Origin of the sequence: Saccharibacillus sp. CPCC 101409, from assembly GCF_030518235.1 — a bacterium.
Classification (GTDB): Bacteria; Bacillota; Bacilli; order Paenibacillales; family Paenibacillaceae; genus Saccharibacillus.
The window spans coordinates 576715-634385 of the sequence record NZ_JAULSA010000001.1; the positions used below are offsets into that span (position 1 = coordinate 576715).

The 57671-nt window shown below is 58.3% G+C and carries 51 protein-coding genes and 6 tRNA genes (2 of these 57 only partly in view); 43 read left to right on the forward strand and 14 right to left on the reverse strand.

Translation table 11 applies throughout. From position 1 onward, the window contains the following. Positions 1–1214 carry the 3' portion of a Tex family protein gene (locus tag QWJ34_RS02410; protein WP_302725830.1) on the forward strand. 949 nt of this gene lie to the left of the window's left edge, so the window shows 1214 of its 2163 coding nt (coding positions 950–2163); the start codon falls outside the window, past its left edge; its stop codon occupies positions 1212–1214. A gap of 283 nt (positions 1215–1497) precedes the next feature. Here the strand turns inward: QWJ34_RS02410 and QWJ34_RS02415 are convergent, their stop codons facing one another. The 3 genes from QWJ34_RS02415 to QWJ34_RS02425 all read right to left on the reverse strand — a co-directional run bounded on the left by QWJ34_RS02415 (position 1498) and on the right by QWJ34_RS02425 (position 5661). Next, positions 1498–3567 carry a M56 family metallopeptidase gene (locus QWJ34_RS02415; RefSeq protein ID WP_302725450.1) on the reverse strand — a complete coding sequence of 690 codons (2070 nt, stop codon included), beginning with the start codon at positions 3565–3567 and terminating at the stop codon, positions 1498–1500. 10 nt (positions 3568–3577) lie between these two features. Beyond that, a complete protein-coding gene (locus QWJ34_RS02420; protein WP_302725451.1) occupies positions 3578–3937 on the reverse strand; it encodes a BlaI/MecI/CopY family transcriptional regulator in 360 nt (119 codons plus the stop codon). 236 nt (positions 3938–4173) lie between these two features. Next, positions 4174–5661 carry a serine hydrolase domain-containing protein gene (locus QWJ34_RS02425; RefSeq protein WP_302725452.1) on the reverse strand — a complete coding sequence of 496 codons (1488 nt, stop codon included), beginning with the start codon at positions 5659–5661 and terminating at the stop codon, positions 4174–4176. A 280-nt stretch (positions 5662–5941) separates the two neighbouring features. Here QWJ34_RS02425 and QWJ34_RS02430 point away from each other — a divergent pair, with 280 nt between their 5' ends. The 7 genes from QWJ34_RS02430 (at position 5942) to QWJ34_RS02460 (ending at position 7482) form a co-directional block, all read left to right on the forward strand. Continuing rightward, positions 5942–6418, forward strand: a complete 477-nt coding sequence (locus QWJ34_RS02430; protein ID WP_302725831.1) for a SprT family protein — start codon at positions 5942–5944, stop codon at positions 6416–6418. Positions 6419–6507: 89 nt separating this feature from the next. Further along, positions 6508–6750 (forward strand): hypothetical protein, encoded by a 243-nt coding sequence (locus QWJ34_RS02435; RefSeq protein ID WP_302725453.1) that lies wholly within the window; start codon positions 6508–6510, stop codon positions 6748–6750. 30 nt (positions 6751–6780) lie between these two features. Then, positions 6781–6856 (forward strand) — tRNA-Asn (locus QWJ34_RS02440). An 8-nt stretch (positions 6857–6864) separates the two neighbouring features. Further along, positions 6865–6956 (forward strand) — tRNA-Ser (locus tag QWJ34_RS02445). 223 nt (positions 6957–7179) lie between these two features. After that, positions 7180–7251: transfer RNA gene (locus QWJ34_RS02450), tRNA-Glu, on the forward strand. 5 nt (positions 7252–7256) lie between these two features. Then, a tRNA-Lys gene (locus QWJ34_RS02455) sits at positions 7257–7332 on the forward strand. Between the two features lie 67 nt (positions 7333–7399). Beyond that, positions 7400–7482 (forward strand) — tRNA-Leu (locus QWJ34_RS02460). A 21-nt stretch (positions 7483–7503) separates the two neighbouring features. Here the strand turns inward: QWJ34_RS02460 and QWJ34_RS02465 are convergent. Further along, positions 7504–7749 (reverse strand): hypothetical protein, encoded by a 246-nt coding sequence (locus tag QWJ34_RS02465; protein ID WP_302725454.1) that lies wholly within the window; start codon positions 7747–7749, stop codon positions 7504–7506. 6 nt (positions 7750–7755) lie between these two features. Further along, positions 7756–8016 carry a hypothetical protein gene (locus tag QWJ34_RS02470; RefSeq protein ID WP_483314231.1) on the reverse strand — a complete coding sequence of 87 codons (261 nt, stop codon included), beginning with the start codon at positions 8014–8016 and terminating at the stop codon, positions 7756–7758. A gap of 162 nt (positions 8017–8178) precedes the next feature. Here QWJ34_RS02470 and QWJ34_RS02475 point away from each other — a divergent pair, with 162 nt between their 5' ends. Continuing rightward, positions 8179–8604 carry a helix-turn-helix domain-containing protein gene (locus tag QWJ34_RS02475; RefSeq protein ID WP_368046217.1) on the forward strand — a complete coding sequence of 142 codons (426 nt, stop codon included), beginning with the start codon at positions 8179–8181 and terminating at the stop codon, positions 8602–8604. A 36-nt stretch (positions 8605–8640) separates the two neighbouring features. Here QWJ34_RS02475 and QWJ34_RS02480 read toward each other — a convergent pair whose 3' ends face one another. Next, a complete protein-coding gene (locus QWJ34_RS02480; RefSeq protein WP_302725456.1) occupies positions 8641–9291 on the reverse strand; it encodes an urease accessory protein UreF in 651 nt (216 codons plus the stop codon). Between the two features lie 281 nt (positions 9292–9572). Here QWJ34_RS02480 and QWJ34_RS02485 point away from each other — a divergent pair. Next, positions 9573–9655: transfer RNA gene (locus QWJ34_RS02485), tRNA-Leu, on the forward strand. A gap of 153 nt (positions 9656–9808) precedes the next feature. Here QWJ34_RS02485 and QWJ34_RS02490 read toward each other — a convergent pair. Beyond that, the gene (locus tag QWJ34_RS02490; RefSeq protein WP_302725457.1) at positions 9809–10291 is read right to left on the reverse strand and encodes a glutathione peroxidase; all 483 of its coding nucleotides are present in this window, start codon (positions 10289–10291) and stop codon (positions 9809–9811) included. A gap of 168 nt (positions 10292–10459) precedes the next feature. Between QWJ34_RS02490 and QWJ34_RS02495 the strand changes: the two genes are divergently transcribed. From QWJ34_RS02495 to QWJ34_RS02555, 13 genes are all read left to right on the forward strand, one after another. Then, a complete protein-coding gene (locus QWJ34_RS02495; RefSeq protein WP_302725458.1) occupies positions 10460–10882 on the forward strand; it encodes an organic hydroperoxide resistance protein in 423 nt (140 codons plus the stop codon). Positions 10883–11064: 182 nt separating this feature from the next. Beyond that, positions 11065–11337: a hypothetical protein gene (locus tag QWJ34_RS02500; RefSeq protein WP_302725459.1), complete on the forward strand. Its 273-nt coding sequence runs from the start codon at positions 11065–11067 to the stop codon at positions 11335–11337. Between the two features lie 206 nt (positions 11338–11543). Next, positions 11544–11996, forward strand: a complete 453-nt coding sequence (locus tag QWJ34_RS02505; protein WP_302725460.1) for a thiol-disulfide oxidoreductase DCC family protein — start codon at positions 11544–11546, stop codon at positions 11994–11996. Positions 11997–12174: 178 nt separating this feature from the next. Continuing rightward, the gene (locus QWJ34_RS02510; protein WP_302725461.1) at positions 12175–13299 is read left to right on the forward strand and encodes a nucleotide-binding protein; all 1125 of its coding nucleotides are present in this window, start codon (positions 12175–12177) and stop codon (positions 13297–13299) included. Continuing rightward, the gene (locus QWJ34_RS02515; protein WP_302725462.1) at positions 13296–14561 is read left to right on the forward strand and encodes a TadA family conjugal transfer-associated ATPase; all 1266 of its coding nucleotides are present in this window, start codon (positions 13296–13298) and stop codon (positions 14559–14561) included. Before QWJ34_RS02510 ends, QWJ34_RS02515 begins: the two co-directional genes overlap by 4 nt. Beyond that, the gene (locus tag QWJ34_RS02520; RefSeq protein WP_483314232.1) at positions 14554–15447 is read left to right on the forward strand and encodes a type II secretion system F family protein; all 894 of its coding nucleotides are present in this window, start codon (positions 14554–14556) and stop codon (positions 15445–15447) included. The genes QWJ34_RS02515 and QWJ34_RS02520 overlap by 8 nt, the downstream gene beginning before the upstream one ends. Positions 15448–15465: 18 nt before the next feature. Continuing rightward, positions 15466–16341 (forward strand): type II secretion system F family protein, encoded by an 876-nt coding sequence (locus tag QWJ34_RS02525; protein ID WP_302725464.1) that lies wholly within the window; start codon positions 15466–15468, stop codon positions 16339–16341. Between the two features lie 43 nt (positions 16342–16384). Next, complete coding sequence (locus QWJ34_RS02530; RefSeq protein WP_302725465.1) at positions 16385–16594, forward strand: Flp1 family type IVb pilin; 210 nt, start codon at positions 16385–16387, stop codon at positions 16592–16594. Between the two features lie 116 nt (positions 16595–16710). After that, entirely contained in the window at positions 16711–17340 is a 630-nt protein-coding gene (locus tag QWJ34_RS02535) for a pilus assembly protein (RefSeq protein ID WP_302725466.1), read from the forward strand. 251 nt (positions 17341–17591) lie between these two features. Then, positions 17592–19757 carry a hypothetical protein gene (locus tag QWJ34_RS02540; RefSeq protein WP_302725467.1) on the forward strand — a complete coding sequence of 722 codons (2166 nt, stop codon included), beginning with the start codon at positions 17592–17594 and terminating at the stop codon, positions 19755–19757. Positions 19758–19774: 17 nt separating this feature from the next. Beyond that, the gene (locus tag QWJ34_RS02545) at positions 19775–20737 is read left to right on the forward strand and encodes a TadE/TadG family type IV pilus assembly protein (protein ID WP_302725468.1); all 963 of its coding nucleotides are present in this window, start codon (positions 19775–19777) and stop codon (positions 20735–20737) included. Positions 20738–20772: 35 nt separating this feature from the next. After that, the gene (locus QWJ34_RS02550; RefSeq protein WP_302725469.1) at positions 20773–21291 is read left to right on the forward strand and encodes an A24 family peptidase; all 519 of its coding nucleotides are present in this window, start codon (positions 20773–20775) and stop codon (positions 21289–21291) included. Positions 21292–21345: 54 nt separating this feature from the next. Continuing rightward, positions 21346–23283 carry a DUF6382 and FHA domain-containing protein gene (locus QWJ34_RS02555; RefSeq protein ID WP_302725470.1) on the forward strand — a complete coding sequence of 646 codons (1938 nt, stop codon included), beginning with the start codon at positions 21346–21348 and terminating at the stop codon, positions 23281–23283. A 34-nt stretch (positions 23284–23317) separates the two neighbouring features. On the opposite strand, the gene QWJ34_RS02560 is transcribed toward QWJ34_RS02555, so the two are convergent. The 3 genes from QWJ34_RS02560 to QWJ34_RS02570 form a co-directional block, all read right to left on the reverse strand. Further along, positions 23318–23854 (reverse strand): GNAT family N-acetyltransferase, encoded by a 537-nt coding sequence (locus QWJ34_RS02560; RefSeq protein ID WP_302725471.1) that lies wholly within the window; start codon positions 23852–23854, stop codon positions 23318–23320. Between the two features lies 1 nt (position 23855). Continuing rightward, a complete protein-coding gene (locus QWJ34_RS02565; protein ID WP_302725472.1) occupies positions 23856–24011 on the reverse strand; it encodes a hypothetical protein in 156 nt (51 codons plus the stop codon). Positions 24012–24074: 63 nt separating this feature from the next. Beyond that, positions 24075–26402: a helix-turn-helix domain-containing protein gene (locus QWJ34_RS02570; RefSeq protein WP_302725833.1), complete on the reverse strand. Its 2328-nt coding sequence runs from the start codon at positions 26400–26402 to the stop codon at positions 24075–24077. A gap of 240 nt (positions 26403–26642) precedes the next feature. Between QWJ34_RS02570 and QWJ34_RS02575 the strand changes: the two genes are divergently transcribed. The 5 genes from QWJ34_RS02575 (at position 26643) to QWJ34_RS02595 (ending at position 32152) form a co-directional block, all read left to right on the forward strand. Then, positions 26643–27578 (forward strand): ABC transporter permease subunit, encoded by a 936-nt coding sequence (locus QWJ34_RS02575; RefSeq protein ID WP_368046218.1) that lies wholly within the window; start codon positions 26643–26645, stop codon positions 27576–27578. Between the two features lie 48 nt (positions 27579–27626). Next, the gene (locus tag QWJ34_RS02580) at positions 27627–28499 is read left to right on the forward strand and encodes a carbohydrate ABC transporter permease (RefSeq protein ID WP_302725473.1); all 873 of its coding nucleotides are present in this window, start codon (positions 27627–27629) and stop codon (positions 28497–28499) included. Positions 28500–28568: 69 nt separating this feature from the next. Beyond that, positions 28569–30107: an extracellular solute-binding protein gene (locus QWJ34_RS02585; protein WP_302725474.1), complete on the forward strand. Its 1539-nt coding sequence runs from the start codon at positions 28569–28571 to the stop codon at positions 30105–30107. A gap of 54 nt (positions 30108–30161) precedes the next feature. After that, complete coding sequence (locus tag QWJ34_RS02590) at positions 30162–31142, forward strand: DUF1861 family protein (RefSeq protein ID WP_302725475.1); 981 nt, start codon at positions 30162–30164, stop codon at positions 31140–31142. Then, on the forward strand, positions 31139–32152 hold the full coding sequence (locus tag QWJ34_RS02595) for a glycoside hydrolase family 130 protein (protein ID WP_302725476.1): 1014 nt from the start codon (positions 31139–31141) through the stop codon (positions 32150–32152). Before QWJ34_RS02590 ends, QWJ34_RS02595 begins: the two co-directional genes overlap by 4 nt. A gap of 78 nt (positions 32153–32230) precedes the next feature. On the opposite strand, the gene QWJ34_RS02600 is transcribed toward QWJ34_RS02595, so the two are convergent. From QWJ34_RS02600 to QWJ34_RS02610, 3 genes are all read right to left on the reverse strand, one after another. Then, a complete protein-coding gene (locus QWJ34_RS02600; protein ID WP_302725477.1) occupies positions 32231–32701 on the reverse strand; it encodes a type II toxin-antitoxin system VapC family toxin in 471 nt (156 codons plus the stop codon). Between the two features lie 2 nt (positions 32702–32703). Continuing rightward, positions 32704–33009 carry an AbrB/MazE/SpoVT family DNA-binding domain-containing protein gene (locus tag QWJ34_RS02605; RefSeq protein WP_302725478.1) on the reverse strand — a complete coding sequence of 102 codons (306 nt, stop codon included), beginning with the start codon at positions 33007–33009 and terminating at the stop codon, positions 32704–32706. Between the two features lie 144 nt (positions 33010–33153). Then, on the reverse strand, positions 33154–34053 hold the full coding sequence (locus QWJ34_RS02610) for a TIGR01777 family oxidoreductase (RefSeq protein ID WP_302725479.1): 900 nt from the start codon (positions 34051–34053) through the stop codon (positions 33154–33156). Between the two features lie 221 nt (positions 34054–34274). Here QWJ34_RS02610 and QWJ34_RS02615 point away from each other — a divergent pair, with 221 nt between their 5' ends. The 10 genes from QWJ34_RS02615 (at position 34275) to QWJ34_RS02660 (ending at position 49992) form a co-directional block, all read left to right on the forward strand. Beyond that, the gene (locus QWJ34_RS02615) at positions 34275–35402 is read left to right on the forward strand and encodes a deoxyribonuclease IV (RefSeq protein ID WP_302725481.1); all 1128 of its coding nucleotides are present in this window, start codon (positions 34275–34277) and stop codon (positions 35400–35402) included. A gap of 187 nt (positions 35403–35589) precedes the next feature. Beyond that, positions 35590–36489, forward strand: coding sequence for a formyltetrahydrofolate deformylase (purU, locus tag QWJ34_RS02620; RefSeq protein WP_302725483.1), 900 nt, complete (start codon positions 35590–35592; stop codon positions 36487–36489). 212 nt (positions 36490–36701) lie between these two features. Next, positions 36702–39116 (forward strand): DUF7408 domain-containing protein, encoded by a 2415-nt coding sequence (locus QWJ34_RS02625; protein ID WP_302725485.1) that lies wholly within the window; start codon positions 36702–36704, stop codon positions 39114–39116. After that, positions 39113–40042, forward strand: coding sequence for an ABC transporter ATP-binding protein (locus tag QWJ34_RS02630; protein WP_302725486.1), 930 nt, complete (start codon positions 39113–39115; stop codon positions 40040–40042). Before QWJ34_RS02625 ends, QWJ34_RS02630 begins: the two co-directional genes overlap by 4 nt. Then, the gene (locus QWJ34_RS02635; RefSeq protein ID WP_302725487.1) at positions 40039–41040 is read left to right on the forward strand and encodes an ABC transporter permease; all 1002 of its coding nucleotides are present in this window, start codon (positions 40039–40041) and stop codon (positions 41038–41040) included. Before QWJ34_RS02630 ends, QWJ34_RS02635 begins: the two co-directional genes overlap by 4 nt. A gap of 13 nt (positions 41041–41053) precedes the next feature. After that, the gene (locus tag QWJ34_RS02640; RefSeq protein ID WP_302725488.1) at positions 41054–42736 is read left to right on the forward strand and encodes a phage tail tape measure protein; all 1683 of its coding nucleotides are present in this window, start codon (positions 41054–41056) and stop codon (positions 42734–42736) included. Between the two features lie 24 nt (positions 42737–42760). Then, the gene (locus QWJ34_RS02645) at positions 42761–43750 is read left to right on the forward strand and encodes an AAA family ATPase (RefSeq protein WP_302725489.1); all 990 of its coding nucleotides are present in this window, start codon (positions 42761–42763) and stop codon (positions 43748–43750) included. After that, the gene (locus QWJ34_RS02650; RefSeq protein ID WP_302725490.1) at positions 43747–44649 is read left to right on the forward strand and encodes a DUF58 domain-containing protein; all 903 of its coding nucleotides are present in this window, start codon (positions 43747–43749) and stop codon (positions 44647–44649) included. The genes QWJ34_RS02645 and QWJ34_RS02650 overlap by 4 nt, the downstream gene beginning before the upstream one ends. A gap of 26 nt (positions 44650–44675) precedes the next feature. Continuing rightward, on the forward strand, positions 44676–46652 hold the full coding sequence (locus QWJ34_RS02655; RefSeq protein WP_302725491.1) for a vWA domain-containing protein: 1977 nt from the start codon (positions 44676–44678) through the stop codon (positions 46650–46652). Further along, positions 46636–49992: a VWA domain-containing protein gene (locus QWJ34_RS02660; protein WP_302725492.1), complete on the forward strand. Its 3357-nt coding sequence runs from the start codon at positions 46636–46638 to the stop codon at positions 49990–49992. The genes QWJ34_RS02655 and QWJ34_RS02660 overlap by 17 nt, the downstream gene beginning before the upstream one ends. Before the next feature lie 984 nt (positions 49993–50976). Here the strand turns inward: QWJ34_RS02660 and QWJ34_RS02665 are convergent. After that, positions 50977–51189, reverse strand: a complete 213-nt coding sequence (locus tag QWJ34_RS02665; RefSeq protein WP_302725493.1) for a hypothetical protein — start codon at positions 51187–51189, stop codon at positions 50977–50979. 354 nt (positions 51190–51543) lie between these two features. Here QWJ34_RS02665 and QWJ34_RS02670 point away from each other — a divergent pair, with 354 nt between their 5' ends. From QWJ34_RS02670 to QWJ34_RS02690, 5 genes are all read left to right on the forward strand, one after another. Next, positions 51544–52341, forward strand: coding sequence for an alpha/beta hydrolase (locus QWJ34_RS02670; RefSeq protein ID WP_302725494.1), 798 nt, complete (start codon positions 51544–51546; stop codon positions 52339–52341). 724 nt (positions 52342–53065) lie between these two features. Further along, positions 53066–54076: a LacI family DNA-binding transcriptional regulator gene (locus QWJ34_RS02675; protein WP_302725495.1), complete on the forward strand. Its 1011-nt coding sequence runs from the start codon at positions 53066–53068 to the stop codon at positions 54074–54076. A 210-nt stretch (positions 54077–54286) separates the two neighbouring features. Beyond that, on the forward strand, positions 54287–55246 hold the full coding sequence (locus QWJ34_RS02680) for an ABC transporter permease (protein WP_483314233.1): 960 nt from the start codon (positions 54287–54289) through the stop codon (positions 55244–55246). A 19-nt stretch (positions 55247–55265) separates the two neighbouring features. After that, the gene (locus QWJ34_RS02685; protein ID WP_302725496.1) at positions 55266–56174 is read left to right on the forward strand and encodes a carbohydrate ABC transporter permease; all 909 of its coding nucleotides are present in this window, start codon (positions 55266–55268) and stop codon (positions 56172–56174) included. A 71-nt stretch (positions 56175–56245) separates the two neighbouring features. After that, positions 56246–57671: the 5' portion of a type 2 periplasmic-binding domain-containing protein gene (locus QWJ34_RS02690; protein WP_302725498.1), read on the forward strand. The gene runs 185 nt beyond the window's last position; the window shows 1426 of its 1611 coding nt (coding positions 1–1426); its start codon is at positions 56246–56248; its stop codon lies beyond the right edge, outside the window.

Here is a 57671-nt window from a genome sequence, read left to right on the forward strand (position 1 = left end):
GCGGCAAACGAGTGCTCGGTGTCGACCCGGCGTTCCGGACCGGCTGCAAGCTGGCCGCGATCGACGAAACGGGCAAACTGCTCGAAGTCGCCGTGACTTATCCGACGCCTCCGCGCAGCCAGACCAGGGAAGCCGCGGAGAAATTCCGCGAGCTGGTCGAGAAATACGAACTGGAACTGATCGTAATCGGCAACGGTACCGCTTCGCGCGAAACGGAGCAGTTCGTCGCCGATTGGATCGGCGGTTACGAAGCGCGCGAGCTGGCGTACCTGATCGTCAACGAAGCCGGCGCCAGCGTATACTCGGCGTCCAAAGTCGCTCAGGACGAGTTCCCGGATATGGACGCCGCCGAGCGCAGCGCCGCTTCGATCGCCCGCCGGGTGCAGGACCCGCTGGCGGAACTGGTCAAGATCGATCCCAAAGCGATCGGGGTCGGCCAGTACCAGCACGACGTATCGCAGAAGCAGCTCGAAGCGCAGCTCAAAGCCGTCGTCGAATCGGCGGTCAACCATGTCGGCGTCGACGTGAATACGGCTTCGCCGTCGCTGCTGTCGTATGTGGCGGGCATCAACCAGACGACAGCTCGCAATATCGTCAAATACCGCGACGAGAACGGTTCGTTCGGCAGCCGCGCGGAGCTGAAGAAAGTGCCGCGTCTCGGCGCGAAAACGCTGGAGCAGTGCGCGGGCTTCCTGCGCATCGAAGGCGCCAATGCGCTTGACCGGACGCCGATCCACCCGGAATCGTACAAAGTCGTCGACCGGCTGCTGGCCGAACTGGGTCTGAAAGCAAGCGAGCTGGGTTCGGCGCGCATGACCGAAGTGCTGGAAGCGGCGGATGCGCAGGCATTGGCCGACAAGCTGGAAGTCGGGCTGCCGACGCTGCGCGATATTATCGAAAGCTTGCAGCGTCCGGGCCGCGATCCGCGCGAGGAGCTGCCGGCTCCGATCTTCCGCACGGACGTGCTCAAGATCGAGGATTTGACGCCGGGCATGGAGCTTCAAGGCACGGTGCGCAACGTAATCGACTTCGGCGCGTTTGTCGATATCGGTATCAAAAACGACGGCCTGGTGCATATTTCGCAGCTCAGCACCAAATTCGTCAAGCATCCGATGGACGTGGTGGCCGTCGGCGATACGGTGACGGTGTGGGTGCTGAATGTGGACCAGAAGAAGGGACGCGTCGGCCTCACGATGAGAGGCCCGGTTCAGTAGAAGAGGGACGACTTGAAGGGTCGTCGGGAAAGTCCTGTTCGCGGGAGAAGCGTAAGAGCTGCGGGAGAAATTCGTTCCGGTCGCGTGTTGAAATCGGGAAGAAGGATTAGATTTTAATGGAATCTTCCCGATTTCAAAGGCGATCACTATCGTTCCTTCACTGAATTTCTCCCTCCGCTTATTCGCTTCGCCTTGAAACTGACTTTCTCAACGCATTAAGCCGGCTCTCTTCGACAGAGCCGGCTTTTTTGGCGATGATAGATATTCGGGTTGGACTGCGGCGTTATTGTTGGGCGGCGATTTGGTTGGCGATATTCAATAAGTTTTCGATGTCGCTATCCCATGAAGCTACCAGTACAGAGTTGTGTCCTACGGGGAAATGAACAGCCTTTCTAAATTCTCCGTCCACATATACCGCCGGCTGACCGCCGATTACCGTATCGTGTACCGGTTCGCTGTAAGATTGTTTAAACTGCTGAATAATCGAAGGCACGTCCTCGTCTTGTTTGAGCTGATTTTGCATCACTACATATTCAATCTCGGTCGAGGAATAATAAATGCCGTGTATTACATTACCATTACCCCACATGTCGTCGGCATACAGATATCTTTGTTCCAAAGATGAATGGCGATTTTCGCTTTGCTGGGAACGAGAAGTTGAATCGGAAGGGACGGTTATCGTTGCCGGAAGCAGGATTTCTCCCGCTGGAATATCGGACATCTGGACACCGTATTGGGGAAGATCCGGATCGGGTTCGACGATATCTTCACCGTTAAGCGGTTCCGGGTATTTCAACATCTGCAATTCTTCCAGGGATTCGCAGCCGGTTATCACGACCTGTCCGTTTTCCGGTCCAAAGGTGAGTCGTTCTGTGCTGATATAGATTTTTTCGGCCGAGTCTTTGTAGATGTACTTGATTACGCGGTTCTGCCCGTCCGGAAGGATGGCGTAGTCGTCCACCCACGGACTGGACCAGCGGATCGCGGTGCTGTCGGCATCGCCGTTTTCTCTGAGCTGCGACGAGCGGAATTCTTGCAGCAGATCGCTGCTCATGATCGCGATGCGCAGCGAGCCGTCGCGCGTTTTCCAGCCTTCGGCCCACGTCCGGGCCAGCTCGTTTTTTTGCTCGGACGAAATGGAGAGAGCGGCGTCGGCCGGGATGTCCGCGCTGTTTGGAAGCTCGGCTGCGGCGTTGTTTGCAGGATCGGAAACGGAGCCGCCGGCTGCGGCGCGCTCGGCGTCGGCGTTGGTCGAAGTGGCGAATACGGCGGTAGTGCAGGCAACGAGCAGAAGCGCGCACAAAACGCCAAACGGGGAAGTCTTTTTCGTTTTCATGATGGCGGCGATCCTTTCTTCGATCGGATGGGTGCCGAAATGACTGGACGACAGGAACGGCTCGTTTCTTCGCTCTTCCAGGCCGATCAGGGTCATGGCGTATTCCGCGCGGCGCTCCGGGCCGAGCGGACGGATGGCCGATTCGTCGCAGGCGCACTCCAGATCGCGATTCGCCAGCCGGACCATCAGCCAGACGAACGGATTGAACCAGTGCAGGCAGGCGGCGGCGACCATCAGCGGCTTGAGCAGCGCGTCGAAACGGCGGATATGCGCCCATTCGTGCGCCAGCACATGGCGCAGCTGCGCTTCGTCCGTCCAGGCAATCGCGGAAGGCAGCAGGACGACCGGACGGAAAATGCCGTAGGTCAGCGGTCCGGCGATCCGGTCGCTGCGGCGGATTTGCACGCTGCGGCGCAGCGGATGCTCGCGCAGCCAGCGGGCCGCAAGCTTCGACGCTTCGCCTTCGAGCGGCAGGCGGTCCGCGAACTTGCGGCGCTGCCGGATATAGACGGCGGCGAAGTAAGCCGCCAATCCGATTGTGCCCGCCAGCCGGAGCGCGGGCAGATAAGCGGCGAATCCGGCGGCTTCGGCAAGCCGGGCCGCGATGGGAAGCCTCTGCGCCGCGTCGTTCGCCGAGGGTGCAAGAGGCGGCGCCGGCTCGGCATTGGGCGGAGCGTCAAACGGCGGTTTTGCGGCTGTCGAACCTTCGGCGGAGCCGGTTCTTCCGCCGCCCGCGGCTTGATCGGAGCCTGCGGCGTTATCCGGCGAAGCGTCGGCCGCAGCGGAACCGGAACGGTTTGCGGCCGATTCGGCAAGAGCGCTTTTGACAATATCCACCCCGGTATAGAAGCTGACCGGAGAAGGGATTTCGAACGGAACCAGCAGCCGCAGCAGGACGACGGCCCAGAGGAACAGGAACGTTTTTTTCGGAAGTCTGTGCAGGAGCGCAAAGCGCAGCAGCGCGATCAACGCGATCAGGACGGCGGCGGACAAGCTCATTTGCAGCAGCATATTCATCCGGCTGTCCTTACTTCAAGTCGTCGACAAGCTTTTTGAGCTTCTCGATGCTGCTGGGCGGAAGTTTGCGGCTGCCGAGCAGGGAAGCGAACAGATTGTCGGCCGAGCCTTCGAACATTTTGTCGATCAGCTCGTTCGTTTCTTTCTCCTGAACTTCTTCCTTGCCGATCAGGGCATGACAGACAAAGCGCGGCTCGCGCCGCTCGATCGCGCCTTTGCCGATGCAGCGCTTGATAAGCGTGTAGGTCGTATTGACGTTCCAGCCCACTTCCCGTTTGAGCCGCTCCGCGATTTCTTTGGCCGGCGTATCTCCTTGTTTCCAGAGTACGTCCATGACTTTCAATTCGGAATCGAACAGCTTGTTGTCCATAAGCGCTGCGGATTCTCCTTTCCTTACGACTGTGGTAGTATAACGAATTGAATTCATACTACTATGGTAGTTTAGAACTGTCAATACGTTTGGCGAAGAGAGCCGATGCCGGAATCGATAAAAAAAGCTCCGCCCGTTTGTTTAAACGGGCGGAGCTTTTTGGCAAACCCGGCGGACCGGTTTCAAAACCGCTGCGCTGCCCTGGCGGAACGCAAGTGCGGGCTTCGCCGCGGAAATTACGCTTCCTGCACTTCCGAACGGCCTTTGACGCGGGTTTCTTCCCGGCCCAGCTCGGGATTGGCGGAGTTGAAAGCGTCGACGCTGCCGCCGTCGAAGCGGAACGTTATCTTTCTTGCGACGGGCTCCTCCGCGGCCCGAATCTCAAGCGTCAGCGTGCCGGCTTCCGGCCGGGATACCGCGCCGTAGACCGGCCCGGCGTCGGGCGTCCGCCCGCTCGCTTCCTCGCGGACGGGAGCATCCGTCCGCAGCCACCGCCCCGCGCCGCAGCGCAGCGCGATCTCGGCTTCGCCCCGCGGCGCTTCGCCCGCGCCGCTCCAGAACTCCGCGAAGACGGAGCCGTCTTCGCCCGCGGTAAGGCGGACGGCGCGGATCGCAAGCTCGCCGTCCAGAACCTCGTCCAGCCGGTAAATCCGGCCGGACCAGTCTTCCCCGGCCGGCGCTTCGCCCGCCGGCTCCGGCTCATAGGCCAGCGCGCGCAGCCGCGCGGCCGCTTCTTTGCCGGCATCTCCGACCGGCAGCGGTTCACTGCGCATCGCCGGCAGCAGATGCGTCCAAACCGCGTTCAGCAGTTCCTGCGTCCGCGAGATCGCGGACGTAAACACGATCACCGCTTCCTGGTCGGGCAGGACCAGACAGAACTGGCCGAAAGCGCCGTCGGCACGATAAGCGTTGTGGCGGCATACCCAGAACTGATAGCCGTAGCCGCGGGTCCAATCGCTATCGTCGCCTTCGCCGTTCGCGATCTGCTTGCTCGTCGCCTGCTGAATCCAGTGCTCCGGAATCAGCCGCTCGCCGTTCCAGAGACCGCGCTGGAGATAAAGTTGGCCGAATTTGGCGAGGTCTTCGGTCGAAAGTTTCAGGCCCCAGCCGCCCGCGGTCACGTCCTGCGGGCTGGTCTGCCACGATTTGCGCTCGATGCCGAGCGGCGCAAACAAACGCGTCTCCAGATAGTCGGCGACTTTTTGTCCGGTCAGCGTTTGCAGGATAAACGACAGCATGTAGGTTGCGCCGCTGCTGTAAGAAAATGTGCTGCCGGGCTCGTTCTCCACGGGCGCGGACAGGAAAGTGCGCGCCCAATCGGAGCCGGCCGTCACCCGGGCTTTTTGGAGCGGATCTTCGCGCTGGCCCGTGCCCATCACCAGCAGGTCGCGCACCGTCATGCGCAGCAGCGAAGGGTGCGGATTGGCCGGCAGCAGATCTTTCGCATGATCCGCCACCCGGTCTTCGAGCGTCAGCAGTCCTTCTTCGATCGCCAGGCCGACCGCGGTCGAGGTGAAACTTTTGCTGACCGAATACATGGCGTGCAGGTCCTCCGGCGCGTGCGGCGCCCACCAGCCTTCGGCCGCCACTTCGCCCCGGCGCAGCAGCATAAAGCTGTGCAGTTCGAATTTCTCTTCGGCGACGGCGTCCAGAAAATCCAGGATGCCGCGGGGATCGATACCGGCTTCTTCCGGCCGGATTCTGTTCAGAACGGATGTGGACATAAAAATAAATCCCTCCAGGCGTAATCGAGCGGCGCAGGGCCGTTCGGATTTCTTTTTGCGTACAATTTGCTCCGACTTCTGATTCGAAACGTTTCGAAAGCTTCTGCTCCAGCTTCATTTCTCGTTTGGCCGCGGAGCCGCAACCTTTCCTTGACAGTGTAGCCCACCCTCAAGTTAAAATTCAATAGAAGAAACCGACAGGGAAGACGCATCTTCGCGTACCGACCTGTACAATCGAACCGACGGACGGAGGGAACGCGGCATGCATGCCGAACAAACGATGAGCGACGCCGAACTTCAGCTCTGGATCGAGAACGTTTCGCTGGAGTTTTTCGGCATTCCGTTTCGGCACAAAGCTTTTTTCAATACAAGGCTGCGCACGACGGGAGGACGCTACGCGCTGCGCACGCACCATATCGAGATCAATCCGCATCAGCTGGAGGCGCACGGGCGCGAAGAAGTGGAAGGGATTATCAAACATGAGCTGTGCCATTACCATCTGCATATCGCGGGCGGGGGCTACAAGCATCGGGACGGGGATTTCAAACGTCTGCTGGCCCGGGTCGGCGGAAGCCGGTACTGCCAGGCGCTGCCGGACAAGAACCGCCGCGTGCTGCCGTTCAAGTACAAGCTGACGTGCGCCGCGTGCGGCATGGAGTACAAGCGCAAACGCCGGATCGACGCTTCGCGCTACCGCTGCGGCCGCTGCGCCGGCAAGCTTCGCCTGGAAGAGCTGGCGGCCGGGAACGGGGATTGAAGCCGTATGCTATAATAAAAAGAACTTCGGCCTACCGGCCGAAGCGGAATTCCCGCCGAAGAGCGGGATATAGAGGAGGATCATCGATCATGGCCAAATCGGCGGCGCGCAAAGCGCGCGACAAACAGGTAAGGGAAGGCAGGCTGGACGCGGCGGTTTCGAGAAGCCCGTTCGCATTCGCGGACATGAGAACCCGCAAAACGAAGACACGGCAGGACAAATTGAATCGGATCAAACACAAGAACCCGAATCTCACTGGAGGTGATCAGGGTTCTTATTTATTTGTGAAAAGTTTGACCAAAAGGGTTGACGAAAAAGTCCTGGCATGCTAAATTATATCTTGTTGAAACATTCACCAATGTTCCCTGATAGCTCAGTTGGTAGAGCACTCGACTGTTAATCGAGTTGTCACAGGTTCGAGTCCTGTTCGGGGAGCCATTTTTTTTGGAGAGATACCCAAGTGGCTATAAGGGGACCCTCTGCTAAGGGGTTAGACTGCGTTAGCGGTGCGAGGGTTCGAATCCCTCTCTCTCCGCCATTTTTTAACTTTTGTTGCTTATATGGGACTACTATACTTGACCGGACGAAGAGAGCCTGAGAAGGCTCTCTTTTTTATATCGGCGGACTTTTTTCGAAAATCGGACGGAAAAATAAAAATAAAAAAACGAAAAAAAGTGCTTGCCAAACGTCTGAAGATTTTGCTATACTCTTACTTGTGCTCGATTGAGGCGTGAAAAATTCGAGACCGGATTTACGATTAAGGCCCGTTGGTCAAGGGGTTAAGACACCTCCCTTTCACGGAGGTAACAGGGGTTCGAATCCCCTACGGGTCATTTGAGAGCCATTAGCTCAGTTGGTAGAGCACCTGACTTTTAATCAGGGTGTCGAAGGTTCGAGTCCTTCATGGCTCACCATTTTATTGGTTTCCGACCGGAAGCCGAATAAAAGGAGCAAGTTCGCACAGCGAACGATTTTGATTATGCGGTAGTGGTGGAATGGCAGACACGCTATCTTGAGGGGGTAGTGGGTGTATACCCGTGGAGGTTCGAGTCCTCTCTACCGCATACGAACCAAGCGCAGACTCTTTACGGAGCCTGCGCTTTTTGCTGTAGTTCCGACGCTTCGGCGGACAGTTCCGCCTGCAGCCGATCGGCGATATGCGCGAACTGCGGATACAGACGGCGCATGCATTCGGGACAGATGTCGTGCGTCGAAACGGACAGCTCTTGCTTGCCGGCCGGAGCGCTCCAGCCGCCGCCTTTGACGCGGACCCGTCCGCAAACGGCGCAGCCGCACAGCGGGTTTGTTCGATCGGGGATCGGCTTGGACATCGGGATTCACCTCCTTGTTCCGGATATTTCGAGCGGCTTCTTTTCTTCGGCGGAGCCGGCGGCTTCGAATTCGGACAGGCCCAGCAGTTGGGAGACCTGTCTGCGGTGTTTGGACGCTTTGCGGGTTCCGTTAATCAGGTTGGACAGACGGGAAGGCGGAATATCGTAGAGCTCGCAAAATGTTTTCTGATCCATTTCAAGCTCGGCCAGGCGCCGTTTGATTTCCCACCCGAACGGGGTGATCGGTTTTTTTCTCTGCAACTTCATGCTCCTCCTGTTCATGCGCAAAAGGATGAATTATAATCGATTAGAGACGGACGAGGGATGATTTACCATAAAACCAATTATATACGTAAATACGTGGTTATTCAATGATTATTGCGTAATTACGTAATTTTTGAGCAGAAAGGTTTCGAGGAGGGTATCATTTTGCAGTCGACGATCTATGAACGGATTGAACAGCTGATTAAGCAAAGCGGCATGACGAAGAAAGCATTCGGCGAAAAATTGAACATCAGCGCCGGGAATCTGGGAGACTGGCGCAGAGGCAAGTCCACGCCCAGCACGCATAAGCTGATCGAAATCGCCGCTTTTTTCTCGGTGAGTCTGGATTGGCTGATGACGGGGAAAGAATGGAGACCCGAAGAAGTGAAAGAGGCGGAAAGCCGTTATTTTTTTGAAGCTGCGGGGCAATCCGATTGCCAGAAGCCGGAACTCAGCGAAAAAGAACAAACGTTTTTGCGCGAATATATGGAATTTATCGATTATCGGCGCAAACAGGACTCGGACCGCGGTCGTCGGGACCGGAGCGGCGGCGCGTCGAACGAATCCCGGAACGGGCGCGCGGATACATAAAACGGAACGAAAAAACGCTTTGAAGCCCCCGGGGTCTCAAAGCGTTTTTTGGATCGGCGAGTCGTAGGATTCGGAGACGAAATCGGCGGCAGCTTCGGCGGTGCGGGTGCGGGACCAGCGTTCGGACACATCGTCGATCATGCGCATCAGCAGCTTTTTTCGGCTTACGTCGTCCAGACCGAGCAGGTTCGCGGAATAATCGACGCAGACGGTCGTATGATGATACAGGAATGCCAGCGCCGCTTCGTCCCGATCGATCTCCAGATGGAAGTTGATCCAGGCGTAGCCCGAAGCGGGGCAAACAAAAGCCCGGTCGGTCTGGAGCGCCTGCGCAAGCGGGGAGAAATCAATCCACGGATACAGCGATTTCGACAGCTTCAGCAGTTTGCGGCCGGCCCGTCGAAGTTCCGTATCGATCTCGTTCGGGCAGGTTCGGGTGCGCAGACCGCGGTCGATGCGAAATACCGTTTCGTGATCGTTTCGCGCCAGGGCGGCATAGATGTCTTCGATCGCCCGTCCTTCGATATGCGCCAGCCTTGGGTGAACGTAGGCGCGCATCACTTCTTCGAAAGCTTCGCTGCAGTTCAGCCGGTTGCCGCGAAGATCTTCTTTGAGGCAGCCGACCGGCGACGGAGAAGACGGTTCAAGCAAAGTCATGTAGCTGAGAAGCTTGTGTCCGCTGTGCATGAACGGATTCCTCCTTTGATTTTTTGGCTATATGAATGTAGAGAAAAATTGTTTTCGATTTATTTATGTTGTTTATATTTACACCATTTATCGGCTCGGTCAAGCGAAAAGCGAAGAAATAAACGAAAATTTTTCTTTTGCGTTACTAAATATAACTCTATATGATAATTAAAATAACACAAAACTGCGATAAGACGGGTTTGAGTTTTCTTTTCGCAAAAAAAGATTGACTGCATGCTTCGGAAATGATATCTTATAGAAGTTGATTCATCCCTTGACATGCGGTAGTGGTGGAATGGCAGACACGCTATCTTGAGGGGGTAGTGGGTGTATACCCGTGGAGGTTCGAGTCCTCTCTACCGCATAATTCGAAAAGCCCAACGTTCCGGTTTCGGGATGTTGTGCTTTTTTTGTCGTGCGAGGAAGTTCGCGGCGGGCGGATAAAAAAAGATCCTTCGCAGCGGCGAAAGATCTCGTTTGAACCAAAACGCGGGCGGGACAAACCGTCGGCAATCTTTTACTCGCCGAGCAGTTTCTCGATATCTTTCTCCAGCTGATCCGGCGACGTTTGCGGAGCAAAGCGCTTGACCGGACGGCCTTCTTTGTCGATCAGGAACTTCGTGAAATTCCATTTGACCGATTTCGAGCCCATCAGGCCCGGCGCTTCTTCGCTCAGATAACGGAACAGGGGATGCGCTTTTTCGCCTTTGACATCGGTTTTCTCGAACATCGGGAAGTTGACGCCGTAATTCAGCTGGCAGAATTCCAGGATCTCGTCGTTGCTGCCCGGGTCCTGTTCGGCGAACTGGTTGCTCGGAAAGCCGAGAATCTCCAGGCCGCGGTCGTGATATTTGTCGTACAGCTTCTGCAAACCTTCGAACTGGGGCGTAAAACCGCATTTGCTGGCCGTGTTGACGATCAGCAGCGTTTTGCCTCGATAGGCCGACAGATCGATTTCTTCGCCTTTGGACGTGCGGGCCTGGTATTCGTAAACGGACATAAGAACTCCTCCTCGATGGGAAATAGTATACCTTCTTTTAGATTGTAAACAATTTAATTGAGTTTTGCAATTGTGTGTCGGCGTTTCATTGGGGGGCAATTGCTTTATAGATAAGAGGATATAAGGTTAAGCAGCAATTCCAATTTCGACAGAAGGAGTGACGGTAACATGGATGCTTTATATACGGCAAAAGCAACAGCGCGCAGAGGCGGAAGAAGCGGCGTAGTCGAGTCGGCGGACGGCGCCCTGAATCTGCAGCTGTCGGTGCCCAAAGAACTTGACGGCGACGGCGGCACGGGCACGAATCCGGAGGAACTGTTCGCGGCCGGCTACAGCGCCTGCTTCGAAAGCGCTCTGGCGAATATCGCCGGTAAAGAAGGTATCGACGTTCCCGACATCGAAGTGACCTGTCATATCAAGATCGGCAAAGATCCGGCGGACGGCGGTTTCCAACTGGCGGCCAAGCTGGAAGTGCGCATTCCCGGACTCGATCCCGAGAAAGCCAAAGAACTGGCGGAAAAAGCGCATGAATTCTGCCCGTATTCCAAAGCGACGCGCGGCAATATCGACGTCGAACTCAGCGTGATCTAAACCGAAAGCTTTTAAGCGGCCGGGCCTCTTTCTCTTTAAGGGAAAGGTGCCCGGCTTTTTTGCCCGGGCCGCGTCCCGCAAGCGGTTGACACGACCGTTCAAATTCATTAAGCTATATAAGCACGTGACCCGGGCGATACGTTTGTTCCGGGGCCAAACTAAGAATAACGGGTGATACTAATATGGCTTACAGACCGAACGTCGTGAAGGTAGACAAGGCCGGAAGCAACGACAAAGACGGACTTTACGAATTCGTCGTGCACCTCGAAGACGGCACGCAGTGCCGCGTTTTCTATAACCGGTATCCGGAGTGGAAACTGACCAACGTCAGCCGTCTGCTCAAGACGCCGTGCCCGATCTGCCGCAAAGACTATATCTGCAACTGCTTCGACAAGTTCAAAGGCGAGCTTAACGCTCAACTGCTGGACGGCAGAATCGAACCGCTTCTCGGCTGAGAACCGCTTTCGAATTTTGCGCGGCGTCCCATACGGTTTGGGAATAAGGAAGACGCCGGAGAACGGACGTACGGGAATATTCCCGTACGTCCTTTTTTTAGTATTTAAACGGTTCGGAGCCGCTGCGGAGGTTAAAGGTAGGATAACGCTTCCGCGCAAATTTCATGGCGTGAAGCCGGATTACACCGAAGCCGGGAGGAGATGCAATGAGTACGTCGGAATCGATTGTTCGAGCCGAAGATCGGCTGCGGGAACCGATTGTGCTGATCGACGGCGTTTGCCATTTCTGCCAGGGAGCCGTGCGCTTTATCGTAAAAAGGGACCCCAAAGGCGTGTTCCGGTTCGCTTCGCTCCAGTCGGAACCGGGAACGGAACTTGCGGGCGGAACAGGCTTCGAAGCGTCCGGCGAGCCCAATACGCTGGTGCTGATCGAGAACGGCCGCAAATACGTCCGTTCGACCGCCGCCCTGCGCATCGCGCGCAGACTGCGCTTCCCGTGGCCGCTGCTGTACGCGCTGATTCTGGTGCCCCGGCCGCTGCGCGACGCGGTGTATCGCTATATCGCGCGCAACCGCTACCGCTGGTTCGGCAAAGACGATACCTGCCCGATCCCGCCGCCCGGTGTACGGAAGCGGTTTTTGGACGCGGGGCGGGCTTGAAGAGAAAGCTTTTGACCGCGAGGGAAAAAATGGGTCTTGCCTGCTCGCCGTCTCTATGATATTGTGAGGATAAATTTAAGGAACACGGCGGAAGCACCGCTCGTGATTTGCCGAATACGGCAGGTCTGCGAGCGGTGCTTTTTTTGTGTTTTCGGCAGGCGGAAGGAGAACGAGAAGAATGCGAAACATGCAGTTGATCCTGGCGGTGGAGGACGAGCAGTATATCGAGCCTTTTCTGCTGTACGCGCGCACCGGGGAGTTTGCCAAACAGATCGGCGTACGCGCTTTTTCAAAAGTCGAGCCGTTTCTCGAAGCGATGCGGCGCGAACGGCCCGATTTCGTGCTGGGCGAGCCGGCTTTTCTGAAGCCGTGGCTGACGGAAGACGGTCGGCGGGGCGTGCCGTGGGCGGCGCTCGGCGGCGGGGAGGACAGCATCTCGCTCGGGGGTCCCGTGCTGCTGCCGTTTCAGCCGCTTAACCTGCTGCTGACGGCGGTGCTGGATCTGGCGGGCAGCTCCGCGCCGCAGACGGCGGGAGCGTCCGCGGGCGCGGAGGTCGTAGCGGTCTACTCGGCGGCGGGCGGAGCCGGCAAGACCACCGTCGCGCTGAATCTGGCCAAGCAGCTCGGCAGCCGCGGAGTCCGCGTATTTTATCTGAGCCTGGAAACGCTGGACAGCTCCGCTTCTTTTCGCGAAGGCAGCGGCGGGGCGGCTGCCGGCGAAAGCGGTCTGGCGGAACTGCTGTACGATCTGCGCGCGGCGCGCGAGAAAGGAGAACCCTGCCGGACTCCGTTTTCCCGCTGCGCGCCGTTCAAGGAAACGATTAAAGCTTCCGCTTTTCCGGCGCTGGAGAATCCCGACGAACTGCTGGAAATGAACGGGCAGGATACAAAGGAACTGATCGATCATATCGCGCGCAGCGGGATGTTCGATTCGGTGATTGTCGATACGGATACGCAGTGGCATGAACGCACCGAAACGCTGCTGGAGCGCGCGGATCGGGTGATCTGGCTGCTGGCCGACGATCTGCTGCATCTGAACAAAACGGCGGCCTGGATCGCCGACCGGCGGCGAAGGACGTCGGAACCGCTTTACGCGCTGCTTGCAAAAACGACGTTCGTCGTAAACCGCTACGGCGGCAGGTTGGAGAACGCGCTGCCCGGGTCGGAGCTGAAGCCCGCCGGCTTTCTGTCTTATATTCCGTCGTGGAAATACCTGTCGCGAGAAGATGTGCTGTTGGGCTCGCCGATCTTCCAGCGCGATATTCTGACACTCTGCGAACAGATGGAGCTGGGACGACGATGAGCATCGCGGAAGAAGAACTGTTCCAGGCGCTGAGAGCGGAAGTCCGCTCCGCGCTGGATGTCACGCAGACGCCGGAAGACGGCGAGCTGATGGCGCTGATCGAGCGCCGGGTGCTGGGCGATTCGCGCGTCGCGTCCGGAACGTCCGGCGAGAAGCGGAAGATGGTGCGCCGGGTCTACGATTCGTTCCGGGGACTGGATATTTTGCAGCCGCTGGTGGACGACAAAAGCGTGACCGAGATCATGATCAACGGTCATGAGGAAATTTTTATCGAACGAAACGGGGAAGTCAGCCGCCTTCCGCAGACATTCGAATCGCGCGAGAAGCTGGAAGATATCGTGCAGACGATCGTATCGGGCGTCAATCGGATCGTCAACGAGTCGTCGCCGATCGTCGACGCGAGGCTCAGGGACGGATCGCGGGTCAACGTGGTGCTGCCGCCGATCGCGCTCAAAGGCCCGACGATGACGATCCGGAAATTTCCCGAGAAACCGATGACCATGTCCGATCTGGTCGGACGGGGCGCGCTGGACGAAGAAGCCGCGGAATTTCTGAAAACGCTGGTGCGCTGCAAATACAATATTTTTATCAGCGGCGGAACCGGATCGGGCAAAACGACGTTCCTGAACGCCCTGTCGCAGTATATCCCGGACGACGAGCGGATCATCACGATCGAAGACTCGGCGGAATTGCAAATTACGACGGTGCCCAACCTGGTATCGCTGGAAACGCGCAACGCCAATATGGAAGGCAAAGGCGAGATTTCGATCCGCGACCTGATCCGCTCTTCGCTGCGGATGCGGCCCAACCGCATCGTGGTCGGCGAAGTGCGCGGCGCGGAAGCGCTCGATATGCTTCAGGCGATGAACACCGGACACGACGGATCGCTTTCGACCGGCCACGCCAACAGCGCGAAAGACATGCTCAGCCGCCTGGAAACGATGGTGCTGGGCGGAGCCGACCTGCCGGTCGAAGTGGTGCGGCAGCAGATCTCGTCGGCGATCGACCTGTTCGTGCATTTGTCCAGGCTGCGCGACCGTTCGCGCCGGGTGGTCGAGATCGGCGAAGTGGTCGGGATGAAGGAAGGAAGAGTCGAGCTGCGTCCTCTGTTCCGGTTTGAAGAAGAAGGCGAACAGGGCGGACGGATCGTCGGACGGCTGCGTCGTTCCGGCGAACCGATGGCGCATCCGGAAAAATTGAGGGAAGCGGGCGTGGAAGACTGGCGGCGCACTGCCGGTCTGGCCGCGAAAGGAGGTGAATAAATTGCTGCATCGTAGCGGAAGAGCCGTGTCCGCGGCGGGCAAAGGAAGCGGCGGCAAACGCGGGAACGCGGCAAAGCCGGGCGCGGCGGGACGCCGGTCCGAATCCGATGGATCGGCACGCACGGTTTCGGGCGGCGCCGGACTGCGCGACTATACGGCTTATACGCTGGGCGCGCGCGAACGACTGCTGAGTATCGCTTTATTCGCCGGGGTGCTGTTTGCGGTCGGGATGCTGTTTTACAAACTGTGGTTTCTGGCGCTGCTTCTTACGCTGCCCGCGCTTAAAGCGCCGGGGATCTGGCGCACCAACCGGATAAAGCGGCAGCGCACGCTGCTGAAGCTGCATTTCAAGCAGGCGCTGTACTCGCTGTCGTCATCGATGTCCGCTGGCCGTTCGGTGGAAAATGCGTTTCGCGAAGCGGCGAAAGACCTGGAACTGCTGTACCCCGGAGGGAATAGCGATATGATTCGCGAGCTGAACGTCATTTCGACCCGGCTGGAGTACGGCGAACCGATCGAGGCGGCGCTGCTGGACTTCGGCCGTCGCTCGCAGATCGACGATATCGACAACTTTATCGATGTGTTCGTCACCTGCAAACGGACCGGCGGCGATCTGATCGAAGTGGTGCGGCGGACCTCGACCGTGATCGGGGAGAAAATGGAGATCCAGCAGGATATTTCGGTCATGATCGCCCAGAAGAAGTTCGAATCGAATATTTTGCTGGGCACCCCGTTTATTTTCATTGTGTTTATCAACGCGTCCGCGCCGGAATTTATGGCTCCGCTGTACGGCAGTGCGGCGGGCATCGCTCTGGCGACGGTCGGCCTGGCGCTGATTTTCCTGAGTGCCTGGCTGATGAACCGCATTACCAATATCCAAATTTGACGAAAGGAGGCGAGGCTTATGACGGCGGCGGCCGCTTTGATTCTGCTGCTGGCACTGGCTGCTCTGCTGCTGTACGCATTAACGAAACGCACGAAGGAGCATCGTTACATAGCCGCGCTGCCGATGGAAGGCATTCGGATACGAGCGCTGCTTCCGCCTATGCTGGCGCTGGTGGAGAAACTGAAAGTCGCCGCGCGCTTTCCGATCTTTTTCCACAAGCTGCAATCTTCGGTTCAGCGGGGAGAAGGGCTGCGCGAGAGCGCGGAGCGCACGATGCTGTTTCTGGCGCAGATGCTGCTGTACGCGCTGCTGCTTGTCGCGTTCGGCTGCGTTATGGCGCTGCTGTCCGGCGGATCGGCGATGTGGCTGTTGATAGGAGCGGGACTTGGCGTTCTGCTGCCGGCCGCGCTGATTAAAGACCTGGCGGCCAAGGTCAAAAAGCGCGAAGAACAGATTCTGATGGAGCTGCCGGAAATGCTGAACAAGATCGTGCTGCTCGTCGGCGCGGGCGAAACGGTGCAGCAGGCGCTGCTGCGCTGCTCGCAGCAAAAAGAAGGCAGCGGCCATCCTCTGTACAAGGAATTGGAGCGAATGGTCGGCGAGTGGCGCAGCGGAGATCCTTTTCACCAGGCGTTCGAGCAGTTCGGCAAACGCTGCGGCGTGCAGGAATCGACGGTATTCGTCACGACGGTGCTGCTGAATCACAAGCGCGGCGGAGGCGAATTTGCGCTGGCGCTGCGCGACCTGTCGCGCACGCTGTGGGACAAGCGGAAAGCGCTGGGGCGTATCCAGGGCGAGAAAGCGTCGTCCAAGCTGGTATTTCCGATGGTGCTGATCTTCGGAGTCGTGCTGCTGATGGTCGGCGGCCCGGCTATGATGCTGATTCAGATGTAGGAATTTTACAAAGCAAGACTATTTACAGAGGAGGAAACAACGTATGCTGCAAACAATCGGTTCGAAACTTAAAAATGTATGGAAAGAAGAAGACGGGCTGGGAACGCTGGAAATTATTTTGATTATCGCGGTGACGGTGATTATTGCGCTGATTTTTAAAAATCAGATTGCCGATCTGATCGACAGATTATTCGGTAAGTTGGATACGCAAACCGACAATTTCTTCAAAGAAGTCGATCCTTCAAAAGCGTGAAAATAAGTAAACGAGACACCTCGATTCCACTTTGGACACCTATGAAATTTTTTCCGAAACATAAACGGATCTTTTCCGGCGAACGCGGCAGCTTCACTATCGAATCGTCCTTGATCATGCCGGTTGTCATGCTGTGCGCAATCATGGTCCTGATGCTCTGCCTCTACCTGTACCAGAGCGCTATGCTCGTACAGGCTTCGGCGATCACATCGGAGCGGGCGGCGTACAGCTGGAACAACAGCCACAAAGACGCGCGGAACGGAAGTTTCGGAGAAGGCAAAGAAGACAGGGAAGACCTCTACTGGCGGCTGACGGAAGATCAGCTGCTGGGTTCGGTGTTCGGCGCGCTCGGCGGAGCGGAAGCTTCCGAGACGATCGGCGTGCCGGGCGGAAGCGGGGAGTCGCTCGGTTCGAAAAAAATGGCGGCCGCGGCAAACGAGCTGCCGGCCGGCATGAGCGGGACGATGACCGACAAGCGCGGACTGCTGCACCCAATTACCGCCGTGCTGCATACGCCGCTTGCGCTGACGCCGATCAAACGCATTACGGGTGGCGATATGGGCGGTTCGCAGTACTCGACGGTCGTCGAACCGGTGGAGTTTATCCGCAATATCGAACTCGTCCGCTATTACGCGGGCAAATTCAAAGCCGACGAAGCCGTTCCGAACGCCGAGAAAGGCGGAGCGGCGGTAGCGATGACGTCGGAGAACGCCGGCAGGCAGTTGAGCAAGAAATTGAAAAAATGAACGGATACCGGCAAAGATCGTTCCGGCCGCCTTGCGGCCGGTATACGCCGGGCGGCGGGGGTGAAATTTTGACGGCCCGAAACAATGCAGCGAATTCAAACGAAATATCCTGCTCTCGAAGAACGGGTTCCGTCACATCGGATTCGCGGCCGGCAGGCCAGCAGTTTGAATGGCGGTCGCGCTTATGGAAAGGAACGCGCGGCTCGGTTTCGATTTTCCTGAGCTTGATTCTCGCGGTGACGCTGGCGTTTGTGGCGATTTTTATCGACTACTCGCGGATGGCGGCGCTCAAAGCGAAGACCGAACGGCTGGTGCATGCGGCCTCCAGATCCGTTATGTCGGCTTACGTGCCGGAATTTCAGCAGGATTACGGGTTATTTGCTTACGGCGAGACCGATCCTACCCTTATTTTCTCCGGCGTGCTGGAGCGAAGTCTGGAATACAAAGCGAGAGAAGACGTGCTGCCGATCATGGACGCCAAGCTGCTTACGTCTTCGGTCGAACTCAGCCGCGAGCTCGGGAATTACGAAGTGTTCAAAGGACAAATCAACGAAGAAATGAAATACAAAGCGCCGGTTAACTTTGCCATCGAAGTCGTCGGCCGCTTCAAACCGATGTCGCAGGCGATGAAAGAAGCCTCGGGCGCGATCGAAGTGATGGAGAAACTTCAGAAGCTGTACGACAAACGCGAAGCGGCGTTGGACAAAATGCTGGAGTATCAGAAAAAAGCGGGAGCGCCGGCGGAAGATCTGCCGGGTTTAATCGGTACGGGCGGCGCAGGCGATATCGCCAGCGTGCCGCTGACGGGAGCGGTCACGACGGCGGCCGAGCTGGCCGCGCAGTATTCGGATTACAAAGTGCAGAAGAAACGGCTCGAAGAGAATCCGCCGCCTCCGCCGCTCGATCCCGACAATACGGTAAACCCGGCATTTCAGGAATGGATGGATCTGTCCGCCCGTGTCTCCGCTTACGAGACTTCCGTGCCTTTTGTCGCCAGGAAGATCGGCAAAGCAGCCGATAAAGCTTTTCCGCCGCATCCGGACCGAATAGCCGATGCGCGCGAACAGCTCGGTAAAGCGAAAGAACTGAACGAACAGATGGCGGTCGTGATCGAAGAGTCCAAAACGCGCGACGCCGACGCCGACTACGACCTTGTAGGCGGCTCGGATATTCCAGGCGCCGAAGGCGGTCCCGGAGCAGGAGACTCTTCCGCCCGGAATAACCTCGACAAACTGCTGCTGGACTCGGCTTTTTTTGGACAGATGGAAGGGTATATCGATGCTCAGGGCAGCGATTCCGCTTACTCGCAGCGTGAGGTAACGCAGATGCTGGCCGAAATAAGCAGGGCGTTCGGCGATGCCGGAACAAGCGCGTACAACCTGAAACGAATGGTCGTTACCGCCGGTCGGGCCGCAGGGACGTACACCGATCGTTACGGCAAAAGCGGCAGCGCGATCCGGGCGATCGAGCAGAAGTTCGAAGAACATCGCAAAGACGACGAGGAGCGCAAAAAGGCGGAAAAAGAAGCCAAAGGCAAACTCAAGGAAGTGCGCGGCTTGATCAAAATGATCGAGAAATCGGAGCAGAATATGGACGATTTCAAAGAACTGGATCGCTTTTTTAACGAAAATCTGGCTTTGAACAGCAGAAAGAATAGTCCGGAAAAAATCGGCAGGACCGATGAAGATCCGAATACGGCCGGCAAAGACGCGATGGAAGACATGGACGGATTTTTCGGCGGAATCTCTTCCCTGCTGGATGCGACCGGAGACCGGCTGCTGCAAAACGAATACGCTTCCGACCACTTTACCAATTTCGATTTCAGCAAGGTAAAAGAATTGACCGGCGAAGCAGGCGGTCTGGACGGCGAAGCGGCGGCGGAACTGCTCGGCGTCGACAATCAGGAGCTGGAATACATTCTGTACGGCTTCGCCAATCCGGGCGGCAATATCGCGGCGGCGTACGGGGAGATCTTCGGCATGCGGCTGGCGATCAGGACGATGGAAGCTTTGACCGATCCGGCGATTCTGGCTTACGGCAATCCGCTGGTGATTCTCGCCAAAGCGATTCTGCAGGGCATTATCAACTCGATCGCGGATATGGCGAAGCTGATCGCAGACGGACATATCGAACTGGCCAAAACGCTCAAGATCCAATTGACGTACAAAGATCATCTGCGGCTGTTCCTGTTCGCCCATCCGGCTAACGAAAATAAATTGTCGCGGATGCTTGCGCTGATCCGGTTCAATACCGGCGTCAATCCGGACGAGCACTATACGTACTTGTCGGGAGACGCTTCGATGACTATGCCGGTCTGGTTTCTGCCGGGTGTGATGGAGACGCTGCATGTCGGAGACGGCACATGGGAAGGCGGCAGTACATACAGCGTTCCGGTCCAGGCGGACTATTCGTATTGACGGATGGAGGAGCGGGGATGGATAGGAAGCGGCGCGTATCGAGAAAAAGTCATTTGCGAGGCGAGCGGGGCAGTATCGTCGTCGAAGCTTCGCTGGTGCTGCCGATCTTTTTGTTTATGTTTATTTTCCTGGCGTATATCGTCCAGATGACCGCTTATTCGACCGTGCTGCAAAGTACGGCTTCGGAAGGCGTCAAGCAGGTTTCGACGCATTTGTATCCGGTGCAGATGGCGGCCGATCACTTGAAGAAAACGGAGAAAGTATCCAAAGCGCTGCAGGGGTTCTCCAAAATTTCGTTCGGCGAACTTGCCGACAAGTATGCGTCTTCGCTGCCGGAGCCGGTCGGCGATTGGGTCAAGCAGGCCGCCGCCAAAGGCGATCTGCCGCTGCAATCGCTCAAGGACGAAGCGGCTTCCGCCGTGCTCGACCCGCTGGTCAAGCCTATTCTCCAGCCGCTGATCGAGAACGGACCGCTGCGGACGGACAAGCTGCATGTGATCGGCATTACCGTGCCCTCGACCGGCGAGAGCAATCGGCCTTACTTCGGATTGGAGCTGACTTACGAGCTGCCGCTCAAAGTTCCGTTTACGGGCAAAAGCTTGTCGATCCGGGCCAAAGCGGAGGAGCGGGCTTGGATCGGGGACACGGGCGAAACCGGCGGGAGCGGAGGCGAAGGCGAAGACGCGGAAACGGGCGGCGCGGCGACGATCACGTCCGTGCCGAGTCCCGCGTATCCGGGACATCGGGCGACGGTCACGGCGAAAGTGGAACCGGGGCAAAGCGCGACGATCAAGATCATGTACAAAAGCGGGGCGAGCAAAGCCAGGTATCTGGGCAGTCAAACGGCCGATGCTTCGGGCAATCTGTCCTGGACCTGGCTGGTCGGCGGCAATACCACGCCCGGCGAATGGGTGCTGATCGTCGAAACGGCCGGAACGACAACCGAAGCTTCGTTTGACGTGCGCAAAAAGGACGATTGAGCGCGTACGGGTCAACAAGAATTGGAGGAATCGAAATGAACGAGATACTCGCCTATATCGGCTGCGCCTGTTTCCTGCTCGCCGCTTTCGTGACGGATATCCGCTTCAGCAAAATCCCGAATAAGCTGAGTCTGCCTTTTATCGTCAGCGGTTTTCTGTATCAGGGATTGGCGCACGGCTGGGGAGGACTGCTGTTCTCGGCCAAAGGTTTTGCGGCGGGCTTTGCCGTGCTGCTGATCCTGTATCTGCTGGGAGCGGTCGGAGCCGGCGACGTCAAATTGTTTGCGGGAATCGGAGCCTGGACCGGCGTGCTCTTCGCCGCGCAGACGCTGCTGTACTCGATCCTGTTTGCGGCCGCGATCGGGATCGGCATTCTGTGCTGGCGGCGGGAAGGCATGGTTCGCGTCAAACGCATGTTCAAAAGTTTGGCCGGACTGGTTGTGTTTCGGAATAGGGGAGCGTTGGCGGCCGACCGGGTCAATCATCTGACGTTCCCGTTTATGTGGGCGGTGCTGCCGGGCGCGTTTGTCGGATATTTTTACATGTATCTATAGAAGATTTGCGAACAGGCAGGGGAACGATCTATGTACCGGGGGAGTGCTTCGACGATGGAGGAATTTGAGACCGATTTTATTCAAAGCGATACGACGTATCTGGTTCTGAAAAGCGGGCAGAAGCTGACCGCCGACCGGCTGAACCGCGTGCAGATCAAAATGCTGGCCGCTTCGAACGTTCCGCACGTACTGAATCTGCATGTGCGCGAAGTGGATTCCGAAGCCCAGCTGCATTACGATATCGGCGGGAAAAGAATGCTGTCGTCCTGGCTTAAAACGGAAAAACTCACGCTGGTCGAATATTACGCGCTGCTGCTGCAAATCGTGACGGCGCTTGAATACGGCATGACGTATATGCTGAATCCCAACGGATTTTGGCTGCAAGAAGATTATATGTTTGTGGACGGTCCGCTTTCGGCGGGCACGATCTATTTGACGTATCTGCCGCTGAACGACGCGCCGGCGGAGCCGAACCGCGAACGCATCGGGCGGCTGGCGTCGCGCTGGATGACGGCGATCGACGATCTGCGCGGCAGCGGAATCCAGCGGATCCTGCATCTTTGCGAACAATCTTCTTTTTCGCTGCAAACGCTCAAAAGCCTGCTGATCGGCCTGCTGGCCGAAAGCGGTCAGCACGGGTGGAGAGAGTCGGGCGTTCAAGCAGAAGCGCGGCCGGGGGGCGATCCTTATTCTCATAGCGGCGAACGTGCAAATACCGATCAAGGACCGTATGGATATGGCAGCCCATCAGTAGAAGCGCCGCGCGAAATGTATGGAAGCGGCCCGGCGCCGGTCGAATACGATCGGGGCTTTGGACGGCCGGGAATCGGCGCTCCGGGAGCGGCGGATACGGATACGGAATTCGCGGAGGACGAAGAGCAGGATGGCAAACGTAAGCTGTTCGGTATCTCTATCGGCAAAAGCCAGGGCGGGAATGCGTCGGGCCGTTCAAAAGCCGGAAAGGAAAGTAAGGCGACCTTCGGGCAAGACCGAAGCGAAGAGCAGGAGGACGATACGAAGCCGCCGCAAAACCGGCTGGTGATTCCGCTCGTCTGCCTGATGCTGCTGGCAGTATTGTGGAAGTTTCTGTACCTGGGCGCTCCGAGCACGTTCAATCTGCTGATCTGCGTTGTGCTGACGCCGCTGCTCGGCACACTGGCTTATCTGGGCTGGACGAACAAATTGAAGCCGGGAGGCCGAAACGCGGCGCGGCGGGAAGAAGAGGAAGAAGCCGAAGCGCTGTCGTCCTGGTCTTCGTCGCCGGCGGCAGCGCCGCAGGGTCATCGGGTGTCCTACAGCGATCAGGGTTACGGCATGAGCAATCGGCAGGCAGGGCCGGGATCTGAACAAATGGCGGAACAGCCGCCACGACCCCGCGCGTCGGCGATGGGTTCGATCTATGGGAGGAGCGAAACCGGTGCCGACTCGAACGGCAGCGGCATTGGAACCTACGCCGGGATTCCAGACTTTCTGAAACCGGGTTATTCGGCCGCTCTTTCCGGCATTGAAGCGCAGCCGGCTGCGGGCGCTTATCCTGTCGCCGCAGGCGGATACGCCGCCGAAGGGGTTCCGGCCTCGCCGGTTCCGGGCACCGGCATGCTGGGGCCGCCCGCTTCGCAGCCTACGGTCATGCTGGACGGCGCGCGCGGCAGCTCGGCGCAGCGCGAACAAGCCGGTGTTCCGGCAGTTCCCCGCTACCGGCTGGAGCGAGCGGAATCAGGAGCTTCTCCGCGCACGATTCCGCTGCCGTCCGGCAGCTTTACGATCGGCCGCGCCGAAGACGTCGCGCAGCATATCGAGACGTCCGCCGGAATCTCCCGGGCGCATGTCGAACTGGAGCTGTCCGAAGGACGCTGCGTGATCCGCGATATCGGCTCGCGCAACGGGACGACGTTGAACGAAGAAGCGCTGACGCCGTATAAAGCGTACGAATTGAATGAAGGCGATACGTTCCGGATCGCGGGAATTTCGTATACGCTGCGGTGCGGGTGAGAAAATAAAGAATAAGCCATCCGCAAAGGATGGCTTATTCTTTAGCAGGCATATCGATTTTGAAAACCATTCTTGTGGTACTTAAAGTAGAATCATCCTCATCGATCTCGCGAAAATCCAATTCGGTATAAAACTTTAATGTGTTTTCGGATTTTATTGCTTCGGCAAATATGAAATTACAACCCATATTACGTACTAATTCAAAAGCCATGTCAAAAATATCTCTCATCATTTGACGGCCGTAGCCTTTGCGAGCATGTCGGCTATCAACGCCAAAATAAAGAACATGTATAACCGGAAAACTTGATTTTAGTCTTGGAAGCTTTTTGTTCCAATCCAGATTTTTAATAGACTGTCGATCAATATCTAGTAAACTAACTTGGACTGTATAGAAACCGATCATATTATTTTCGGAATCATAATAGAGTCGAGTAATTGCAGAGTTGTGTTTTTGATATTCCAGAGCTTCATCACGATCTTTCAAAAATTCGTTTACTGTTTCTTCACCGCAATCGAAGTTCTCTGTTTCCCAATAGGTCTCTTCGGAAAGATAATCGAAAGATAAAGTCATCTTACTTTTTTCTTCTAGGCGTGGCTGGTGTATTTTTAACCATATTTAAAATCTTCTCGGTATTCGGATTCTTTTCATTTGCGAGTATCATGAACTTTTCAAGCTTATCTTGTGTAGAGAATTTAACTCTTGGCTGTTTGATGTCGGAAGTAGCCATGCTCGTTCCCCCTTAAGGCATAGTAGGAATTCATATAGATATTATACCACATTCTTATCCCATTCATTCCCCCGCACTTTCCGCTTCGCGCATCGCTTCCTGCTCCCGAAAAGCCGAAGGCGTCAGCCCGTACTTCTTCTTGAACAGCGTCGAGAAATAGGGCGTATTGTAAATGCCGACCGATTCGCTGATCTTGGCGGCGGTCGCGGGGGTTGAGGACAGCAGTTCGCGGGCTTTCTCCAGCCGGGTATGGCTCAGGTATTCGCTGAACGACTGGCCGGCGGCGCTTTTGAACAGTTTGCCCAGATAACTCGGCGACAGACCGGCGATGCTGGACACCAGCTCCAGCGACAGATTGGGTTCGGCATAGTGTTCCTGGATATGGTTTTGTACTTTTTCGATCACGATATTGTGCTTCTGGGCGTTCATCCACAAATTCTTTTCTTCGATCAGCGCGCGGAGATTGGCGCAGTAGCGGTCGAAGATTTCTTCGATCTCCGTCAGGTACTCGGCCGACTCGATATCCGTGACCGCGTCCAGGTATTCGTTGAAGTTGGAGTCCGGCACATGCTGCAAGTAATCGAAATATTTGAGCAGCGAAAGCATAAGCTGGGTGCTGTAGGCGACCACCTGGCTGATCGAGCCGGTCGAGAGCTGTTCGACGAACTGTCCGATCGCTTCGCGGATGCGATCCGGCCTGCCGGACTGCACGGCGTCGATCAGCTTCTGCTCGTAAGCGGCGGGATAGCTGAGCGCATTCATCAGATGCGGGCGCGTCGCCGCGGCATCCAGCACCGCTTCTTTGCCGTAAATCAGCCGGTACTTGACGTACTGCTGCGCGGACGTATAAGAAGACGATAAGGTTTTGCGGCCGAAGCCGATATCCCCGACGCCGATCGAGACGGTCAGCTTGAAGTAGCGGTGCAGAAACTGCTGGATACCGCGCAGAACGGGCTCCAATTCTTCCGGCATCCGGTTGTGCTCGTATTGAAGAATCGCGGCGGCTTCGTTTTCCTCCATAATCAGGTAGTCGCACGGGCCGACCGGCTCCAGCATTTCTTTGGCAATATTGCCGATCGCAAAGCGCAGCAAAGGCTGCTGCTTCGCTTCGAATCGGCCCTGCGCGTTTTCCGCCTGCGGCTTGTCCACCCGGAACACCAGCACCCCGAAGTAAGGCCCCGCCGCTTTTTCTTCGATATCGCGAATCAGTTCGCCCGGAAGCGAAGGTGCAAGCGATTGACCGCGCAGCAGCGAATGCAGGTAATGTTCGCGGATTGTGCGCGACGAGCGGTTGATAACGAACTGCATCGTTTTTTCTTTTTCCTCCAGCGATTGGAAGACTTCGGTCATCATCTTGTATTCGTCGACAAATGCCGAACCGGCATCGGGAGGATTCCCGTCTGCGGCCGGCATCAGTTTCTCCAGCAGCGTCGACAGGGGCCGGTAGATGCTGCGCGACAGCAGGATGGAAGTCAGCAGTCCGGCCAGCACGATGCCGCAGGTGACGAGCAGCGTAACATTGCGCAGCCGGTCGATATTGGAGATCAGGCCGGAATAAGGGAAAACGCTTACAAAGTACCAGTCCATTTCTTCCGATTTGACGTAGGTCACCAGATTCTTTTTGCCCTGAATAGTCGAAGTAAAGCTGTTTTCTTCTTCGCCCTGGTTCAAAATGCGCTGTATATAATCTTCTCCGGACAAATCTTCCAGAAACAAAGCCGGATCGGTATGCGAAAGGACCCGGCCTTCCTTGTCGATCACGAACACGTTGCTTGCGGAATCGGCTTTGCTGATCCTGCGGATCGTGGTCAGAATCGACTTTTCTTCTACATTGATATAAATGAGCGGATTGTCCGAAGTCTGGAACGAAAATTCCGGGTACAGCAGAAAAGTCAGCAGCCGCAGCGGCTCGTCGTTGTTGCGGTGGGCGATCTTGATACTGCGCGGATAAAATTCCATATACCCCTCCGCGCCCAGCATGCTGATCGAAGGATCGAACGGAAGTCCCGCCGTATCGACCGCGCTCCCCGTGGAAGGCCGATAGATTCCGACGCTGTGGATATACGGATATACGCCGATCATCTGCGACATCTGCCGGAAAATATGATAGTTGTTCGTTTTGTCCTCTACTTTGTCGTTCAAAAACGCAGCCACCTCCGGCCGGATCAGCAGCGCGCTGCCCATCGTCATGACCTGGTTGTATACCACGTCCGACGCGTAGCTGACCTGGGACAGCATGGCTTTGGAATTGCGGTCGATCTCTTTGACGGCGCTTCCGGAGAACAGATGGAACAAGACCGTGGACAGCAGGCCCACCGTGAGCAGAACAAGCAGGAAATAAGAAATCGTCAGTTTTTGAAACGCTTTGTACCGGACAAGCCGGTTCATCATGGTCCGCACGGTGCTTCCCTCCCGGATGCTGCTGAACTAATCTCCTCACTATAGGCCATATCCGCCGCAAAAGGTACAGAATCGCGCGAAAATGAAAGCCGGTTCGTTTATTTGAAAGCCCTGCGCCGCAAAGTGAAAGCGATTCCCGGATTTTGAAATAGACGCGAGGCGCGAACAAGCGATACGCTGAACACGAAAGCGGCGGCCGCCTGCAATCATCACGACGGGAGGGATGGAACCTTGAACAAGAAACGACGGCGGGGATTCGGCATGCTGTCGGATATTCGCAGAAACGGAACTTCTTATTTGCTCGTCCTGCCCGCGATGGCCTACACGTTTATTTTCGGGTATATGACTTATCCGTATATGATTATCGCGTTCCAGCGGTTCAATTATATGAAAGGGATATTCGGCAGCGAATGGGTGGGTTTCAAGAACTTCGAATTCTTTTTCCGGTCGAACAAAGCGTTTGCGGTTACCTTCAATACGCTGTTTCTGAATCTGCTGTTTATCGTGTTCGGCACGCTGGCGGCGCTGGCGATCTCGCTGATCCTGAACGAACTGCGCAAAAAGCTGTTCGTCAAGATCAGCCAGTCGATGATGCTGTTTCCGAACTTTATTTCGTGGATCGTCATCAGCTATGTGCTATACGCCTTTTTCTCGATGGATATGGGGGTCGTGAACAAAATGCTCGGCACGCTCGGCTTCGCTCCGATCAACTGGTATACGGAAGCGCAGTGGTGGCCGGCGATCCTGACGGTAATGCATGTCTGGAAAGGAGCCGGGATGAGCGCGATTATCTACCTGGCGACCATCACGGGCATCGACGAAACGCTGTACGAAGCCGCCGAGATCGACGGAGCCAACCGCTGGCAGATGTGCCTGCGCATCACGATTCCGCTGATGATGCCGACGGTGATTATTCTGACGCTGCTGTCGATCGGCAAGATTATGTACGGCGATTTCGGGATGATCTACGCCCTGATCGGCGACAACGGCACGCTGTACTCGACGACGGATATTATCGATACGTATGTGTTCCGTTCGCTGCGCCAGATCGGCGATCCGTCCGAAGCGATGGCGGTGGGGCTGTTCCAGTCCGTCGTCGGATTTATTCTCGTATTCGGCACAAACGCCATCACCCGCAAATATTTCAAAGACGGGGCACTGTATTGAGTCCGAGTCCGGCGGGGTTGGGGTAAGGGCAAGGATTGGAGGGATAAGATGAAGACGTTTTCAATCGGCAGGACGATTATGGTTGCTTTAATTACGGTTTATTCCGCGCTGTGTTTGCTCCCGATGCTGCTGGTGCTGATGATCTCGGTCACGGACGAAGACGCCATTTTGAAAAACGGCTACAGCCTGTTCCCGGAAAAGTTCTCGCTGTACGCCTACAAGCTGATCTTTACCGGCGGTTCCCAGGTGCTGCGCAGCTACGGCATCTCCATCTTCGTCACGGTCGTCGGCACCGCGCTTGCGATTCTGATTACGGCGATGGCCGGGTATACGCTGGCGAACAAAAACGTCAAATCCCGCAATGTGCTGGCGCTGTACTTTTTTATCACCATGATTTTCTCCGCCGGCATCGTGCCCTGGTATCTGATGAACCGGGCGCTCGGGCTGACCGACAATATTCTGGCGCTGATTATCCCGTCGCTGCTGTTCAGCCCGTTCAACCTGTTCCTCGTGCGCAACTTTATGAGCGGGATTCCGGATTCGCTGCGCGAGTCGGCGACGATCGACGGAGCGGGCGATATCACGATCGCGTTCCGCATCTATCTGCCGCTGTGCAAGCCGGTGCTGGCGACGATCGCGCTGTTCTACGGACTCGATTACTGGAACAACTGGTGGAACGCGATCATGCTGATCGACAGCAAAGACCTGTACCCGCTGCAGTTCATGCTGCTGCAAATGCAGTCGGAGATCAGCATGCTGAACGAAATGTCGATGCTGGCCGGCTCAAGCGACGCCAAGCTGCCGACGGAAGCGGTCAAGATGGCGACGGCGGTGGTGACGATCGGGCCGATCATTTTCCTGTATCCTTATTTGCAAAAATATTTCGTCAAAGGCCTGGTGATCGGTTCGGTCAAAGGCTGAGCGCGTGCGCGGGATTCGGACGCAACAAGCCAATCATAAACGCGATTATCGAAGGGGGTTCGTTTAGTGATGAAAAAATATTACGCGCTGCTGCTGGCCGCGGTGCTTGCCTTGTCGGCGTTGATCGGGTGCAGCAAAGATTCGGATTCGGCCGGCACGCCGGATTCGGGCGTCGATTCCGCGTCCGGGACGGTCAAGATCAAATATCTGGTGCCCGGCACGGAGCCCAAAGACTACAAAGAAGTGTTCCAAAAAGTCAACGAAAAGCTGGCCGCGGACGGCGTCGGCGTGGAAGTCGAGAAAGTCTACATTCCGTGGGACGCATGGGACCAGAAGCTGAATCTGATGCTGTCCACCGGCGAAGACTTCGATCTGTTCCACGTCATGCAGGACCGCACGCCGTTCTCCAGCTACTACAATCGCGGCGCGCTGGCGGATATTACGGACGACATCGACAAGTACGGCCCGAATTTGAAACAGCAGATCCCGCAGGATATTTTCGACGGGGCCAAGATCGGAGGCCGCTACTACGCGGTTCCGTCGTACTGGGTCGAAATGGCGAGCGAAGGCGAGTTCAATATCCGCCGGGACATTCTGCGCGAGAACAATCTCGAAGAGCCGGCCACCCCGGACGAACTGATCGCCGCGTGGGAAACGGTAATGAAGAACTGGAAAGGAAGCGGCAGGCCATATCTGGGCACGCGCGCGGACTTCGATCCGATCTTTCTGCATACTTCCATGCTGCACCGGACGTACGACACGTTTCCTTTTACCGTCAAAGACAAGTTCTTCTATGTGAATCAAAACGGCGAGGTCAAATCCTGGATCGAAACGGACGAGTTTAAACGGGATGCGGCGTTTATGCGGGAGCTGTACACCAAAGGCATCACCAACCCGGATATTCTGGTCATGAAGCAGGAACAGGTGGACGCCCAGCTCGACAGCGGCGAATGGTTCGTGCGGCTGGGAACCGGCGGAAGCCTGAGCGGATTGCAAAAATATAACCCGGACGCGACCGTCGACGATATCGGCGTCGTCTGGTTCAATCCGGAAAAAGAATACATGCGCCCGCTGACGTTCAAAAACGGGAACGCCGTGCCGGTGAACAGCAAGCACCCGGAAGCGGCCGTCAAATTGATGGATTGGATGCTGGCGAGCCAGGAGAATTACGATCTGGTGCAGTACGGCATCGAAGGCAAGCATTATACCGAAGACGGCGACAAAGGACTCAAACCGATCCCGGACCCGAGCAACAACGACAATCCGGGCTATCGCGGCTCCGATTCGCAGAACGGCAACGTCAACTTGATGCGCTTCGATCTGGAGAACAGTATTCCCGACAACAATAAAGTGCTGTTCGAACCGAACCCGGACGCGACCAACAGTATTGCGGCGAATTTTATTTTCGATCCGACCAACGTCAGAACGGAATACACCAATATCATGTCGGAAGCTTCGGCCAGCATCACCCCGATCTATATGGGCGTGCAGGATTACGATCAGGCTTTCCCGGCCGCGCTGGATAAAATGAAGAAAGCCGGATTGGACCAGGTTGTGGCGGAGTATCAGAAGCAGTTCGAGGCTTATCAAGCTTCCGTTAACCAATAAGCGGCGGTAAGCGGAGCAGCTGCTATCGCAAAAAGAAGAAAGGCGGGAATCATCGTGACGCTGAAACAGCAAAGACTTGAATTCGAGGACGCGAAAAAGATTTACGACAGCGCGGCGCTGACTTTTCACGGCGTGGACGGGTTCGATGTGTACAATATCTCGATTCCGTTCGAGCGGGGCGGCAGGCGCTATGTATTCGGACGGGTGGAGCGCCGCGAGGAATGGGTTCGTTCGTGGGTGCGTTTGTTCGAGGAAACGGGACCGGACGAATGGACGGTGGCGCCGGACAGCATGATCTATACGCTGGAAGACCCTTATGTGACCGAGATCGGCGACGAACTGGTATTGGGCGGGACGCATGTGCAGTTCCAAAGCGGCGCATACAGCACGTTTTTCGGCTACTTTTTCCGCGGCAGCGATCTGCACGATCTGTACTATTTCACCACCGGGCCGGACCGGATGAAAGATATTCGCCTCGTTCCGCTGGCGGACGGACGAATCGGCGTGTTCTCGCGTCCGCGCGGCGCCGGCATGAAAGAAAAATTCGGCAGCGAGTCCATGATCGGCTTTACCGTCATCGACAATCTGGATCAACTGACCGCCGACGTGATCGCGAACGCTCCGTACATTCACGGCATTTTCGGCGCAGGCGAATGGGGCGGCGTCAATCAGGCCTATCTGCTCGACAGCGGCAGGGTCGGGGTCGTCGGCCATATCTGCTACAGCGACCGGGAAGACAGCGGACAGGAGATCAAAGTCTATCTGAATATGGCTTTTATCTTCGATCCGGTTACGCGCGAGTCGTCGAATCCGCATATCATCGGCAGCCGTTCCTGCTATCCGCCGGGACCCGCCAAGCTGCCCGATTTAACCGACTGCGTGTTCGCCGCGGGCATCGTGATGCGGCCGGACGGCAAAGCGGATCTGTACAGCGGCGTCGGCGACTGCCGGGCGGGGCGGATTACGATCGACTATCCGTTTGCGGGGCACGGAGAGATCGTTTCTATTGGGAAATGGGAGGAGCGCCGGTTATGAATAGGCAAAATACACCCGTGATCGGAGCGCTGTCGTCCAGTCCGTTTATCCGCCGCCATCCGGCCAATCCGGTGCTGGACGCGGCTCGCATTCCTTATCCGACCGCGCTGGTGTTCAATGCCGGCGTGACCAAATTCAACGGCCGCTACGCAATGATCTTCCGCAGCGATTACGGTTTGCCGGAGAAGCAAACGATCGAGCCGAGCCATACGACCGATCTGGGCATCGCGTTCAGCGACGACGGCATCCATTGGACCGCGGGGCCCAAGCCGGTGTTCAAGATGAAAGATGAAGAAATCGTGCGCGCTTACGATCCCCGGCTGACCGTGATCGACGGCCGCTGCTATATGTGCTTCGCCGTCGATACGCGGCACGGCATCCGGGGCGGCATCGCGGTGACAGACGATTTCGAATCGTTCGAAGTGCTGAGCCTGTCCACGCCGGATCTGCGCAATATGGTGCTGTTCCCGGAACGGATCGGCGGCCAATATATCCGGCTGGAACGTCCGTTCACCGTGTACAGCCGCGGCGGTATCAACCGGTTCGATACCTGGATCTCGGAGTCGCCGGACCTGGTGCACTGGGGCCGCTCGGACCTGCTGCTGGCGGTGGAGCAGGTGCCGTTCGCCAACGACAAGATCGGTCCGGCCGCTCCGCCCGTCAAGACGGACAAAGGCTGGCTGACCACTTTCCATGCGGTCGATCTCGATCCTTCCCGCGGCAAGAACGGCTGGGAAGAGTCCTGGAAAAAGCGGTATACGGCCGGGATCATGCTGCTGGACCTCGATAATCCGAGGAAGATTCTCGGCATGAGCGCTTCGCCGCTCCTGGCGCCCGAAGCGCCGTACGAAATAGGCGGAGGCTTCCGCAACGACGTCATTTTCCCCGGCGGCATGGTGCTGGAAAAGAACGGCGAAGTGAAGATTTATTACGGCGCCGCCGATACGGTGGAATGTCTGGCGACGGCGCATGTGGACGATTTGATTCGGCTTTGTTTGGAGAAAGCATAGAAATAGAGGGACGCCGACGGCGTCCCATAGCATCGGGAAACCCATCCTCCATTACGGAGGATCGGGTTTCTTGATGTTTCATTTTTCAGGTTCGGAATCTTCGGATTCTTTAAGTTTTCGAATAATTTCTTCGGGTGTTTGTGCAGAAACGTCAAGATTTTTGAAATCTTTAATGTTAACCGTTACAATGTTAGCCGGTGTAACAGAACGAGCATGCGCAGCCAGATAAGCGTCGACAAAATCGATTTTTTTGCGGCTATAATGATTAAGTGTTTCCTCGACCACACTTTTTTCTTCGCATTCAATTCCTTTTAGATTGATGAAAGAAATGAGCGCTGTTTTTACTTGTTCCTTAGTCAGTCTAAAATTTTTACCCATTAAGACAAACACGCATTCATAGATAACAACTGGCGAAATTTTCAGCGTAAAAGCTCCTTCTCCAGCTTTCTGAACCAGCGCAAGAGCAGAAGGGGAATGATCGGCGTTTGTTCGTAAGAAGTACATAATTACATTTGTATCAATCCAGATCTCGTATTTCTGCCTTGTCAAACTTATTCCCCTCCAGCACGTACATTTGCCAAAATTTGTCCTGCTCGTTCTTCACGGGCTGCATTCAGGTCTAAAACAAATTTATCATCGTCATCAGGTTGATTGAACATTCCATATAGTTGTTCTGCAGAGAGCAATTGAACTGGTTCAACAGTAAGCACGCCTTCTGCATTCAACACGAATCGAATTTGATCGCCTTCCTTCAATCCAAGTTGTTTCATGATCTTTGCCGGGAAAGTTGTTTGCCCTGAACGGCTAATCTTCGTTGTTGCTTCGAGCGGCTGTACTGAAGCTGTATGAGTAGACATATCAAACATCATTCCTTTCGTGAGCTTAGCAAATTGATATTTCACTTAGGATAATATTAATTCTTGATATCGAAAAAAACAAGTAATAGATAAGATTCAAGTTATTTTTATTGGTCTTTGTTTTAGTAGCGATTCCTGATTACTTTATCCTTTTGGCTGTTCCAAATTCCGAATCGCTTCTTCCGCCTGCGTATGCTCGAAGCAGAAACCGGCGCGTTCGGCGGCGGTCGGGACGACGTGCTGGCCGCCGAGCACCATCAGCGACATTTCGCCGAGCGCGGCGTGCATAAGCGGGGCGGGGACCGGGAACCAGTGCGGGCGATGCAGGACGCGGGCGATCGCGCGGCCCAGTTCGTCTTGAGTGACAGCGTTCGGGGCGGCGGCATTGACCGGGCCGGAAATATCGTCATGGGTCAGGCAGAATTCGAGCAGGCGCGTCAGATCGTCGATATGAATCCACGACATCCACTGCTTGCCGCTGCCGAGGCGTCCTCCGCCCATCAGCTTGTACGGCAGCTTGAGCACGGGATACACGCCCGCTTCGCGGCCCAGCACCAATCCGATGCGGAATTTGACAAGCCGGATATCTCCCAAAGCCGGCAGTTCGTCGGCCGCGGCTTCCCATTTGACGGACAGCTGCGACGGAAAGTCCAATCGGCCCGGCGGCGAGCTTTCGTCGAATACCGCCGTTTCCGACGTGCCGTAAATGCCGATGGCCGAAGCCTGCACGAATACGGACGGAGGGCGCTCCAGCGAACGGATCGCCGCAATCAGCTTATGCGTCGATTCCAGCCGCGACCGCTCCATTTCCGCTTTGGCCTTCTCCGTCCAGCGCTGGCTGAGCGAAGACCCCGCCAGATTGACGATCCCGTCGCAGCCGGCCAGCGCCTGCGGATTCCGCCCGATTTCGTCCCACGTAATCGTCCCCGTGCCGTCTTCCGCCGATTTGCGAGAAATGATCACCACCTCGTGCCCCGACTTTTTCAGCCGCTCCGTCAATTTTTTACCGATGAATCCCGTTCCTCCGCTGACTGCGATCTTCATACCGCTCCTCCTTATCATGGGAACCGCTTTTGCGAAACGTTTCCAACCTCGTACTACTCATTAAACGCCTGGCGCCGTTCGGATTCAAATTTCCCGGTTTATCCGGCCTCTTTCGGCTTATGGATGTTACGCATGGATTTCTTGTCGCCTTCACGGTAAAATGGAACAAGATTTGGACAGCCCGTTTTATCGAGGCGTCCCGATATTGAGGAGGATGAACCATGTTGAAGATCGGCTCCCACGTGTCCTTTTCGGACAAGGGACTGGTGAGCGCGGCGAACGAAGCCCAAAGCTACGGCTCGACGTCGTTCATGATATACACGGGCGCTCCGCAGAATACGCGGCGCAAGCCCATGGACACGATGAATATCGAAGAAGGGCTCAAGATTATGGAGCAAAACGGCGTTCCCGAGATCGTCGTGCACGCGCCTTATATCGTCAACCTGGGCTCTTACAAAAACCATACGTACGAGCTGGGCGTCAGCTTTTTGCAGGAAGAAATCCGGCGCACGCACGCGATCGGGACCAAGCAGATCGTGCTGCACCCCGGCGCGTTTACCGATAAAGACCTGGAGTACGGCATCGAGCGCATCGCGGCGGGACTTACGGAAGTGCTGAGCGGCGTAGCGGAAACGGACGTCAATATCGCGCTCGAGACGATGGCGGGCAAAGGCACGGAAGTCGGCCGCACGTTCGAAGAGATCGCGCGCATTATCGACAAAGTGCCGGATAACGGCCGCCTCAGCGTCTGCATGGACACCTGCCATATCCACGACGCCGGTTACGATGTCGCGAACGACTTCGACGGCGTGCTGGAAGAGTTCGACCGGATCGTCGGCCTGGACCGGCTCGGCGTGATGCATATCAACGACAGCAAAAATCCGGTCGGCGCGCACAAAGACCGCCATACGCCGATCGGCACGGGCTGGATCGGGTTCGACGCGATCGACCGGGTCGTCAACCATGCGTCGCTCGGGCATCTGCCGTTTATTCTGGAAACGCCGTGGATCGGCAAAGACGTGAAAACGCAGCGCCCGATGTACGAGATCGAAATCGCGCTGCTGCGCGGAAACGCGGGCGAACGCTTCGGCGCCGGTTTTGCGGAAGACGTGGAGAAGCTGCACGCCTTTTTCGCGGCCGAAGGCATCGATCCGCGAACGTTTACGCTCGATACGTGGACGCTGCTCAAAAGCGACGCCAAAGCCAAAAAAGCCGATCCGAGAGAGCCGCTTGAACGGCTGTACGACCGGGCGATCGAAGCGGCGGTGCTGCCGGGGCTGAGCGAGGAAGAACTGAACAAGCGCCTCGTAACCGTACTGGCGGGCCGCGAAGCGCTGAAGCGCTTCTGAGCATTCGCCGCGGCGAAGCGACAGTGACGTAACGAAATGAAAAATTGCGCAGGGGCGGCGGGATCGGCGGACGTCTAACGAATGGCCGAACCGCCCGCGCCCCTACGCTTTATCACACAGGAACCGGCGCGCCTTATCTCTTGCTTGCGTTAACGCGGCGTTCGGACACAAGGAGGATTTTTTATACATGGAACTTCATATCAAAGCCGCGGACCGCGCGGACCGCAAACCGCCGGATAACCGGGCGCGCATGCTGATTTCGTGTCCGGACGGTCCCGGCATCGTTTCGGCGGTATCGCGTTTTCTGTTCGAACACGGCGCAAACATCGTCCAATCCGACCAGTACACGATGGACCCGGACGGCGGGATGTTTTTTATGCGGATCGAATTCGACGCGGAACAACTGGACGCGGCGCTCCCGGGCATCGAAGCGGACTTTGCCGAAGTGGCGGGGCGGTTTGCGATGGAATGGAAGATCTACCGCGCGGCGCATAAGAAAAAGCTCGCGATCTTCGTCTCGAAAGAAGACCACTGTCTGGTCGAACTGCTGTGGCAGTGGCAGGCTGGCGACCTGGACGCGGACATTGCGGTCGTCGTCAGCAACCACCCGGATATGCGGGAGTACGTCGAATCGTTCGGCATCCCGTTCCGGCATATCCCGGTCACGAAGGACAACAAGCCGGAAGCGGAGCGGATGCAGCTCGAAGCGGTGGGCGAAGAGATCGACCTGATCGTGCTGGCGCGCTATATGCAGATCGTATCGCCGCACTTTATCGAGCATTACCGTAGCCGGATTATCAATATCCATCATTCGTTCCTGCCGGCGTTCGTCGGGGGCAAGCCGTATGCGCAGGCGTACGACCGGGGCGTGAAAATTATCGGGGCGACCGCGCACTATGTAACCGAGGAGCTGGACGGAGGCCCGATTATCGAACAGGACGTGCAGCGGGTCAGCCACCGCGACGACGTGCCGGAGCTCAAACGGATCGGCCGGACGATCGAGCGCGTGGTGCTGGCGCGTGCGGTCAAATGGCATGCGGAAGACCGGATTCTGGTGCATCACAACAAGACCGTGGTGTTTAATTAAGCGGCTCGAATGGAAATGAAGGGACAAGTTTGTAACTAAATATCGCTTGAGACCGTCTATTCTAGAAGGGACGGCCGGGCGGAAACTTTATCGCGCCGCGCACGACAAGCGGCCGGTACTCGGCCTGTTGAAGTGTTCAACAGGCCTTTCCTATTTGAGACGATGTCAAATTCAACCTGAATTTATGGCTGGTGAAAAGAGAGGGGAATACTATGTTTGCGAGGTTGAAACAGGCGTCGGGACGCTTGACGGCGGCGCTGCTGATCGCGGTTCTGATCGCTTCCGCGCTGCCGGTCTGGCCGCGGGACGCCCGGGCCATGACGAAGGGTTCGGGCAGCGGGCTTAAAGTCTCGACGGAGTTCGGTTACGGCGGCGTCGTAAGCGACGGCCGCTGGAATCCGCTGAAAGTGACGCTGACGAGCGAACGCGATCTGTCGGGAGATCTTGTGATTCAGGTCGCGCCCCAGAACGGTATGGGCGAAAGTACATATGTGCGCCGGGTGGAACTTCCGGCGGGAACGTCCAAAGAAGTAACGCTTGCCATTCCGGGCGGATCGTATTCGCGCAATACCAGCCTGATACGCTTCTATCCGAAGTCGGTCGATTCGGGCAAGCCGCTCGAATTCGAGGAAGGAAGCGCCAATTTATCCAGCTCCGCGCAGTACGGCGGAATCGTGGGCGTGCTGGCGTCCGATCCGGATACGATGAATTTTCTGAGCCTGCTTCAGGGCAGCGGACAGCAGATCGCGATCGCTCCGCTGGAAGCCGGCGAGATCGGCGACAATCCTTCGCTGCTCGAAGGACTCGACGTGCTCGTGATCAACAACTTCGCTTCCGATTCGCTGAGCGACAACCAGCGCGCCGCGATCGCAAGCTGGGTAAGCGGCGGCGGAACGCTGCTGCTGGCGGGCGGAGCCGATTACGCCAAGACGGCGTCGGGCTTCGAAGAGCTGTCGCCGGTCGAGACGACCGGTTCGTCGCGCAGCGTATCCGCAGCGGTACTCGAATCGGCCGGCGGCGGCAAGCCGCTGTCGGCGCAGGCTTCCGTCACGGCGGCCGAAGCCGCGATCAAGACCGGCGCGCGCGCCGTCTATCAAGCGGACGGCACGCCGCTTATCGCCTCCATGCCGATGCAGTCGGGCACGGTGTGGTACGCCGGCTACGATCTGGCGCTCGAGCCGTTGGCTTCCTGGGCGGGCAGCGCTCAGTTATGGGGGCGGCTGCTCCAGAGCGAGCTGAACGCGACCGCCGCGGGCAACGTCAATCCTTACGGCCAGGCGTTCAATTTCGGCTATTCCAACCTGTCGTATGCGCTGGACTATTTCCCGTCGCTGCATATGCCCGAGATGAGCCTGCTGCTGTGGATGCTGCTGATCTACGTCGTGGTCGTCGCGCCGGTGCTGTATCTGATTCTGCGCAAAATGGACAAGCGGGAATGGGCCTGGGTATGCATTCCGCTGGTGGCGATCGTATCGAGCGCCGCGATTTACTTCACCGGTTCGTCCGATAAAACAAGCGAGGTTGCCCACACGCTCAGCTACGTGGAGCTGGACGGCAGCGGCTCCGGCACGCGGCGCAGCGCATCCGCGCTGTTCGTACCGAGATCCGGCGACTATACCGTTTCCCTGCCGCGCAGCGCGATGGTTTCCGCCATGTACGAGAACTCGTGGATAGGCGGCGGCAACGGAACCGTAAGCGGAGAAATCAACAACTTTATCCGGGACGAGCAGGACCGTACGGAGCTTCGTCTGAACAGTATGTCTTACTGGTCCGTGGCGAAGTTCGTCGTCGAAGAGCCGGACAGCCTGAAGACCGGCAGTTTGGGCACGGACTTGTCGATGGACGCCAAAGGCGCGGTCAGCGGAAGCGTGGTCAACGATACGGACCGCACGCTCGATGCCGCCGCCCTGATTGCGGGGAACAAGCTGTACCAGCTCGGCAAGCTGGAACCCGGCGCTCGGGCATCGGTCGGCAAAGGGACGAATCTGTCGTCGGGTTACTACGATATCGGCAGCCTGCTGTTCCCGATATCGAATGCTTCGAACGATCCGTACGCGCGCCAGCGCGCCATGGCGCAGAATATCCAATCCGCCAATACGACTTCGACGGGCGCGCAGAATGCTTTTCTGATCGCGTTCTCGGAAGATTCCGACGATAAGCTGCGCGTCGAATCCAAAGACGTCGTGAACGAACGGCTCAGCCTGTACACGCAGGCGGCGCGGATCAATTTGCTGCAAAGCGGCGAAATCAATATCCCGTACGGCTACGTGGCCGGCGCGGTAATCCATACGAACACGACGCAGGTCAGCGACGACGGCATGGGACGGCTCAGCGCTTCGCCGGGCCGGATGACGCTCGGCTATACTCTGCCGGATGTGGGCGACGCGTCGTACCGGACGCTGGGCATCCGTTTCCGGGAAGGGGTTCCGCAGACGGTCTCCACCGAGATTTGGAACGAAGCGGCGGGCGAGTGGCAGGCGATCAACTGGAAGAACGGCTCGGCGTCCGTCAAGAAGGCGTCGGATTATATTATGGAAGACGGCTTGATCCAAATTCAGGTGCAGGTCAATGAATGGACCAACATGGCTATGCCGGAAATCACGCTGAAAGGAACGGTGAAGCCATGATCGAGATTCGCAATCTGAGCAAGCGCTACGGCAGTTTCCAGGCGCTCGACAGCATCAGCATGACGATCGGAGCGGGCACGGTGTTCGGATTCGTCGGGCCCAACGGAGCGGGCAAGTCGACGACCATGTCGATTCTGGCGACGCTGCTGCTGCCCGATTCGGGCAGCGCGAAAGTCAGCGGGTTCGACGTGACCCGGCAGCCGAAAGAAGTGCGGCGGCGGATCGGCTATATGCCGGACTTCTTCGGCGTCTACGACCGGTTCAAAACGGATGAGTATTTGCATTTCTACGGCGCCAGTTACGGCATCGCCCGCAGCGAACGCGAGAAGCTGATCCCGCAGCTGCTGGAACTCGTCAATCTGTCGGATAAAAAAGAAGCCTACGTGGACGGATTGTCGCGCGGCATGAAGCAGCGGTTGTGCCTGGCGCGCAGCCTGGTGCACGATCCCGAAGTGCTGATTCTCGACGAGCCGGCTTCGGGTCTCGATCCGCGCGCCCGGATCGAAATGCGCGAAATCCTCAAGGAACTCAAGCGGATGGGCAAAACGATTATCATTTCGTCGCATATCCTGCCGGAACTTGCGGAAATGGTGGACGAGATCGGCGTAATCGAGCACGGCCGCATGGTCGCGCAGGGGAAAGTCTCGGATATCCAGAACCGGATGAGAATCAACCGGGTGCTGCATATCCGTACGCTGAGCGGCTCGGAGCAGCTGGCGGAGCAGCTGCAAGACGAACCGCATGTCGGTCGGGTCTTCGTCGACGCGGCGGGCATCCAGGTGCATTTCAGCGGCCAGGACGCCGAACAGATGCAGCTGCTGCGCCGAATCCTGGACTGGAATTACGAAGTGGTTTCGTTCAACGAAGCGCAGACCAATCTGGAAGACGTCTTTCTGGAGATTACGAAAGGAGGAGCCGCGACATGAGCGCAAGAAACAAAAACGGCGGCAGCCTGTGGATCAATCCGGTGCTGGACAAAGAGTTCCGGCTGCGCATGCGCACGCCGAGATCGTTTATCGCGCTGCTGGCCTATGTGCTGGTGCTGGGGCTGCTTGCGATCGGATTTATCTATGTGGCGATGGATTTCGGTTCGCAGCAGACGGGCATGCGTTTCGATCCGACGACCAGCCGGATGCTGTTCTATGTGCTCAGCATCGCGCAGCTCGTGCTGATCGCCTTCATGACGCCGGCTCTGACGGCGGGCGTCATCAGCGGCGAACGGGAGAAGCAGACGCTGAATATTCTGCTCACCACGCAGCAGAGTTCGTCGGCGATCGTGCTCAGCAAGCTGGTGTCTTCGCTGGCGTTTATGGCGCTGATCGTGCTGGCGACGCTGCCGGTCTACAGCATCGTGTTTCTGTACGGCGGCATCTCGCCTTCGCAGCTTGTGCGGGTGTTCCTGTTCTACCTGTTCACCATGCTGCTGCTCGGCGCGCTGGGGATCATGTGCTCGACACTGTTCAAGCGCACGATTGTCGCCGTCATTATGACCTACGGCTTGACGATGTTTATCTTCCTGGTCACGGGCGTGGCTTATATCCTGCTGATGGCGATCGCGGAGCGTTCTTATTACAGCGGGACGGTCCAGCCGGATTACTCCTGGGTCGGCTTTATCTTCGGCCTCAATCCGGTCGGGGCGCTGATCAGCATCTTCGAACCGGAGATGTCGCGCCAAGCGTTCCTGGTCAATACGGCAAGTTTGCAAAATAAAGCCCCGATCGCGCTGTGGGTGGAGTTTCTGCTCGTGTATGCGGTTGTGATCGCGGCTTCGCTCTGGGTGGCGATCCGCCGCATTCGTCCGGTTCGGCGCGGAAACGGGAACTTGGAGAGCGGCAACGACCCGATCGGCGAAGAAGGCGGCAGCGGGGAAGTCGCGGAGATGAAACCGGCGCAAAACGATCCGGATCGTAAATTGGAGAAGTAAAGGAGGAAGGGACATGGAGAAAATCGGACGGTCGATTCGCGCGGTTCGCCTGCGGCTGCAGGGGTTCCGCACGCTTGCTTTTGCGCTGCGTGGACTGGGAGCCGGGCTTGCGGCGGCACTGCTGCCGATTGCCGCCGGTTTCTTCGTGCCGCTGCCCTGGCCTGCGGCGTGGGCCGGCGCGCTTGCGGCCGCGGGCGCCGCCTCGGGGGCGGCCTGGTCTTACGCGCGGCCGGTCGGCGAGCGCGAAGCGGCGCAGGCGATGGACGCGGCCGATCCGGCGGAGGAGCGGCGGGACCTGATGACGACCGCGCTGGAATTCTCCGCCGAGGAATCCGCGGCGGCCAGATGGCAGCGCAATCAGGCCGAAGCGTACGGCCGGGACTTTGCGGAACGCCGCAAAGTCCTGCTACCGTTCCCGCTGCGCCGGCAGCGGGCCGCGGCCTGCGCTTCGGGCGCGCTGCTTGTGCTGTGCGCCGTGCTGCTGCTTCTGCCGAGTCCGATGGACGAGCGGCTGGAGCGGCAGCGGCAGGAACAGGCGCTGATCGACGGTCAGCGCGAGAAAGCCGAAGCGCTGGCGAAGGAGCTGGGCCAGGCGCCGATCGAGCCGGAAGATCGGCGGACGCTGACGCAGCCGGCCGACCGGCTGGCTTCCGAGCTCGGCGATTCGCGCCGGGCCGAAGAAGCGCTGGACAAGATGGAGCGCGCCATGAAGGAACTGGGCGGCAAGGCGGAAGAATCCGCCGGGCAGCAGAAGCAGCTGCAGGACTGGGCGAAGCGGCTGGCCGCCCAGCAGGCGCTCAAAGAAGCCGCCAAAGCGGAAGCCGGCACCGCCGAGCAGCGCAAAGAAGCGCTGGAGAAAGCCGTGAACCGGCTGAACGAACAGCAGAAAAAAGAACTGGCGAACTCACTGGAAAGTCTGGCGCAGCAGGCGCCGGAGAAGGGCAAAGAAGCGGCCGAGCTCCAGCAGGCGCTGGAGAAAGCCGCGCGGCAGCTGGCGGAATCCGGCGAGCTGTCGGAAGAAGCGATGCAGCAGCTCGCGGAAAGTCTGGCCGCCGCGGCAGCGGAATCCGATTCGCTCGGCGAGCAGAGCGATCTTGCGGCTGCGGCCGCCGCGCAGATTGCGCGCAGCGGCATGGAGATGGCCGGACAGATGGCCGCGGCCGGCCTGTCCTACTCCGACGCCTGGGGCAGCGGCGGAACCGCGGAAGGCCTGGCGGACGCGGGCGGTTCTTCCTCCGGGGAGAACGGCTCGCCGGGCGAAGGCTCGCCTTCTTCCGGAGCGTCGGGCGGCGGAAGCGGACAAGGCTCCGGCCAGGGTTCGGGGCAGGGCGCCGGAAGCGGATCGGGTCAGGGTTCCGGTCAGGGAAGCGGCAGCGGGAGCGGAAAAGGCACGGGCTCCGGGAGCGGAACCGGCGGAAACGGCGCCGGATTCGGCAGCGGCGGCCGGGAACTCGTCACGACGCCGCGCGATCTTCAGGGCGAAGGCAATATCCAGTCCGACGGCGGGCCGTCGAACGGCGGAGACAAGCAGAAAGGCGGAACCTCGCCGACGATCGACGGGGTGAGCCGGCCTTACGAAGAAGTGTACGGCGAGTATTCGCAGCGGGCCAAAGATTCGATCGGCCGGAGCGATCTGCCGCAGAGCGTGCAGGGACTGGTGGAAAGCTATTTTACCGAAATTCAGCCGGGCTCCTGACGGCAGAAGAAGAGGAGGACGTATATGCTTCGGGAAACGGAACGCATCGAAACGTGGAAGCGCACGATGGAAGAAGTGCGCGAAGAAATCGCCCGGGTCATCGTGGGCCAGGAAGAAACGGTGGAGCAGATGCTGTGGTGCGTGTTCGCCGGCGGCCACGCGCTGCTGGAAGGCATTCCCGGACTCGGCAAAACGATGCTGGTGCGCTCGACCGCGGACGCGCTGGATCTGCCTTTTTCGCGCATCCAGTTTACGCCGGATTTGATGCCGAGCGATATTACCGGCACGGACATTATCCATTTCGGCGGGCCTGAAGGCGCATCGGGCGAATTCCGGCGCGGGCCGCTGTTCGGCAGCATCGTGCTGGCCGACGAGATCAACCGGGCCACGCCGAAAACGCAGAGCGCGCTGCTGGAAGCGATGCAGGAAAAAACGGTGACGGTGGGCGGCGTGACGCATAAGCTGCCCGAGCCGTTTTTCGTGCTGGCGACGCAGAACCCGCTGGAGAACGAAGGCACCTATCCGCTGCCGGAAGCCCAGCTCGACCGCTTCCTGCTGAAGCTGGACGTCGATTACCCGTCGGCGGACGAGCTCAAAGAAATTATCCGGCGCACGACCGCGGCCGACAGCCGCCAGGCGGTCCGGCGGGCCGATGCCGCCGCGCTGCTGGATATCCAGCGCGGAGCGAAAGAAGTGCTGGTGGCCGAGGACGTGCTCGATTACGCCGTTCGCCTGCTGCTGATGACGCATCCTGCGCAGGCGGAATCGCCGGATTCCGTCAAGCGGTACGTCCGTTTCGGTTCGGGACCGCGTGGTTTGCAGGCTATGGTCTCGGTCTCGAAAGTCCGGGCCATCGCCAAAGGGCGCATGCATGTCTCGACCGGCGATATCCGGGCGGCGGCGAAGCCCGCGCTGCGCCACCGCCTGCTGCTGGGCTTCGAAGGCCAGGCGGAAGGCGTCTCGACGGACATGCTGGTCGACGAGATCCTGGACCGGCTGGAGAACAAAAGATGAAGGCGGAGGAGCTGCTGGGCGCGGACTGGACCGCGAGGCTCGACCGCCTGTCGCTGTCGACCGGCCGCCGGGTGCGCGGCACGCGGCAGGGCAGACGGCGTTCGCGCGAGATGGGCGCTTCGCTCGAATTCGCGGATTACCGCGAATATTCGCCGGGCGACGACGTCCGCCGTTTCGACTGGAGCGTCTACGGACGTACCGGCCGCCAGGTGGTGCGCCAGTTCCTGGACGAGCAGGAACTTCAGGTCACGCTGTATCTCGACTGCTCGGAGTCGATGGCGTTCGCGGACGAAGGCGGACCGGACAAACTCTCGCATGCCGCCCGGCTGGCGGCAAGCATCGGGTATATGACGCTCGCCGCCTACGACAGGCTCGGCGTGTACCGCTTCGGTGAACGGATCGAAGGGGGACTGCCCCTGCTGCGCGGGCGTCCCGCGATCCATCGCATGCTGTCTTTTCTGGCGGAATCGCGGGCGATGGGGCGCGGCAATATCGCTTCGGCATTCGCGGATCGCTCCGAGCTGCCGAAGCTTGCGGGCATGAGCTGGATCTTCTCCGACTGCTGGACCGAACGCGGCGAAGAAGAACTGGAAGAAACGATGGCGCGTCTTCAGGCGGCGCGGCAGGAAGTGGTGCTGGTCCAGGTGCTGACTCGCGGCGAAATTCAGCCGAAGCTGAGCGGCGACCTGAAACTGATCGACGCCGAGCTCGGCACTTATAAAGAAGCGGCGCTGACCGGGCGGCTGGTCGAGGCGTACGAGCGCGAATTCGCGGCGTACCGCTCGCGGCTGGCCGAGTTCTGCGCCCGCCGCGGCATCTCATACGTGCTTGCTCCGACGGACGTTCCGCTCGGCGAGACGGTACTGCAAACGATGCGGGGAATCGGCCTGATTCGCTGAAGGAAAACGAAAGGAGGCGCGTGCGAATGGGAATCGGTTCGTGGGCGGGAATGTGGTTTGCGCTGGGGATTCCGATCATTGCGATCATGTACCTGCTCAAACGCAAATTTATCGACACGCCCGTGCCCAGCCATCTGCTGTGGAGGCGGGTGCTGGAAAATACCGAAGCCAACCGCCCGTGGCAGAAGCTGCGCAACCGGCTGCTGATGTGGCTGCAGATTCTGGCGGCGGCGCTGCTGGCTTTTGCGCTGATGCGTCCTTTTCTCTGGGGCGAAGCGGGCACGGGCGGACAGTTGATTGTCATTGCCGACGTCTCGGCGAGCATGACTGCGCGTTCCGGCGGGGAAAGCGGCGGAGCCGCCGGTACGCGGCTGGACGAAATGAAGCGCCGGATCCTGGAGGATACGCGCCGGGCGGACGGCGGACTTACCCTGATCGCGATGGGCTCGAATCCGCAGGTCTCTTCTTCGCGGACGGACGGGCGCGGCGCGTGGGAGCAGGCCGTCGAAGCGCTCAAGCCCGATTACGGGCGGACGGCGTACCGCGAAACGCTCTCGCTTGCGTCCGCGGTGGCGCAGGGGCAGAAGGATGCGCGCATCGTGATCTATACCGACAATCAGTGGAACGAGCGGACGGACGATCTTGCGCTGGACGCGCCGGTGGAAATCCGCGGGATGGGCGAAACGGGAAGTTACCGAAACGCGGCGATCGAGCAGTTCGGCGTGGACGACGGCGAGCGCGCCGCGCGTTCCGCGGTCGGCGTCGTCGCCAATACCGGCGGCGGGAAACTTGAGCTGCGGGCGGAGCTGTCCGGCGACGGACGGCCGCTCGGCGCGGCCGAACTGACGCTTGAGCCGGGCGAGCGCAGGACGGTCGCGTTCAAGGCGGCGGGCGAAGCGCGGACGTACCGGCTGTCGCTTGCGGGGATCGGCGGCGATGCTTCGCCGCCGGACGATTACGCGGCGGACAACGACGCGTTCGCTTTTGCAAAAAGCGGGCAGACGCCGAGCGTGCTGCTGCTGTCGGACGGGAATTTGTTTCTGGAAAAAGCGCTGCGTTTGTCCGGCGCGGAAGTCACGCGCATGGACCGCGCGGCGGGCAAAGAAGACAAAGCGCCGCCTTTGCCCGGCGGTAAGTTCGATCTGATCGTCGCCGAAGACGGTTTGCCCGGCTACGCGCAAAGCGGGGACTGGAACGACCTGCTTCGCTCGGCGGCGCTCTGGATCATCGGCGGGAAAGCCGACGACGGACAGCCGGGCAGCCGGCGGGTCGAAGTGAGCGTCCATCCGGTAACGCGTTATCTGTCGCTGTCGGAGCCGTATTTCGGCGCTCTGACGGCCGGCAAACCGGCCGGTCTGCAAACGATCGTGACGATCGGGCAGCGCCCCGCGATCGCCGCGGGGACGGAGAACGGACGGCGCGAGCTGTGGTTCGGGTTCAATCTTCAAGACGGCGATCTGCCGCTAAGCAGCGAATTCCCCGTACTGGTCAGCAGTTCGGTATCGTGGCTGACCGGCGGAGGGGGCGGCGGGCTGGGCCGCGTCGTTTCGGGCGCGGCCGTCGACGTGCCGATCGCGGCCGGAGCCGAGAACGCGCTCTGGCGTCCGATGCAGGGAACGGCTTTTACGGAAGGCGCCGGGGAAACGGCGGCCGTACGGGCGTCGGGCACGGGAGCGGATTCGCAGCAATCCGCCCCGGCCGGCTCGCCCAGTCCTTCGCAGCCGGCGCCGAACATACCGGGGCTGTACGCGTTCGAACAGTCCGGACAAGGGCTGGAGGACGCGCCCGTTTATCTGCTCGACGTGCGTCCGGATCTGTCGGAATCGGCCGCTCCTTCGCCGGAAACGCCGGAATTTGCCGCCGCTCCGGGCGGCGAAACGGCGGATGCCGGAACGGATACGCAGGGCAGAAGCCGTCTGCCGCTGACGATTCCGCTCGCGGCGCTGATCGCGGTTATTATGCTGACGGAATGGGGGGTGTACCGGCGTGGGCGTTCAATTTAATCATCCCTGGTTTCTGCTGCTGTTGATTCCATTGGCCGTTTTTGCGGTTTATGCGTTTCGGGGTCCGGCAAGAATCCCGCTGCCGCGTCACCGTCTGGCGGCCGGCCTGCGCACGGCGGCGCTGCTGCTGCTGGTTCTTCTGCTGGCCGGAACCCAGCTGTATACGGTCCAGCGTCAGCACGAAGTCGTGTACGCCGTGGACCGGTCGGCCAGCTCCGCGGACAGCGAAGAAGATCGCGAATGGATATCGGCTTCGCTTGAGGGCAAAGGAGAAAAAGACGAATTTGCGGTGCTGTCTTTCGGGCGCGACGCTTCCGCCGAGCAAACGCTGACCGGCAGCGGCGATCGGCTTACGAGCCTTGCGGCGGCGGTCGATCCGGATTATACGAATGTGCAGCGCGCGCTTCAGCTGGCTTCCGGCATGCTGGGAACGGGCGATCCTCGGATCGTGCTGATCAGCGACGGCAGCGAGAATGCGGGCAGCATGCTGTCCGCGGGGAAGCTGCTGAAGAACCGGGGCATCAAAGTCGACGTGCTGGAAAAAGAAAGCGGCAGCGGCAAAGACGCGGCGATCGATTCGCTGTCGCTGCCGGAACGCTTGTATCTGGGCGAATCTTTTTCCGCCGAAGCCGAGATCCGCAGCACGTTCGGCGGAACGGCCGTGGTCCGGCTGTATGAAGACAATATGGAGATCGGTTCGCAGACCGTGAATGTGGAGCAAGGAGACACCCGCGTGCTGCTTCAGGGCATCGCCAAAAAGCCCGGCCTGCACCGCTACCGCGCCGAACTGAGCATGCCGGGCGACGGCCAGTCGGCCAACAACGCGGCGTTTGCATTTACACGCGTCGCCGGCAGTCCCGCCGTGCTGATCGTCGAAGGCAAACCGGGAACTTCCGGCAATATCTCGAAGGCGCTGAACGCAGGACTGGTGGATACGACGGTGATCTCGCCGGAAATGCTGCCGTCGGAGCTGGCGGATTACGCCGTCTACGACAGCGTCATCTTCAACAATGTGTCCGCCGACAAGCTGGGCCAGGCCAAAATGGACCTGATCGAGACGGCGGTGCGCAGCTACGGGATCGGCTTTATGATGAGCGGCGGCGACCAGAGTTTCGGCCTCGGCGGTTACTTCGAAACGCCGATCGAGCGTGCGCTGCCCGTCTCGATGGAACTCGAAGGCAAACGCGAAGTGCCGGAGCTGGGCCTGATTCTCGTGATCGACCGCTCCGGCAGCATGGACGGCAGCAAGATCGAGCTGGCCAAAGAAGCCGCCATGCGCACGGTGGAGCTGATGCGCGCCAAAGACACGGTCGGCGTAGTCGCGTTCGACGACAGCCCGTGGTGGGTGGTCGAGCCGCAGAAGCTGGCGGACAAAGAAGAGGTGCTGGAGCAGATCCAGTCGATCCCGAGCGGGGGCGGCACGAATATTTATCCCGCGCTTCAATCGGCGGCCGAGCGCATGAAAGAAATCAAAGCGCAGCGCAAACATATCATCCTGCTGACGGACGGCCAGTCGGCGGGCGGAGGCAGCTACGAAGATCTGCTGGGCGAACTGGGCGCGGAGAACGTCACCGTGTCTTCCGTCGCGGTCGGCTCCGACGCCGACCGCCGGCTGCTCGAAGAAGTCGCGCGTCTCGGCAAAGGGCGCTTCTACGACGTGCAGGACGAAACGACGCTGCCCGCGATTTTCAGCCGCGAAGCCGTGCTGCTCGCCCGGACCTATATCGTTAACAAGCCGTTTACGCCGGCGATCGCCGACGCGGGGGACTGGGCTCCGCTGTTTGCAAACGGACTGCCGCAGATCGAAGGTTATATTGCGACCAGCGCCAAGCCGTCCGCGCAGACCGCGCTGGCGAGTCCGGAACCGGACCCGCTGCTGGTGCGCTGGCAGTACGGCTCCGGCCGCACGGTCGCCTGGACAAGCGACCTGACCGGGGAATGGTCGGGCCATTGGGTATCCTGGGACAAGTTTGCGAATGTACTGACCCAGACGGTCAAATGGACCTTCCCGCAGTTTACGGCTTCGCCGTACCGGGTCGAAACGGCGGTCGGCGAAAACGGATTGGAGTTGAACGTGTCCGTATCGGCGGGAGAAACCGAAACCCTTCCGGCCGAGCTGTCCGCTTCGTTCGGGGGAGACGGAGGAGAGAACTCGGAGCCCGTCACGCTGGTGCAGACCGCGCCGGGCAATTATACCGGCGTTCTGCCGGTCGTCGATCCCGGAGCGTATCTGCTGAACTTGTCGCCCGTGGAACCGGCGGGATCAAGCGGCGATGGAGCGGCCGGCGAGAAAGGAGCCGCAGAAGACAACGGCGCTTCGGGAACAGGAGCGGAGAATTATTCCGAAGGCGGAGCCGGGGAGGAAAGCCCGGCTTCCGGAGCGGCGGGAGACGCTGCGGCCGAAGCGGAAGATGCCGGCTCCGAAGGAGCGGCTGCCGGCGAAACGGGCGCGGAGCCCGCGCAGGGCGGCGGCGAAGACGCTTCCGCATCTTCGCTGCCGGCTTCGTCGGGCACCGGCGTAGTCATCCCGTATTCGCCGGAGTACCGTATCGCTTCCGCCGAACAGGAAAACGGCGGTTCGCTCGCCGACCTGGCCGCGCTGACCGGCGGCCGGGTGCTGTCCCGGGACAACCCGGCGGCCGTCTTCGCCGAACCGGCGGCCCCGCGCAAAGAAGCGCGGGACTGGAACTCGATCCTGCTGGCCGCGGCGCTGGCCCTGTGGATCGCGGACATCGCGGTCCGTCGTCTGGCCGTCCCGTGGGGACGGCTCGCCGCCGCGCTGCGCGCTCCGCTCGCGGCGGCGTCCGGCCGGCGCGCAGCGGCCGCCTCCGGCGCAGCCGCTCCCGCGGAAGACGGCGCGCTCGCGCGCCTGTCCGCCGCCAAGCGGCGCAGCGCGGCTTTCCGCGGCGGCGGGAAACGCGCCGCCGAGAACGCCGCGCCGCCTCCGGGCGCGGCGGCAGGTTCTCCCCGCGCAGCAGGCGGGGAAAGCGGGTCCGAGGCGGGCTCCGCCTCCGCCGCGGACCGCGCCCGCGCGGAGCGCGGCGCCGGCCGGACTCCGGCCGGCCGGCCCGCCGGGGGCACCGGCGGGACCTCGGGCGCGCGGAGCGCAGCGCCGCCGCCCGCCGCGGGCGAAGCCTCCCGCGGCCGCTCTTCGTCCGGGAACTCGCCGGGTGCCGCCGGCTCGTCCCCGGACAAACAGCCGGCCCCGCCGCGCGGACCGGCGGCCAACCCCGGAGCCGCGCCGCCAAGCGCCGGCTCGGCTCCGGGCGCGGCTCCCGGCGAAGCCTCCGGCAGCGCCATGGACCGCCTGCTGGCCGCGAAGAAGCGCCGCGACCGCTAAACCCGCGCTGACCCGTCACCGTCTGCGCAAACCTTCCAAAAAAGCGAACCGTCAGCAGCGACGGTTCGCTTTTTTACGCCTACAGCGATCGGAGCCGCGGCCGCTTCCAATACCAAGCGCTCGCGTCCTGTCTGCTCGCGTCCCGCCACTCACTGTCCCAAGCCAATTGCCGCAGCACCGCTTTCCCAAACGTCACTTTCATGCTCTCCTATGCCCGTTCATTCTTGCAAATCGGCAACAATTTCGTCCATTTCAAGCGCAATCGCGCCGATTGTTGCAAATGTGCATCAATTTCGGCCTCGCTTTGCCTTTATCCCCCAAATCGGCCTTTCGCCAAAAAAAATTGATGCGTATTCGCAGTAATCTCACTCTTTGCCGCATACACGGCCCAAATTGATGCGTATTCGCATCAATGACCCGGACTTCCGGTCAAGTCCATCATGATGGGTAAAAACACTTTCCCAAAAAGGAGACACAACCGGTATTCTTTTTACGCCCTCACCGTGCAAGTCCTTTAAAGCCCCTCAGAAAATACTGACTTTTAATCCGCATTTTAGGCTGAAAAAGAACCGGTACGGAAAAATGCTGACTTTTCGTCCGCATTTTACGAACAAATCGTCGTTTTTCGCGATGTCCACGCCCAAATATGCATATTTAGTCAGCATTTTCGTTCGATCCTCGAATTTTTCGCTAAAATGCTGACCTGGCGTCAACACTGGCGTCAGGTCAGCATTTGAGGGGCAGCATTCCCGGTGCTCCTCTTCAGTCTTGAGCGGCGGCCGGCGTCTTCCGACCTCGCCGCTGGATCGACGAGCCGTCTCGTTTTTACACACAAATATGGACTTGCCCGGACTTCCCGCATGACGGCCGTCTTCGTTTGCTCGTCGTCTGCTTTGCAGACCGAACCCGTCGTCCTCAGACACCGTCTAGCCGTTCTCGCTGGTTCCCGCGCGCCAAGCGACTCCACTCGCACCTACTGTTGTTCTACCGCCGCAGCTCGTAAAACTCGCACGTCCGCCGGTCGTAGTAATCGAGGTCGCTGACGCTCGACTGGACGGCGATCATGGAATCGTCGAAGCGGATAATCAGTCCGCCGGGATTGATCATATCGTCGTTTTGGAAAACGCGAACGGTGCGCTCGTTGTCCATCGCTTCCTGGAAATCGCGTTCGGTTTCAAGCTTTCGGTTGGTCGCCATAGTTCCTCCTTGACGTCGTTTTCGCTGCTGCCCGCCTCGCCGCGCAGCCGTACAAAAGTCCGCGCGGCGGCTGCGCATCACTTCATATTCTATCACAAAATCCGCTCCCGGAAGTCTATCCGAAGCGCGCCGGAGCCTGCAGCGGACGCCGGACTCTTCTATTGCAGCCGCTATTATTTTTGCGTCCGGCTCTTTCCATTCGCGGAGCAGCGAGTATAATGGAGCGGTAAGAAGCAAGCCTTCCTGCCGACGGCATACAGGCTCCGCGCAGTCCGGCTTTTTTCATCCGCCCTGCGAAGGTCATTCCGGACCAACGGCAAGAAAATACCGAAAACGATTTAGGAGGATAACACAATGAATCCCGTAATTTTATGGCCGGACGGCGCGCCGAACGCGGCCGGAACCACCGATGAAGACGTGCCTGCAATCGAAGCTTATCTGGCGGAAGGAGAGAACCGCGCGGCGGTAATCGTCTGTCCGGGCGGAGGCTACGAGTTTCGCGCCGACCACGAAGGCGAGCCGATCGCGCTCTGGCTGAATACGCTCGGCATCTCGGCTTTCGTGCTGCGCTACCGGGTAGCGCCTTACCGCTATCCGAGCGCCCTGTCCGATGTGCAGCGGGCGGTTCGGACTGTTCGTTACCGCGCCGAAGAATTCAAGCTCGACCCGTCCCGGATCGGCGTGCTGGGATTCTCCGCGGGCGGCCATCTGGCTTCGACGGCCGGTACGTTGTACGACGCCGGCCGTCCCGATTCCGAAGATCCGATCGAGCGCTTGTCCAGCCGTCCCGATCTGCTGATGCTGTGCTATCCGGTGATTACGCTGAACGAACCGTACACCCATGCCGGCTCCCGGATCGCGCTGCTGGGCGCGGATGCCGACGCCAAGGCGATCGAATCGCTGTGCAGCGAGCTTAACGTCACGTCGGATACGCCGCCGACTTTCCTCTGGCATACGTCCGAAGACGGTCTGGTTCCGGTGGAGAACAGCCTGCTGTTCGCTTCGGCTCTGGGCAGAAAAGGCGTTCCGTTCGATCTGCACGTGTATGCGCATGGCGGCCACGGAATGGGCATGGCCGAAGGCGATCCGCATGTGTCCCACTGGAGCGGGCAGTGCGCTTCCTGGCTGCGCGTGAACGGGTTTGCGGATTAACGCGAACGATTTATCGGCAAACCGCGTTCCTGCTGTAAACTTTTAAAGATTCACGCCTGCGGCTGCTTCGCAGACTTGCGGCGCCCGTCCGGTGCTGCTTTCCTGAAAAATCCCGCTTACAGACCGAACAGGCCGATTGCCTGCCGAAGCTGTAAGCGGGATTTTTTAAGGCGTGTACGCGGCCAAGATAGAAGTAAAGTTACTCTTCGCTGAAGCGCACCCAAAGCGTGTGGGTTTCAGACGAACGTAAACTTCTGATCGAATCTGGTCGACGAACGGTCTCCAGGCTATTCCGTTTAAAAAATATAGATCGCTTTATTGTGTTTCGAAACGATTTTATGCGGGTGAAAAGAAAATAGGAGGTGGAAACGTTTCCTATAGCAGCTTTGAAACTTTCAATTTGAAGGTTTTTCAAAGCAGAAATCCGGTCGTTTTTTCATAATGCAACCGCTTACTTTTTCAAGTTGCAAGGATGCTCCACGAATAAGCGGAACGGTTGGATAATGGGGGTGAAAAAGGAAGATTTTTAATTTGTGAACTTCGTAGAAACTGTATTGACACGTCGAATATTCGGGTTTATGATGTGTATCGAAACGATTCGAATGTCGAAGAAAGCGTTTCCCGCAAGATGGGAAACGTTTCCCACGGTTTTCGAGAATTTCAAGAACGATCGGCCCGGGAAGGCGGGGAACCGGTCGGCAACCGAGGTGAAGCAGCAGCAGATATGAACATCAAAGACATTGCCAAAATCTCCGGAGTAGGCATTTCCACCGTATCGAGAGTGCTGAATAACAGCGGAGTCGTCAGCGATGCTACCCGGGCCAGGGTGATGTCGGTCGTCAAACAGTACAATTATGTACCGAACAGCAACGCCCGCAACCTGAAAATGACCCAGTCCAACACGATCGCGCTGATGGTCAAAGGGATATCGAACCCCTTTTTCGCCAACATGATCAAGGAAGTCGAACGCCAGGTGCATCTGCGCGGCTGTCCGCTCCTGATCCAGCATATCGAAGACGGCGTGGACGAGATCGGCGCGGCGGTACAGCTCGTTAAAGAAAAGAACCTGTGCGGCGTGATCTTTATGGGCGGTACGTACGATCACTCCGAGGAAGAGTTCAAACAGCTTACGGTTCCGTTCGTGCTGACGACGATCACGACGATCAAGGAAGTCGATCCGTCCGTATTTTCCAGCGTGTCGATCGACGATGTGCACAGCGCTTACAAAGCGACCAATTATCTCATCTCGCTCGGGCATCGCAGCATTTGTTTTCTGGCCCGGTTCCCTCTGGTGGAGAATACCATCGGCAACCGGCGCCTGCTGGGATACAAGAAAGCGCTTGAAGAGCACGGAATACCGTACGATCCGGCATTCGTCGAAGACTGCGAGTATGCGCCGAGCTTCGGGTTCGCGGCCGCCAAACGGCTGATGAACAAGAACAAAGGCGCAACGGCCATGTTCGCCGCTTCCGACGCAATCGCGATCGGCGTCGCCAAAGCGGTACTGTCTTCGGGACTTTCGATTCCGGGCGATATGTCGATCGTCGGCTTCGACGGGATCGAGATGGCGGAGTATTATCATCCGTCGCTCGATACGATCAGCCAGCCGGGCGTCGAGATGGCCCATGTAAGCGTCGAAACGCTGTTCGACCTGATCGCGGGCGAGACGGCGAACAAGCATATCGTATTCGAATCTTTGCTCGTCAAGCGCGGCTCCAGCCGCAAGATCAATTAATCGAGCGGCATGCCGGCGCAGAGGACTTAAACGAAGTCCTCTGCGCGGCAGCCGCGAAACGCAGTCGCTCGATTCGGCTTTTCAAGTAAACGCTTGCTGAAATCGTTATTTTCACGCCGCCGTTTGCTGTCAATCGAAACGATTCGCTTCAGGTCCGGCCATGCTGCCGGGCAGTACCAAAGAGACTCAAGTAGAGTGAGGAGATGTCATTTGAAACCCGCAGCTGCATCCCCGGGCCAAGCCAAAGGGGAAGAATCGAAATTCAAAAGGCTGTTCGTCGAGATCTGGAAATACAGAATGACGTATACGCTGCTGATTCCCGGCCTGATCTGGCTGATCCTGTTCGCTTACCTGCCGATGGGCGGCTTGTCGCTCGCCTTTAAGCATTATCGGGCCAACGACGGAATCTGGGGCAGCCAATGGATTGCGTTGGAGAACTTCAAGTATGTGTTCCGGGACCCCGCGTTCGCGGCGGCCGTATGGCGGACGCTGTACGTCAATATCATTAAGCTGTTTATCACGTTCCCGTTTCCGATTCTGCTGGCGCTGCTGCTGAATGAACTGCGGATGCGCCGCTACAAGAAAGTGCTGCAAACCGCCGTTACTTTCCCGCACTTCCTGTCCTGGATCATCGTGTCGGGTATTATCATCAACGTGTTGGCCTATGACGGCCTGGTGAACAGCTTCCTGGCGCTGCTGGGCCTGCCGACGATCAATTTCCTCGGCTCCGAGCAAACCTTCTATCCGATGATTATCCTGACCGATATCTGGAAGTCGACCGGATGGGGAGCAATCGTGTTCCTGGCCGCGATCTCGGGGATCGATCAGGAGCAGTACGAAGCGGCGCAGATCGACGGCGCCACGCGACTTCAGCAGATGTTCCGGGTTACGCTGCCGAACATCATGCCAACTGTGACAATCATGTTCATCCTGTCGGTCGGCGGCCTGATGTCCTCCGGCTTCGACCAAATCTTCAACCTGGCGAACGCCGCTACGCAGAATGTATCGCAGGTGCTCGACGTATATATTTATCGGATTACTTTCCAGTCCTCGACCGACTTCGGCTTCTCGACCGCAGTCAGCTTGTTCCGTTCCATCGTGAACATGGTGCTGCTGCTGCTGGCCGATAGAGCGGCGAAATGGTTGGGCGGAGACGGCCTGTTCCGATAAGAGAGGAGAACGAAGCCCAATGAGTACTTTAGCGAGAAAAACAAAAAAAGCGAAGTTCGGCACGACCCGAATGACGATTATGGATTACGCGATCTTCGTTATTCTTACGCTCGGAGCGCTGTCGATTCTGATTCCGTTCTGGAACGTCATCATGATCTCGTTCGCGACGCAAAAAGAGTATGCGAGCAATCCGCTGCTGATGTGGCCGAAAGATCCGACCCTGGCTTCCTACAAAGCTTTGTTTGCGGACGGAAGCATCGGTACCGGTTACTGGAATACGATCAAGCTGATGGCCGCGGGACTGCCGCTCAGTTTGTTCCTGACAGTCAGCATGGCCTACGGCCTCAGCCGTCCGAGCTTTCCGGGCAAAAAGCCGATCTTCTTCCTGGTCTTGTTCACGATGATCTTCAACGGCGGAATCGTGCCGCTGTACCTGGTCATGAAAGATCTGCATCTTACCGGTTCGCTCTGGGCCGTCATCCTGGCGGGAAGCTTCAGCGTATTCAACATGATCCTGATGATGAACTATTTCCAGGGTCTGCCGGAATCGCTGATGGAATCGGCCAGACTCGACGGAGCGGGCGAATGGAAAATCCTGTTCTCCATCGTGCTGCCGCTGGCCGCTCCGATTATGGCGACGATCGCGCTGTTCTACGGCGTCGCGTTCTGGAACAGCTGGTACGACGCGATGATCTTCCTGCGCAAAGCCGATCAGCTGCCGCTGCAGAACGTGCTGCGCGCGATCATCGTCGAATCGCAGACCAATGCTTCCAACGCGACCACAGTCGGACAAGGCGTGGCGCAGTCGTTCTCGACCGGGATGAAAATGGCGGCGGTATTCGTCACCATGGTGCCGATCATGGCTTTCTTCCCGATTCTGCAAAAGCACTTCGCCAAAGGGGTATTGACAGGGGCTATCAAGACCTGATGAACCAATACAAGCTTTAAACGTTTCGCAAAGGGTTTTAAAAAATCCGCACAAAAAAATGGGGGTAAAACATGAACGCGAACAAAAAGGTTTCGGTCAAATCGCTTCTCCTGATCGTTCTGGCTATGGTTATGGTGCTGGTTACGGCCTGCTCCAAAGGCTCCGACAGCGCGGCAACGGGTAATGCGGACGAGAAGAACGAGGACGGTACGTACAAAAATAATTTGACCATCTCGTATGCCGGCATCACCGATATTTCCAAAGCCAAGCTCGACGACAAGTTTCATAAAACGTTCAGCGATAAATTCAATATTACGTGGGATTACAACTATGTGGATTGGGACTCCTGGGGCGAGAAGCTGCGTCTGTGGATCAACTCCGGCGACCTGCCGGACTTCGCAAGCTGGAACTATGTAAACGGCGACGCGATGAACTACATCGACCAGGGGCTGTTCTATAAATTCCCGGACGATTGGAAAGAGCGCTGGCCGAACGCCGCGAAAGCTTATGCGTCGACCGGACTGGGCGACCGTCTCGAAGAAAAAGTAGGCGGTACTTACGTGCTGCCGAGACCGGTTTACTTCCAGAACAAACCGGCCGATCCGCTGTTGAACCAAATCGGCGTTATCGCCATCCGCAAAGACTGGGCCAAAGAAGTCGGCTTTGAACTGAAAGACGCTTATACCGTGAGCGAACTGATGGAATACGCCGAACTGGTTAAAGAAAAAGATCCCGGCAAAGTCGGCTCCAAGCTGATCCCGATGTCGTTCAACGCCGGCGATATCCTGACCGGCTTCGTGATGGCCAACAACGCGCATGCTCGCGTCGAATCCGCTTTCTACAAAGGTGAAGACGGCAAGTACAAATGGGGCCCGGCCGACGAGTCCACGCTGACCGGCTTGAAGCTGGCGCAGCAGGCATACAAAGAAGGACTGCTCGATCCTGAATTCTATACCTGGAAAAACAACGAAGGCGGCGACGCGTTCAAAGTAACCGGCATCTCCGCAATCGGCGGTCTGGGCGGCCTGGCTTCGTACAGACAGGATATGGATACCGCGATGAAAAAGAACCTGAACCTGAACAGCTCCGATGTCGTGCACGAAGCGCTGATTCTGGGAGAAGACGGCAAATACCGCAACCTGGAACAGGTCAACTTCTGGTCTTCGATCGTGTTTTCGCCGAACATCTCGGACGAGAAGTTCGAACGCGTTATGGATATGATCGATTATTCGGTAACCGATGAAGCGCAAAAATTCCTGAATCTCGGCATCGAAGGCGAAGATTGGAAAGACGAAAACGGCGAGCTGGTAAGTCTGCTGCCGGAAGGCACGACGCTTGAAGACAAATACCCGGGCCGTTTCGAGGGCCTGTACGTGCTGGGCGACGACTTCAGCGTCATCAACCCGGCGATCAAAAAAGAATTCCGCGACCGTTCGGTGGAACTGTATAAAGAAAAAGCGACGCTGAGCACCGAGGGCAACGAAATGGCGGCATACG

Bases quoted from the DNA above. Each gene is read 5' to 3' on its own strand.
- QWJ34_RS02415 (WP_302725450.1), bottom strand. From the start codon at position 3,567: ATGAATATGCTGCTGCAAATGAGCTTGTCCGCCGCCGTCCTGATCGCG.
- QWJ34_RS02420 (WP_302725451.1), bottom strand. From the start codon at position 3,937: ATGGACAACAAGCTGTTCGATTCCGAATTGAAAGTCATGGACGTACTC.
- QWJ34_RS02425 (WP_302725452.1), bottom strand. From the start codon at position 5,661: ATGTCCACATCCGTTCTGAACAGAATCCGGCCGGAAGAAGCCGGTATC.
- QWJ34_RS02430 (WP_302725831.1), top strand. From the start codon at position 5,942: ATGAGCGACGCCGAACTTCAGCTCTGGATCGAGAACGTTTCGCTGGAG.
- QWJ34_RS02435 (WP_302725453.1), top strand. From the start codon at position 6,508: ATGGCCAAATCGGCGGCGCGCAAAGCGCGCGACAAACAGGTAAGGGAA.
- QWJ34_RS02465 (WP_302725454.1), bottom strand. From the start codon at position 7,749: ATGTCCAAGCCGATCCCCGATCGAACAAACCCGCTGTGCGGCTGCGCC.
- QWJ34_RS02470 (WP_483314231.1), bottom strand. From the start codon at position 8,016: ATGAAGTTGCAGAGAAAAAAACCGATCACCCCGTTCGGGTGGGAAATC.
- QWJ34_RS02480 (WP_302725456.1), bottom strand. From the start codon at position 9,291: ATGCACAGCGGACACAAGCTTCTCAGCTACATGACTTTGCTTGAACCG.
- QWJ34_RS02490 (WP_302725457.1), bottom strand. From the start codon at position 10,291: ATGTCCGTTTACGAATACCAGGCCCGCACGTCCAAAGGCGAAGAAATC.
- QWJ34_RS02495 (WP_302725458.1), top strand. From the start codon at position 10,460: ATGGATGCTTTATATACGGCAAAAGCAACAGCGCGCAGAGGCGGAAGA.
- QWJ34_RS02500 (WP_302725459.1), top strand. From the start codon at position 11,065: ATGGCTTACAGACCGAACGTCGTGAAGGTAGACAAGGCCGGAAGCAAC.
- QWJ34_RS02505 (WP_302725460.1), top strand. From the start codon at position 11,544: ATGAGTACGTCGGAATCGATTGTTCGAGCCGAAGATCGGCTGCGGGAA.
- QWJ34_RS02510 (WP_302725461.1), top strand. From the start codon at position 12,175: ATGCGAAACATGCAGTTGATCCTGGCGGTGGAGGACGAGCAGTATATC.
- QWJ34_RS02515 (WP_302725462.1), top strand. From the start codon at position 13,296: ATGAGCATCGCGGAAGAAGAACTGTTCCAGGCGCTGAGAGCGGAAGTC.
- QWJ34_RS02525 (WP_302725464.1), top strand. From the start codon at position 15,466: ATGACGGCGGCGGCCGCTTTGATTCTGCTGCTGGCACTGGCTGCTCTG.
- QWJ34_RS02530 (WP_302725465.1), top strand. From the start codon at position 16,385: ATGCTGCAAACAATCGGTTCGAAACTTAAAAATGTATGGAAAGAAGAA.
- QWJ34_RS02535 (WP_302725466.1), top strand. From the start codon at position 16,711: ATGCCGGTTGTCATGCTGTGCGCAATCATGGTCCTGATGCTCTGCCTC.
- QWJ34_RS02545 (WP_302725468.1), top strand. From the start codon at position 19,775: ATGGATAGGAAGCGGCGCGTATCGAGAAAAAGTCATTTGCGAGGCGAG.
- QWJ34_RS02550 (WP_302725469.1), top strand. From the start codon at position 20,773: ATGAACGAGATACTCGCCTATATCGGCTGCGCCTGTTTCCTGCTCGCC.
- QWJ34_RS02555 (WP_302725470.1), top strand. From the start codon at position 21,346: ATGGAGGAATTTGAGACCGATTTTATTCAAAGCGATACGACGTATCTG.
- QWJ34_RS02560 (WP_302725471.1), bottom strand. From the start codon at position 23,854: ATGACTTTATCTTTCGATTATCTTTCCGAAGAGACCTATTGGGAAACA.
- QWJ34_RS02565 (WP_302725472.1), bottom strand. From the start codon at position 24,011: ATGGCTACTTCCGACATCAAACAGCCAAGAGTTAAATTCTCTACACAA.
- QWJ34_RS02570 (WP_302725833.1), bottom strand. From the start codon at position 26,402: ATGATGAACCGGCTTGTCCGGTACAAAGCGTTTCAAAAACTGACGATT.
- QWJ34_RS02580 (WP_302725473.1), top strand. From the start codon at position 27,627: ATGAAGACGTTTTCAATCGGCAGGACGATTATGGTTGCTTTAATTACG.
- QWJ34_RS02585 (WP_302725474.1), top strand. From the start codon at position 28,569: ATGAAAAAATATTACGCGCTGCTGCTGGCCGCGGTGCTTGCCTTGTCG.
- QWJ34_RS02595 (WP_302725476.1), top strand. From the start codon at position 31,139: ATGAATAGGCAAAATACACCCGTGATCGGAGCGCTGTCGTCCAGTCCG.
- QWJ34_RS02605 (WP_302725478.1), bottom strand. From the start codon at position 33,009: ATGTCTACTCATACAGCTTCAGTACAGCCGCTCGAAGCAACAACGAAG.
- QWJ34_RS02610 (WP_302725479.1), bottom strand. From the start codon at position 34,053: ATGAAGATCGCAGTCAGCGGAGGAACGGGATTCATCGGTAAAAAATTG.
- QWJ34_RS02615 (WP_302725481.1), top strand. From the start codon at position 34,275: ATGTTGAAGATCGGCTCCCACGTGTCCTTTTCGGACAAGGGACTGGTG.
- purU (WP_302725483.1), top strand. From the start codon at position 35,590: ATGGAACTTCATATCAAAGCCGCGGACCGCGCGGACCGCAAACCGCCG.
- QWJ34_RS02625 (WP_302725485.1), top strand. From the start codon at position 36,702: ATGTTTGCGAGGTTGAAACAGGCGTCGGGACGCTTGACGGCGGCGCTG.
- QWJ34_RS02630 (WP_302725486.1), top strand. From the start codon at position 39,113: ATGATCGAGATTCGCAATCTGAGCAAGCGCTACGGCAGTTTCCAGGCG.
- QWJ34_RS02635 (WP_302725487.1), top strand. From the start codon at position 40,039: ATGAGCGCAAGAAACAAAAACGGCGGCAGCCTGTGGATCAATCCGGTG.
- QWJ34_RS02640 (WP_302725488.1), top strand. From the start codon at position 41,054: ATGGAGAAAATCGGACGGTCGATTCGCGCGGTTCGCCTGCGGCTGCAG.
- QWJ34_RS02645 (WP_302725489.1), top strand. From the start codon at position 42,761: ATGCTTCGGGAAACGGAACGCATCGAAACGTGGAAGCGCACGATGGAA.
- QWJ34_RS02650 (WP_302725490.1), top strand. From the start codon at position 43,747: ATGAAGGCGGAGGAGCTGCTGGGCGCGGACTGGACCGCGAGGCTCGAC.
- QWJ34_RS02655 (WP_302725491.1), top strand. From the start codon at position 44,676: ATGGGAATCGGTTCGTGGGCGGGAATGTGGTTTGCGCTGGGGATTCCG.
- QWJ34_RS02665 (WP_302725493.1), bottom strand. From the start codon at position 51,189: ATGGCGACCAACCGAAAGCTTGAAACCGAACGCGATTTCCAGGAAGCG.
- QWJ34_RS02670 (WP_302725494.1), top strand. From the start codon at position 51,544: ATGAATCCCGTAATTTTATGGCCGGACGGCGCGCCGAACGCGGCCGGA.
- QWJ34_RS02675 (WP_302725495.1), top strand. From the start codon at position 53,066: ATGAACATCAAAGACATTGCCAAAATCTCCGGAGTAGGCATTTCCACC.
- QWJ34_RS02685 (WP_302725496.1), top strand. From the start codon at position 55,266: ATGAGTACTTTAGCGAGAAAAACAAAAAAAGCGAAGTTCGGCACGACC.